Consider the following 56,472-nt stretch of genomic DNA (forward strand, 5'->3'; position numbering starts at 1 on the left):
AAACGGCTCCAAACTCCCGTCCCGCGGGCCAGCTTAGGTAATCTCTTGGGTATGACTACCCAGCCGGCCGCCTTACGTCAGACCCAAAAGACCGCAGCGAACCTGATCCCGGCGGTGCTGGTCGCGGCCTCGGGATTTGCCATGTTCGGGCTGGACGAGCGGTGGCTGGGCTACCTGCTGCTCGCTGCGGCGCTGGTGTCGGCGTTCTTCATCGGACGGCAGTTGTTCAAGGATCTGGGCCTGCTGGCGCTGGGCCTGGTGATCATGTCCCTGGTGCCGATCACCACCGATATCAGCTTCAGCCACATGCTGATCATGGGCACGGCCATGTTCTTCGCCGTGGGCCTGCCGTATTCGATCTCCCGGTTCGTGTTCAAGGACCACGCCATCCGGTTCCCGGTACTCACCGGCCAGAAGTGGACCCGGACCGAACGCTGGTACCTGGCCGCCGTCGTCGTGATGGGCTATCTTCTGTTGCCCGTCTACATGATTCCCACCGGCGTGTATGAGAACTGGCCCGCAGCCTCGGACGGCAGTACGGTGGCGCGGCTGTTCCTCGGCACCAACGTCCTGGGGATCTGGGATGAGCTGTTCTTCATCTGCACCGTCTTCACCCTGCTGCGTCGGCACCTCGCCGACTGGCAGGCCAACATGTTGCAGGCAGTCCTGTTCACCTCCTTCCTCTGGGAGCTCGGTTTCCATGCGTGGGGCCCGCTGCTGATCTACCCCTTCGCCCTGGTCCAGGGGTGGATCTTCAAGAAGACCCAGTCCCTGAGCTACGTGGTGGCGGTGCATCTGCTCTTTGACTTCGTGCTGTTCCTGGTGCTGATTCACGCCCACAACCGCGAATGGTTCGACATCTTCCTGTATTGATCCCCGTTTGTGACGCGCTTGCGGTGAGAGCCTGCCCACAGTTCCCCGGCCCGGCTGGACAGGCACCCACACCCATCTGAGACCGTGAGGTCATGGACGAACTACTGAACACCCTGGCCCCGGTCGCTGCCGTCGTCGGGGCCCTGCTCGCGGCAGTCATCCTGGCGGCGCTGCTGCGCCGCATCGCTGCGCGGACCCTGCGCAAAGTTCCAGCCATCCAGGGGGCGTCTCGGCGGGCGCTAAACCCGGTGCGGCTGGTGCTCGCAATTGTTGGGGTGCGGATAGCCCTCGGTGTGACCGCCAGCGACACGTCGTGGTTTCCGCCCGTCGATTACGCGCTGGTGCTGGCCCTGATCGGGGCGGTGGCGTGGCTGATCGTCTCGCTCCTGCTCGTGGTGGAGGCCGTCGCGCTGCGCAAGTACGGCAAGGATGCGGCCGACCACGGGCGCATGCGCCGCCTCAAGACGCAGATCATGCTGGCCCGCCGGGTGGGCGTGGCTGGGGTGATCACGCTCGCGCTGGCCAGCGTGCTGCTCACTATCCCCGAGGTCCGGGCACTCGGCGCCGGCATCCTGGCCTCGGCCGGACTGATTTCGATCGTCGCCGGCCTGGCAGTGCAGAGCTCGCTCGCCAACGTGTTCGCCGGGGTGCAGCTGGCCTTCACCGACGCCCTGCGTATCGACGACACGGTGTTTGTGGAGGACCAGCTGGGCACCGTCGAGGAAATCACCATGACCTACGTGGTGGTCAAGGTCTGGGACGACCGCCGGATCATCCTGCCGTCCACCTACTTCACCACCACCCCGTTCGAGAACTGGACCCGGAGCCGTTCCGAACTGCTGGGCACTGTGGACCTGGACCTTGACTGGCGGGTCCCCATCGAATCGATGCGGGCACACCTGGTCGCGGTGCTCGACGACACCACACTGTGGGACGGGCGCACCAGCACCCTGCAAATCACACAGGCCACCGACGGTATGGTGCGCGCCCGGGTCCTGGTCAGCGCCGCCGACAACGACGCCCTGTGGGACCTGAAGTGCCTGATCCGCGAATCAATGGTGGTGTTCCTGCAGACCCACCACCGGGACGCGTTGCCGCGGCAGCGCTGGGAAGCGGTCCACGCGGAAGCCGCGTTCACCGACTGATCCCAGCCCCTGCCGGGCCACGCTCCAAGTGTTAGGCGAAGCCTCCGAGGGCCGTCACGATCGGCACCGCCGACGCCGCAGCCCAGGCCTGTGGGCGGCAGGACGACGGGTAGGGGACAGGCGGCCAGACGTCGTCGGCGGAGTGCCCGGAGAACAGTTCCGGAAGCCGCCAGTCGAAGCCTTCTGCCGCGCGGAGTAGTCCGGACGCCAAGGTGCGTGCGTCGTCGGCGAAGCCATCCTTGACCAGGCCGCTGATGATCATCCCGGTGTCGTGGCTCCACACGGATCCCGCGTGGTAGCGGGTGGGCCAGAAGCCGCCGTTGGTGGTGGAGACGGTGCGGATGCCGTACCCCGAGAACATGGTCGGATCCATCAGTCGGCGGACCACTGCTGCCTGCTCCTCGAGGTTCAGGATCCCGGTGCCGAGCAGGTGCCCCATGTTGCTGGTCACTCCGTCGACCGGGCGCTTGGCTGCGTCCAGTGCGATGGCCGGGTAAGGGCCCAGTTCGTCGCTGCACCAGAACGACTCGCGGAACCGCAGCTCCAGCTTGGTGGCGTAGTCACGCCAGTCGCCGGCGCCGGGACGGCCGAAGGCCTCCAACAGTGCGGCGCCGCCCATCGCTGCCTCGTACGCGTACGCCTGGACCTCCGCCAGGGCGATCGGCCCGTCGGCGAGGGCGCCGTCGTGCCAGCGGATCGAGTCGCCGGAATCCTTCCAGCCCTGGTTGGCCAGGCCGTGGCCGCTGGTGTCGAGGTACTCCAGGAACCCGTCGCCGTCGGAATCGCCATGGTCGCGGAGCCAGACCAAGGCCGCCTCCAGGTGGTCGAGCAGCCCCTCCACCTCGGCGGAGGGCAGCCCCGCCCGCCAGGCGTCGTGGAGCAGTGAGATCCACAGGGGAGTGGCGTCGATGGTGCCGAAGTAGACCGGCGGCAGGGAGATCCCGGTGCCGTTCTCCTCAAACTGGAGTGTGCCGCGCCGCACCTCGTGCAGGATTTTGCCCGGCTGCTCGGCCGTCATCGGATCCGTGGTGTCCCCCTGGCGGGAGGCCAGGGCCCGCAGGGTGCTTCCCGCGAGAGCGGTATCGAGCGGCAGCAGCATGCGCGCGGCGATCAGGGAATCGCGTCCAAACATGGTGAAGAACCAGGGTGCGCCGGCGGCCAGGAAGGTGTCCTCCGGCTGGTCAGCGGTGGCCATCCGCAGCCCATTGAGGTCGGAAACGGACTGGCGGAGCAGGCTGTTCTGCCGCGCTTCGCTGAGCTGGGGGGCCTCAAGGGGAGCGGTGCTCGGCGCCACCATCGGTGCTGCGGCGTCTGTCAGGGAGACGCGCCAGGGCAGGACGACGGAGCCACCCGGCTCCACCTCGGTTACCCACGTGAGGTTGATCCGGTTGCCGTCGTACTCGGTGCGGGCGCCGCCCGCATCCAGCGCGACGGTGGTGTCGCTGCCACGCCAGTTCCACTGCGGGCCAACGACTGTGACATCGGCCTGGGTGGCGGCACCGGATTTCACTTTTTCCATCGGGGTGCTGTCGGCGACGAGGCGGCACTGCACCTCAAGGTGGGCCAGGAAGCTGTGGGCCGACTCGATCCTGATCTCCTCGCTGATGCCCTCGGCATCGGCGATCCGGGACCGGGTGAGGTACAGCAACGGGTCAGCAACGGGGGACTGGACGCGCACGAAGTAGAGGTAATCCACCCGGCTGGCCGATCGCACCTGGGTGGAGACCCACTCGGGCTCTTCCCCGTTGACGGTCAGGATGGCCTGCTTGAGGACGCGGTCGTCGCCGCAGTGGATGCCCTGGGCGCCATGGCCGCGAATCTGCCCGTGATCGTCAGCCCAGGCCTGGACCGGCGCACTGAAAACGCCGGTGAGGTTGTGCAGATAAGGCTGGCGGTAGGCCACATGAACTCCTGGGTAGTGGGTGTTGTCGCCTTGACACTATCGCCAAAACGTTATTTGATCGTTCAACTTAGTGATTGACATCATATTTGAACGTTCATATTGTTGTAAACAGGCAGATCGGTCAAGAGCTGCCGTGAGTGTGGAGCGCAAGGGAGTGCAATGGCGAAGACAACGTTGGTCAGCCTGGCCGAGTCCCTTGGCGTGTCCCGGCAGACCATTTCCAACGTTATCAACGCTCCCCACCGCGTCAAACCGGAAACCCGGGAGCGGGTGGAGCACGCCATCGCCGAAAGCGGGTACCGTCCCAGTGCCGCCGCCCGGCAATTGCGGACCCGCCGCTCGATGAACCTCGGCATCCGGATGATGCCGGTCGTCGATGGCATCAACGGATCTATCCTCGACCGTTTCCTGCACGCCCTGACGGAGGCCGCACAGGAGGAGGGTTACCGCCTGACCCTGTTCAGCGCCGCCACCGACGACGACGAGGTCCGCCAGTACGAGGACCTCCTCAACGTCGCCGACCTTGACGGATTTGTCCTCACCGGCACCCACCACGGCGACCAGCGGACCGCCTGGCTGCTGGAAAACGAGGTTCCGTTCGCCTCCTTTGGGCGCCCCTGGAGCGACACCGAGGACCCTTTCACCTCCCTGCACCCCTGGGTGGACGTCGACGGCGGCGCCGGCACCGAACAGGCCACCCGCCTTTTGATCGATCAGGGACACACTGCGATCGGCTTTATCGGCTGGCCCGCCGGCTCCGGTGCCGGCGATGACCGCAGGGATGGCTGGCGACGGGCACTGCAGGCCGCGGGCCTTCCCGCCGATCAGCTAGACCTCCGGGTATTCGACGGCGTCCCCGCGGGGGCGCGGGCCGCCGAGCAGGTCATCGCTGCCGGGGCTACCGCAGTAGTGTGCGCCAGCGACAGTCTTGCACTCGGGGCCTTGTCCACCTTCAGGAGCCGGTACCCGGCACCCGCGAGCCCCGACGTGATCGGTTTCGACGACACACCGGTCGCGGCCGCCGTCGGGCTGTCCAGCATCGCCCAGCCGATCGAGGACGCCGCGCGGCACATCATCAGGGTGCTCGCCCACACACTCTCGGGCGACGCGGCGAACGGCCGCCCCGACAAACACCTGCTGCTGACGCCCACCCTGGCGCAGCGCTTCCCACACCCGCTGGCCGGCGACGGCTGGCTGGCATGACCCACCTGCCCATCCCCCTAGATAGCCCGAAATAAACAAAAGAATGAGGAAACAGACAATGAAGACTGGAAACTTCCGCACCCGCAGGAAGACGCTCGCCGTCGCTGTGACAGCCGCGGCAGCCCTGGCACTGAGCGCCTGCGGCGGATCAGGATTCTCGGGCTCCGAGGGCGAATCAGCCGAGGCGGAAGGCGCAACTGACGCACCGATCACCGTGCTGATCGGCTCCTCCGGCGAAGCCGAGACCACCTCGGTCACCGAGGCCGTCGACGCGTGGGCCTCCGAGTCCGGCATGGACGCCAGCGTCAGCGTCGCCTCCGACCTGCCGCAGCAGCTCAGCCAGGGCTTCGCCTCGGGCGAGCCCGCCGACGTCTTCTACGTCTCGACTGACCTGTTCGCTGGCTACGCAGCCAACGGCTCCCTTGAGCCGTACGGCGACGACCTGGAGAACAAGGACGACTTCTACCCCGCCCTGCAGGAAGCCTTCACCTACGAGGACCAGCTGTACTGCGCCCCGAAGGACTTCTCCACCCTGGGCCTGGTCATCAACAACACCCTCTGGGAAGAGGCAGGCCTCACCGAGGACGACGTGCCCACCACCTGGGAAGAACTGGCGTCAGTTGCTGAACAACTGACCACCGACGACGTCGTCGGCCTCGGCTACGGTCCCGAGTTCCAGCGCCTCGGTGTCTTCACCGCTCAGGCCGGCGGCGGACTCGTCACCGACGGCGAAGCAACCGTCAACAGCCCCGAGAACGTTGAGGGTCTCACCTTTGTCCAGCAGATGATGAACGACGGCGTCGCCGCCTTCTCCTCGGACCTCGGCTCGGGTTGGGGCGGCGAGGCCTTCGGTAAGGGCCAGGCCGCCATGGTGATCGAGGGCAACTGGATTGCCGGTGCGATGAGCAACGACTTCCCCGACGTCGACTACCAGGTCGCCGAACTCCCCGAGGGTCCTGCCGGCCCCGGCACCCTGCAGTTCACCAACTGCTGGGGCATCGCCGCAGACAGCGACAACATCGAGGGTGCCAAGGAACTGGTCGCACACCTGACCACCGCCGAGACCCAGCTCAGCTTCGCCGAGGCTTTCGGCGTCATGCCGTCGCTGCAGTCGGCCGCCGAGGACTGGTCCACCCAGTACCCAGACCTCGCAGCCTTCATCGCCGGTGGCGACTACGCCCAGAACCTGCCAGCCCAGCAGGGTGCATCGGACGTTCTCGCGGAGCTGAACGCCCAGCTCGAGACGATCAAGACCGCTGACATCCAGCAGCTGCTGGACACCCTCCAGACCGACATGGAGTCGGTCGTGGCGGACGCCGGATAACCGGCACCCAAACAACCGCAGGAGCACCCTGACCGTCCGACAGATCGGGTGCTCCTGCGGTACCACCCAGAGTTCACCACTCAGCATTTCACCACTTTCGTAATTCACCCCGGGGTAACAGAACGAGGACGCAGTGGCACGACGTACAGCGGCAAAGAGGCCGTCCGGCACCAAGGATTCACCTCCTGCGTACCGTAAACGCACGGGCATCCAGGGCCGCACCGGCCTCACCGGATGGCTCTTCATCTCCCCGGTGGTGCTGATCCTTGGCCTGTTCCTGGTCATTCCCGTCCTCATGGCGGCGTGGGTCAGCATGTCTGACTGGACCGGCCGCGGCAGCCCCTTCGGAAGCGACGTCGAGTTCGTGGGCGGGGAGAACTTTTCCGCCATCCTTGGTGGTGAGGGACTGGCCGCCCGTGATTTCGGCACCGCGATCCGCAACAACTTCTACTACGTGCTGCTGGTGGTTCCGCTGCAGACCGCGCTGGCCATGTTTCTGGCAGTGATGGTGAACAAGCAAGTCCTCAAGGGCCGTGGCCTGTTCCGGACCGCCTTCTACTTCCCCTCGGTCACCAGCTCCGTGGCGATCACCGTCCTCTGGTTGTTCCTCTTCAGCGCCACCGGCGTGGTCAACAAGGTGCTGTCCTTTTTCGCCATCTCCGGGCCGAACTGGTTCCAGGATCCCCGCGGTATCTTCCACATCCTCTTTTCGGTCTTCGGCCTGAACCAGGCGCCCGCCGGGTTGCAGGACCCCGGTTTCCTGGGGATCCCCGGCTGGGAATGGCTGGCCGGCCCCTCCGTCGCGATGAGCGCCTTCGTGCTGATGGCCATCTTCACCACCTCCGGCACTTTCATGCTGCTCTTCATCGCAGCCCTGCAGAACATCAGTGGGGAAGTGCAGGAAGCGGCAATGGTCGATGGCGCCAGCGCCTGGCAGCGGTTCTGGCAGGTCACCCTGCCCATGCTGCGGCCCACCCTTTTCACCGTCCTGACCCTGGGGCTGATCGGCACCTGGCAGGTCTTCGACCAGATCTACGTCGGCACGCAGGGCGGACCAGCGAAGACCACCCTGACCCCGGCCTACCTGTCCTTCAACTCCGCCTTCAACAACCAGCGGTGGGGCGAAGGCGCAGCCATCGCCTTCATCCTCTTCGGCATCATCGTGGTGCTCACCGTCCTCCAGCGATACGCGCTCAGGGAACGGGACGTGCCCAAACGAAGCCGCATGGTCCCGGTCGGCGCCGACCCCAAAACCGCCGCCGCAGCGCAATCCAGCGCCCGACATGCGGACCGCGTGAAGGGCCGGGATCCCGGTGGCACCGGCCCGGGAGGCTCCACCCCGGACGGCACCAACAACCAGACTGGCACCACTGAAGGAGACCGGCGATGAGCACCACCGTAGCCCCATCCCCGGCACCCGAGCCCTCCTCGGCGCCACCGGTCCCTCAGCGGATCAAGAACCGCCGCAAGAAGGTCACCCGCGGCGTCTGGATTTCCTATGTGGTGCTGATCATCCTGGCCATCATCTACATTTTCCCGTTCCTGACCCAGGTGGCCACGTCCTTCAAAACCGAGCCCGACGCGGCGCAGGACCCGCTGGGTCTGATCCCGCAGCACTGGACATTCGCCGCCTATGAAACCCTGTTCGCCAACTCCGACTTCCCCATCTGGGGCCGGAACTCGTTCATCGTCACCGTCTTCGTAACCGCGGGGCGGGTGTTCTTCAACTGCCTGGCCGGGTACGCGCTGGCCAGAATCAACTTCCGCGGCCGCGGCCTGGTGTTCGCCCTGCTCGTCGCAGTGATGGCGGTGCCCGGCGTCGTCCTGCTGATCCCGAAGTTCCTGGTGATCAACCAGCTCGGCATCTACGACTCCTACGCGGGCATGATCCTGCCCCTGCTCGCTGACGCTGCCGGTGTCTTCATCATGAAGAACTTCTTCGAATCCATTCCGCCCAGCGTCGAGGAACAGGCACGCGTCGACGGAGCCGGGACCTTCCGTACCTTCTGGTCGATTGTGTTGCCGATGGCCCGGCCAGCGGTGATGACCATTGTCATCCTGTCCTTCCAGGGCTCCTGGAATGAGCTGAACCACTTCATCATTTCCACCCAGGACCCGGCCCTGACCACCCTCACCAAGGGCGTGGCGCAGCTGGCGTCGGGCCAACTCAGCCAGGGAACCCAGTACCCGTTGAAGCTGGCGGCAGCGGCCCTGATGACCATTCCGGTGGCCATCGTGTTCTTCGTCTTCCAGAAGAAGATCATGAACGCCTCGGCCGGGGCCGTGAAGGAGTAGGGCTGTAAAGCAATAGCCCGCCCGGAGGAGTAGCGCCGGGGAACGGGCGGGAGTCAGTTCCGGGGACTGAGGGCGGGCGAGGCGGAGACGCCGTCGCCCGCGCTGAGTCCGGTGAGCACGGCGCTCATCGCGTCGAGTGACGAGTGCTCAGGCTCCCACCCGAGCAGCGTCCGGGCGCGGTCCGTCTCCATCAGCGGCGCCTGGGCTGCCATATCGATCCACCCCGGATCGGTGCGCTGCAGGCCGAGCGCCCAGGAAACGCCGACGACGGCGCGCAGCAGCCGCACCGGAAGACCCACGACCCGGCGGGCACCCAACTGGGACGCCAGTCGGGTGGGGGTGAGGATCGGTTCGGCGGCGATGTTGAACGCACCCGGAACACGGCGATCCACGGCCCGCCAGTACGCGTCGGCGACGTCGTCGGCGTGGACGGCCTGGAAGACCAGTTGTTCAGGGATCGGCAGCAGGGGCAGGCGGAGGCGGTCCAGCAGGAACTTCGGAACCAGCGGGCCGAGGAAGTATCGCCCGATCTCGCTGCCCGCATCCTGCTGGAAGATCAGCCCCGGGCGAAGGCGGGTGACGACCGTCTCCGGGTGCCGCGCCGCGAAGTCATCGAGGAGCGCTTCCTGCTCTCCCTTGTGGCGGCTGTAATGCGACGTCTTGATGCCGCCGTGTGGCCAGCCCTCGTCCACCCGCTGGCCCTTGGCCGCCGGAAGGTAAGCGCCGACTGAGGACGCGCAGACGAATTGGCGGACCCCGGCGTCGGCTGCTGCCTGCAGGGCGTTCGCGGTGCCCGTCACGTTGGTGCGGTGCATTGCCGCTTCGTTGCGGTTCGGCTGGATGGCCCAGGCCAGGTGCACGACGGCGTCGACACCGTCGAGCGCAACGGTCAGGTCGCGTCGGCCCTCGTCGGTCCCCACATCCAGCCCATGCCACTGGCAACCCGCATAGGGTGCCACGGTAATGTCGGGGAGCCGGCGTGCGAAGCCCAGGATGTCCAGACCGCCCGGCCGCTCGACGGCAGCACGCTGCAACCGGCGCAGCACGGCGGTTCCCACGTTGCCCGTGGCACCAATCACCGCAACGCGCAGGGGTCCGGCAGAAGATTCAGGGGTAAGGGCCATGCCTCAACGGTAATCCTTAGGTACGCTTATGTACTAGTAAGTGTCCTTACGATCTGGTCGTGGGCGCAGCGGACTACGTGGAGGTACCAATTGGCACAGAGCAGCGGGACGGCGTCGGGTTCCCCCGAAACGCAAACCCAGGACAAGGCGCAGAATGCACCCCATCCCGACGACGACCGGAAACCGGATAGTCCCTCCGACCTGAAGAAGCCGGCCTGGGGGTACGTATTCAAGCGCACCCTCCGCGAATTCGGCAAGGATCAGTGCACCGACCTGGCAGCGGCGCTCACCTACTACGCTGTGCTGGCCATTTTCCCGGCCCTGCTGGCCCTGGTCTCGCTGCTCGGTGTGTTTGGGCAGGCGCAGACCACCACGAATACGGTGCTGGAAGTTTTGGAAGGAGTCGCCCCGGGGGCTAGAGATAACATTGGCCCCACCATCGAAAACCTCGCGTCCTCTTCCGGCGCAGGCCTCACCCTGGTCATCGGTATTCTCGGCGCCCTCTGGTCCGCGTCCGCCTACGTGAACGCCTTCAGCCGGGCAATGAACCGCATCTACGAGGTGGAGGAGGGCCGGCCGATCTGGAAGCTGCGCCCCGTGATGCTGCTGATCACCGCCGTCGTCCTCCTGCTGGTGGTGCTGATGGCCCTGCTGCTGATCCTCTCCGGTCCGGTTGCCGAATCGGTGGGTAACGTGATCGGGCTCGGCGATACAGCCCTGCTGGTGTGGAACATCGCCAAGTGGCCGGTCATGGTGCTCTTCGCCGTGCTGATGATCGCTGTCCTGTACTACGGCGCACCCAACGTGAAGCAGCCCAAGTTCAAATGGATGAGCATGGGGTCCTTTGTGGCATTGCTGGTCCTTGGTCTCACCACCGCTGGCTTCTCCATTTATGTCTCACGCTTTGGGAGTTATGACCAGACGTACGGCGCGATCGCCGGCGTCATCGTCCTGCTGCTCTGGCTGTGGCTGGCCAACCTCTCCCTCCTCTTCGGCGCCGAGTTCGACGCCGAACTGGAGCGAGGCCGTCAGCTGCAGGCAGGCATCGAAGCGGAGGAGACCCTGCAGCTTCCCCCACGGGACGACACGATGAGCCGCAAGAAGCATGACAAGGAACTCGAGAACATCGACGAGGGCCGGGAACTGCGCCGGAAGTACGAGCGCGAGTCCAGCCAGCACCGCAAGAACGACTGATCCCTTTCCGGCACTGCGTCGTTCCCAACCGCAGTGATTAACTCCACCCCGTACTGCGGGCTGTTCTGTCCGACAGCCCGCAGCGGGATATTAGGCTGAGGATATGACTGAGAACGAGCACAGCACGCGCGGCGCCTACGTAAATACTGGCAAGGAATTCAACCGCGACACCACCTACATCGAAACCCGGATCACCCGCGACGGGGCGGACGGCTACCCGGTGGAAGCCGGACGCTACCGGCTGATCGCGGCCCGCGCCTGCCCGTGGGCCAACCGCGCCATCATCGTGCGCCGGTTGCTCGGACTCGAGGACGCCATTTCCCTCGGTACTCCCGGCCCCACCCACGACAAGCGGTCCTGGACTTTCGACCTGGACCCCGACGGCCGCGACCCGGTCCTGGGCATCGAACGCCTGCAGGAGGCATTCTTCAAGCGGGACCCCGAGTACCCGCGCGGCATCACCGTGCCGGCGATCGTTGACGTGCCGAGCGGCGCCGTCGTCACGAACAACTTCCCGCAGATCACTTTGGACTTCTCCACCGAGTGGAAGGACTTCCACCGCGAAGGTGCACCCGACCTCTACCCGGAGAAGCTGCGTGCCGAAATCGACGAGGTCAGCAAGAGGATCTTCACCGAGGTCAACAACGGGGTCTACCGCTGCGGCTTCGCCGGTTCGCAGGAAGCCTACAACGACGCCTACGATCGGCTGTTCGCCGCGATGGACTGGCTTGAGGAACGTCTGAGCCACCAGCGGTTCCTGGTCGGCGACACCATCACCGAAGCCGACGTCAGGCTCTTCACCACGCTGGTGCGCTTCGACGCCGTCTACCACGGCCACTTCAAATGCAACCGGAGCAAGCTCACCGAGATGCCGGCCCTCTGGGGCTACGCCCGGGACCTTTTCCAGACCCCCGGATTCGGTGACACGGTGGACTTCGACCAGATCAAGGACCACTACTACATCGTGCACGAGGACATTAACCCCACGGGGATTGTGCCCAAGGGTCCGGATCTGGCCAACTGGCACACCGAGCACGGCCGGGAGCGCCTCGGCGGGCGACCGTTCGGCAACGGCACGCCTCCCGCCTAGCCCGTTCGACAGTCTTACTGGGTGGGAAGCCAAGCCCCCCACGTCAGACCTGAAGGCCCCGCCCGTACCGGAATTCCCGGCTACTGGCGGGGCTTTCGGCGTGTTGGGGGCAACACGCCGCAGTACGGCGACGACGGTCGGCGGTACCCGGGGAAACCTGCACGCGCTGGGCCTCGGTGCGGTCAAGCAATCGCACGGACGAGCACCAATTAAGTAACATAACCGTTTCCTAATGGAGGTAACCCTAGGCTAGCCTTACTTGAGTCGGTGTTTAGGTTCCCGGCGATCGACGGTCCGGACGGATAAGGAGGCGCGCCATGGCAGTGCAGACTGCACCCGCGCCTCTGCAGAGCCCTCCCGCCACCCCGTCGAAGCCACGCGGCCAACACCGGATGCTCAAGCTGGGTGGGGCAATGCTCGTGCTCGCCCTGGTCTGCGCCGCGTCCCTCGCCTTCGGTTCCCGGCCCATCAGCTTCGACGTCCTGGTCGCCGCGCTCACCGACTTCGACCCCACCAACGGCGACCACGCGGTGGTCCATTCACGGATTCCGCGCACCGTGACCGGCCTGATGGTGGGCGCCGCCCTCGGCCTCGCCGGTGCCGCCATGCAGGGGGTGGCACGCAACCCGCTCGCGGATCCCGGCATCCTCGGTGTCAACGCGGGAGCAGCACTCGCCATCGTGTTGGGCATCTACCTGTTCGGCGTGGCCGATGTGAGCGGCTACATCTGGTTCGCCTTCGGCGGTGCGGCGCTGGCCGCCGTCGTCGTCTACGCCATTGCCAGCCTCGGCAGGGAAGGCGCCACCCCGATCAAACTCGCCCTTGCCGGCGCCGCGCTTTCCGCTGGCCTGGGCAGCCTGATGAACGCTGTCCTGGTGTCCAACCAGGAGACGCTTGACCGTTTCCGGTTCTGGCAAGTGGGCACCGTGTCGGGCCGGGGCTGGGACATCCTGCTTCCGGTGCTGCCGTTCCTGGTCATTGGCACCCTCCTGACGCTGGCGACCGGCAAGGCACTCAACAGCCTCTCCCTGGGCGACGACATTGCCCGCGGACTCGGCCAGAACGTTACGGTGGCCCGCGGCGTTGCCGCCCTCGGCGTGGTCATCCTGTGCGGCGCGGCCACCGCCGCGGCCGGGCCGATCGCCTTCGTCGGCCTGGTGATTCCCCACATCGTGCGCGTCCTCACCGGCCCCGACTACCGCTGGATCCTCCCATTCTCGGTGCTCCTCGCACCGGTGCTGCTGATCAGCGCCGACATCGTCGGCCGCCTGATCCTGCCGCCTGGCGAGGTACAGGTGGGAATCATGACCGCCGTCATCGGCGCGCCGGTCTTCATTTGGTTGGTCCGGCGTCGGAAGCTGGCCCAGCTGTGACCCTGCAGACCTCCCCGCCGGCCACACCGACCGGCCCGGTGAGGAACACCAACGACGTCCTGAGCGGCGCCCGCCGCCACCAGTCGGCACAACGACGCCGGATGATCCTGATCCTCGCCGCGATCACCGTGGTGCTGTTTGCCGTCAGCGTGCTGCTCGGCAGCTACACCGTCACCATTCCCGACTTCTTCAGGATCCTCGGCGGCGCTGACATCCCCGGGGCCACCTTCATCGTGATGGAGAACAAACTGCCCCGCGCGGTCATCGCCGTCCTGATCGGGGTGGCCTTCGGTCTGGCCGGCACCATCTTCCAGACCATGCTCCGCAATCCGCTCGCCAGCCCCGACATCATCGGGATCAGCTACGGTGCCAGCGCCTCGGCGGTCGCAGCGATGGTGCTGTTCGGTGCAGCAGGCGTGGCAGTGTCCCTCTCCGCCCTGATCGGGGCGCTGGCCGTCGCCGGCGCGATCTACTTCCTCTCCCGCCGCGGATCAGTGGCCGGGTACCGGCTCATCCTGGTGGGGATCGGGTTCGCCGCCGTCATGCATGCGATGGTCAGCTTCCTGCTGACCCGCACGGACATCCGCACCGCGTCGGACGCGATGGTCTGGCTGAACGGCTCCCTCAACTCGAGCAACTGGGACCGGGCAACCATCCTGGTCCTGGCCCTGCTGCTCCTGATCCCCGCCGCGGCGGTCCTCTCCCGCGGGCTGCGCGGACTGGAACTCGGCGACGACATGGCCGCCAGCCTGGGGCTGAGGGTGGAGCCGTCCCGGCTCGGCCTGATCACCGTGGGCGTAGCCCTCGCCGCCGTCGCCACAGCTGCGGCCGGCCCCGTGGCCTTCGTCGCCTTCCTCGCCGGCCCCATTGCCCGCCGTCTCGTCAAGGGCGCCGTCTCACTCACCGCCGCCGGCCTGGTCGGCGCGGTCATTGTCCTCGCCGCCGATTTCGTGGCAGCCAACATGATTCCCGGTGTCTCACTGCCGGTCGGAGTGGTGACGGGCGTTCTCGGCGCACCGTTCCTGCTCTGGCTGCTCGTGACCGCCAACCGTTCAGGCCAGGGAGGCTGATATGGCACTCACAGCCAGCGAGCTGACACTCGCATACGATGACCGCAAAGTGGTCCAGGACCTCACCCTCGAACTGCTGGCCGGGAAGGTGACAGTGATCGTCGGCGCCAACGCCTGCGGCAAGTCCACCCTGCTCCGCGGGCTGGCCCGCCTGCTCAAGCCGTCCGCCGGCGTCGTCAGCCTCGACGGCAAGGACATCCACTCGCTTTCCACCCGGGCTGTCGCCCGCACCCTGGGCCTGCTGCCCCAGACGCCGGTAGCTCCGGACGGCATCACCGTCGCCGACCTGGTGGGCCGCGGCCGCTACCCGCATCAGGGCTGGTTCCGCCAGTGGACCGACGACGACGACGCCGCCGTGGCCGCAGCGCTGGAAGCCACTGACACCCTTGAACTGGCGGACCGGTTCGTCGACGAACTTTCCGGCGGTCAGCGGCAGCGCGTCTGGATCGCGATGGCCCTGGCGCAGCAGACCGACATCCTGCTCCTGGATGAACCCACCACGTTCCTCGACGTCACCCACCAGGTGGAAGTGCTCGACCTCATCACGGACCTGAACCGGCGCGATGGCACCACCGTGGCCATCGTGCTCCACGACCTCAACCTCGCAGCCCGCTACGCAGACCACCTCATCGCGATGACCGACGGCCGGATCGCCGCCCAGGGCAGCCCCGCCGAGGTGGTCACCGAAGAAACGGTGACCGCCGTGTTTGGTCTGCAATGCCGGGTCATCCCCGATCCCGTGTCCGGAACTCCCATGGTGGTCCCGGTCGGCAGGCACCACTCCGGCGACGGAACCACTCCCGCAGCACCCGAATCGACCACCGGGCAGGGGTTCCTGCCTAATCCGCAGGACACGCTGTCCGCGCACCACCTGGAGGCAGCATCATGACCGAAGTCAGCAACCGTACCGCCCGGCCGGGCCAGCGGAATGCCGAGCGCGCCGAGTCCGCCGTCGCGGCGGTGACGGCGTTCGACGTCGTCGTCACCCGGGTCCAACGCCTCAGCGACAACTTCCAGCGGATCACCTTCGGGGGAGCCCACCTCCGGGACTTCGGCGTCCAGGGCCCCACTCTCGACCTGCGGATCAAGATGATGATCCCCGCCACCCGCGACGACGACGCGCCCCGGCTGAACCTGCGCGAACTGCTCGAGACGCCCACCGAGGGGCCCGGCTGGTACCAGCAGTGGCTCGCCATGGATCCCGCCGAGCGTGGATCGATGCGCACCTATACGGTCCGGGAAACCCGGTGCGACGCCGAGGAGCCCGAAATCGACGTCGACTTCGTCATGCACTTCGACGCCGATGGCAACGGGGGACCGGCTTCGCTCTGGGCCGCCGCAGCGACTCCCGGCGACCGGATCTGGATGATCGGTCCGAACATCCACGCTGCCACCTGCACCACTGCCGGCTCCTACGGCGGCATCGAATGGCGTCCCGGACTGGCCCAGCACGTGCTGCTCGCCGGTGACGAGACCGCCGTGCCCGCCATCAGCGCCATCCTGGAATCCCTGCCGGCCGACATCGGCGGACATGCGTTCCTCGAAGTGCCGGATCCGGCCGACTTTCAGGACGTGATCACCTCGTCAGCGGTCGAAATCACCTGGCTGGCCCGTGGCCAGCGACCCCACGGGGAACTTCTCGACGCCGCGGTGCGCGACGCCGTCCGGGTGCCGGGCTGGGTATCACTGGCTACGCCATTCGCCGTCGGGGTGGACCCCAGTTCGCGGGCTGGTCTGACCCTCGCGGCTGCGGCGGCGGCCGCCGCCGGCCCGGAACCCGAGGAAGTCAACATCGACGAGACGATCCTGTGGGAAACCCCGCAGCGGCTCAACGCGTCAACCCTGAATACGTCGCTGAACCCGGACCGGCCCTCGGGTGCGCTGCCGTTCTACGCCTGGATTGCCGGCGAGGCTGCGGTGGTGCGCGGGCTCAGGCGCTACCTGGTCCGTGACGTGGGTATCGACCGTAAGCAGGTGGCCTTCATGGGGTACTGGCGACAGGGACGATCGGAACTAAGCTAGTCGCCACGCCGCAAGTCGAGTAACGAAATTGTAACTTTCTGGTAACTCGCCTACGCTGGAGGGAGCCAACCGCATCTTTTGGCTCCCCGACTGCACGCCCGACCCTGCCAGCAGCCGGCTCCCAATCCATCGTGGCAGGGGTGGAGGATCACCTTCAGGCAGTCGGCTGACCACAGCGCCGTCGCCGTCCGCGGGCCTTACCTCCCCTTTGGGAGCCGCAGCAGTAGGCCGAGCCATCCCGTGCTCGCACCCGATAGCTATCCTCATCGGCGTCAAGAGAGGTAATCGTTTTGCTTCAGCCGGTCACGTCCGGACGCCGCCGCGCGCCCGCCCAGTCCACATCCACCCGTCGGCCAGCCGCACTGGCCGCCGGCGCGTTCGCTGCAGCAGCGGGAATCGCCCTCACCGCGTTCTTCCCGTCGCCGGAAATGTCGCCCACAGCGGCTCCCACTGCTGGCGACGGACCCGCCGTGGCCGCACCCGTCACTGCCGATGCCCAGGCAGTGATCGACTTCGGCAAGGAATCGCCGCAGGCCACTGCCGCGACCAAGGCCCCCAAGACCACTGTGCTGTCCACGTCCGTCGATGAGACTGCGTTTTCGGCCCCCATCAAGGGCGCAGCGATCGCCTCGTCGTTTGGGTACCGGGTCAACCCGATGGGCGGGTTCGGCGACGAACTGCACACCGGAACCGACTACGCCGGAGCCTGCGGTACCGCAGTGCAGGCCTCCCGGGCCGGCACGGTGGTCGAATCAGGCTGGCACGCCTACGGGGGAGGCCAGCGGATCGTCGTGGACCACGGCGGTGGGCTGGAAACCTCGTACAACCACCTGAGCGTGCTCGGGGTTAACGTTGGTGCAAAAGTGTCCAAGGGCCAGAACCTCGGCGCGGTCGGCAGTACCGGCAACTCGACCGGTTGCCACCTTCACTTCGAACTCCTGGTCGACGGCGAGAAAGTGGACCCCCAGAGCAGGCTGTAGCCCCCTTCCGCTTACGGAGTGGGGTTGGTGACTACCGCTGGGTCCTTCTTGCCGTAGGGCATCCGCAGCCGCAACGAGTTCGGGTCCACGCGCAGAGCCATGTGGGTCCCCTTGCCGAGGGGGTCCCCGTCGAGCTGGATCTCCTGCGGCTCGTCCAACTGGATTTCGGCGCTCTTGCACTGGAAGTACTCCAGCGACGGGTCCTTGCCCTTTCCCCGGGCGAACAGCTTGCCCACGACGCCGAACCAGCCCAGCCGGCCGTGGGGGGCCACGGTCATGATGTCCAGCAGCCCGTCGTCAATCTTGGCGCCCGGGAAGATCTCCAGGCCGCCCATGATCTTGCCGCAGTTTCCGCCCATCACACTGCGCAGCCGGCGGGTGATGGTCTCGCCGCCGTCGAGAGTGATCCGGGTGCGGGCGGGTTTGCCGCCCAGGTTCCGGATGCCGGCGTCGACGTAGGCCAGCCAGCCCACCTTGTCCTTCAGGTCATCGCGGGTGTCAGCCATGATTGACGCGTCAAAGCCCAGCCCGGCCATCACCAGAAACACGTGGGACTCCTGGGCGCGGTCAACGTTCACATGGACGACGTCGACGTTGCGTTCAGTGCCGAAGAGGGCTGCCTTCGCGGCCTGCTCCGGATTGTCGACGGCAATGTCCAGGTTGCGTGCCAACAGGTTTCCGGTGCCGAGCGGGATCAGCCCCAGGGCGACCCCCGTGCCCGCCACCACCTCGGCGACACAGCGTACCGTCCCGTCACCGCCGGCGGCAATGACGACGTCGACGCCGGCGTCAACAGCCTCCTGAGCCTGGCCGCGGCCGGGATCGTCGACGGTGGTCTCCAGATACAGCACGTCTTCCCAGCCCTCAGCCGCGCAGAGCTCCGAGACGATCGCACGAATGTCAGCGCCGGTGTTCTTGACCGGGTTGATGATCAACGCGGCGCGCTTGGCCCGGGTGTCGGAGGGCTGGGTCATGATGTCCTTCTCGGATGGAGGGGGAGGGATGGTGCACACTGCACAAAAGAAGTTGTCAGCATACTTGCTACCTACCTTATCCCGCGGCGGGAGCAGGTAGCCTCGTCTAGTGGAATTCTCTCAGCGTTACGTGGCCCTTGGCGATTCATTTACCGAAGGTGTCGGCGACTGGCACGCCGCCAGCCCCAACGGGGTGCGGGGGTGGGCCGACCGGGTGGCCGAGCAGCTGATCCTCGCCGACAGCACGTGGGGCTACGCGAACCTCGCGGTCCGCGGCAAGAAAGTGCGCCAGGTGCTCGATGAGCAGGTGGACCGGGCCCTCGCCCTGGAGCCCACACTGATCACCCTCTACGCCGGCGGCAACGACATCCTGCGGCCACGGATCGACATCGACGCGCTAATGTCAGCGTACGACGACGGCGTGGGCCGGCTGGCAGGCTCAGGGGCCGCCGTCGTGCTGTTCACCGGATTCGACTCGGTGGGTTCAGCGGTGTTCGGGAAGACCCGTGGCCGGACCGCCATCTACAACGAACTGGTCCGTGAAATCGCCGACCGCCACCACGCCGACGTGGTGGACTACTGGCGGTTCAGGGAGTTCCAGAACTGGGGTTACTGGGACACCGACCGGATGCACATGTCCTCCGCCGGCCACACCCTGATGGCCAAACGGGTCCTCGAAGTGCTGAGGGCCTCCCACGAGATCGACCTGCCCGAACTGGACGCTGCGCCGGCCGCGTCGCGGATCCACCAGTTGCGGGCTGACGCCCAGTGGGCGCGGGACTACCTTTCGCCCTGGGTGGGCCGCCGGCTGCGCGGCGTCTCATCAGGGGATGTGCTGACCGCAAAGTACCCGGAGCTGACCCGGCCGGTGTGGGAGTAGCAGCCGAAGCCAAGGCGGGCGCGGTCCGGGGGCGCGGTGTGTGCCAGAATGACCAGATGAATGGTGTCAGGTGGTTGAATCCCGAGGAGCGGCAGGCCTGGCTGGCGCTTTATGCGGTCACCACCATCCTTCCGGGATCCCTGGACGGGCACTTGTTCCGACAGGCAAAAATCACCCTGTTCGACTACCACGTCCTGGCGATGCTCTCCGAGGCTGACGACCTGACCCTCGCCATGAGTGACCTCGCGGCACGGTCGAACGCCTCCCTGTCCCGGCTCAGCCACGTGGTGAAGAAACTGGAGGGGCGCGGCTGGGTGTCCCGCACCCCCAGCACCGTCGATGGCCGCGTGACCACCGCCACCATCACGCGGGACGGGATGGAGAACCTCAAGGTCCTCGCCCGCAAGCATGTGGAGCACGTGCGGCAGGCGGTCTTCGACGCGCTGACCGACGACGACGTCCGGGACCTGGAGCGGATCGGGAAGAAGATCCTCGCCAGCCTCGATGACACCCACTGGATCCTCGACCAACCCTCACCAGGAGCACAACCATGAAGCCACCCTCAGTCCTCGCCATCGTCTTGGCCGGAGGATCAGGCGGTCGCCTGGGAACGTTAACCGACAGGCGCGCCAAGCCTGCCCTGCCCGTCGCCGGCAGTTACCGTCTGATCGACATTCCGCTGTCCAACCTGCACCACAGCGGGTTTTCGGATGTCTGGATGGTGCAGCAGTACCAGCCGAACTCGCTCAACGACCACCTGGCCAACGGCAGGCACTGGGATCTCGACCGGACCAACGGGGGGCTGCGGGTGATGCCCCCGTTCGAGGGACGGGACGGTGAAGGGTTCGCCGACGGCAACGCCGACAGCCTGTACCGGCAGGCGGCCTTCATCAGGGAGTTCAACCCCGACCTGGTGCTGCTGCTCAGCGCCGACCACCTGTACCAGCTGGACTTCCGCGACGTCGTCCAGACCCACCTGGACGCCAAGGCCACCGCAACGATCGTCACCACACGGTTCGACGGCGACGCCTCCGCCCACGGGGTCGTCGAGGTTTCCGGGGGTGCAGTGACCGGCTTCGAGTACAAGCCCGACACACCGAAAACCGACCTGGTCGCCACCGAGGTGTTCCTGTTCGACGCCATGCACCTGCTGGATACCCTCGAACTGTTGGAGAAGGAAGAGGGCGGGCTCGACGACTACGGGGACCAGCTGCTGCCCCACCTGGTGGAACACTCAACAGTGGTCGAGCACCGCCTCGAGGGGTACTGGTTGGATCTCGGCACCCCCGAGAACTACCACCGCGCCCACATGGAACTGCTCGACGGCGATGGTCTGCGGTTCGACGACCCCGACTGGCCCATCATCACCGGCAGCCCCCGGCGCGTACCGGCGTTCGTGGGGAAGGGCGCGGTCGTCACCGACTCGATGCTGGCACCCGGAAGCCGCATCTTCGGTGAGGTCACCCACAGCGTGATCGGGCCCGACACCGTGGTGGAGGCTGGCGCCGTCGTCGTCGATTCAATCCTGCTGGACGGGATCGTCGTCCCGTCAGGGGCTCGGGTCCACCGCTCGATCGTTGACTCCGGTGCCACGCTCGACGACGGCGCCCGGATCGGCAGCGACGACGCCGTGACGGTAGTCGATCGCGACGGCGACACCACCAGCGATTAGCCATAACTGACGCCAGCTCCTAGAATGGAAAGGCATCAGGTGGCGGAGCGTGCGCAATTGCTCCGATTTTCTGGGAATCATCTTCCGGGGAATCGGTAGTTAGGGGCTCAAGTTGCGCGAAAACCGCTAATAATCCCGACAGTCTCGGCTGTCGTTTTGGGCGCCCCTGGCCGCATTCCAAGGCGGGTAAGACTGCCGGTACCTAGGTACATTTCATTTAACTCTTTGGAGGATCGTCATGGCAGCTCACTGCCAAGTGACTGGAGCCGAGCCGGGCTTTGGGCACAGCATTTCCCACTCACACCGCCGCACCAAGCGCAGGTTTGACCCGAACATCCAGAAGAAGCGCTACTGGGTTCCGTCCCTGCGCCGCAATGTCACGCTGCAGGTTTCTGCCCGCGGCATCAAGACCATCGACGTGCGCGGTATTGACGCCGTCGTCGCGTCGATCCTGGCCCGGGGAGTGAAGCTCTAATGGCAAAAGATAAAGACGTACGCCCGATCATCAAGCTGAAGTCCACGGCCGGCACCGGGTACACCTACGTGACCCGCAAGAACCGCCGTAACGACCCGGACCGCATGGTTCTGATGAAGTACGATCCCAAGATCCGTAAGCACGTCGAATTCCGAGAGGAGCGCTAATCACATGGCTAAGAAGTCTAAAATTGCCCGCAACGAACAGCGCAAGGTAATTGTTGAGCGCTACGCTGCGAAGCGCCTCGAGCTGAAGAAGACCCTGGTTGACGCCAACGCAACCGATGAAGCCCGCGAAGAAGCACGCCTCGGCCTGCAGAAGCTTCCCCGCAACGCCTCACCAGTGCGCCTGCGCAACCGCGACCAGATCGACGGTCGCCCCCGCGGAACACTCCAGAAGTTCGGTATCTCCCGTGTCCGCTTCCGCGACATGGCTCACCGTGGCGAGCTGCCCGGTGTAACCAAGTCCAGCTGGTAACACCCGCTGGCTGGTAGCTACCAGTAACGCACGAGGACGACGACCCACGGGTCGTCGTCCTCATGCGTTAAGTCTCGTGCGTTAAGTCTCGTGCGTTAAGTTGGGTACGTCGGTGACCGAATCCCCGGCCTGAAAGGTCAACCCCGTGCCGCAGCAGAAACTGCTTCAACCGCCCATGCTGCTCCTAGCCGTCGGCGGGTTCCTTGCGGTCGCCACCGAGGTACTCCCCATCGGGTTGCTGCCCCTGATGGCCGAGGATCTGGGCGTCACCGAGTCATCGATCGGGCTGTTGGTCTCCGCCTATGCTGCCGTGGTGGTGTTCGCGTCGATTCCCCTGAACGCGTGGACCAGCGCTCTGCCGCGCAAGCCGCTGCTGGTGGGCCTGTTGGCAGGCTACGGCATCAGCAACGTGGTGCTGTGCCTGGCGCAGGACTATTCGATCGCCCTGACCGGGCGGGTACTCGCGGGAGCCTGCCACGCCCTGTTCTTCGCGGTGGTGTTCGGTTACGCCACCCGCTTGGCGCCGCCGGGGCGGATGGGCGCAGCCGTCGCCCTCGTCAACGCCGGAAACGCCGTCGCCATCGCGGTCGGGGTGCCGATGAGCACGTGGCTGGGCGCCACGGTGGGCTGGCGGTGGTCCTTCGGCTGCGCGGCGATCATCGCGCTGCTGCTCGCGGTGGGCGCCGCCGTGGTGATGCCGGCGATCCGCGGATCGGCGGTGTCCGGTGGGACGCAGCTGAAGGAAGCCCTCGCGGAGCCGGCCCTCCGGCGGGTAATCGTCGCGGTAGTGGTGATGATGACCGGCCAGTTCGCGCTGTACACCTTTATCACGCCGGTGCTGCTGCAGTCCGGGTTCACCGCGACCAACGTGGGGTTCGCCCTCCTCGCCTACGGGGGAGCCGGAATCCTGGGGCTGCTGCTGTGCAGCCGTTTCACCGACACGGCGCTCCGGCCCGCGCTCCTACTGTCCCTGCTGGTGATGACCGGCTGCTTCCTGGCGATCGCCCTCCTCGGGGGCGCACCGGGCTGGACCCTGGCCGTGGTGATCGTGTGGGGTCTGCTGTACGGGCCAGTGCCGTCCTACGTGACCACTGCGGCGCTGAGCGCCTCCCGCGACCACCCCGACACGGTGGCTGCCGTCCACAATTCGACCTTCAACATCGGGATCAGTGCCGGGGCACTCGTCGGAGCGCAAATGCTGTTGGTGAGCGATCCCTCCGGGATTGGATTCGCCGCGGCAGCGCTCACGCTGGTCGCACTGGCAGTCGTGTTCACGGGTGCCAGGCAGGGATTTCCGCGAAAGACCCCAAAATAGTGCCCTTTGGCACCTAAAATCCTTCAAAAAGACCGGAAACGACCGGAGTTTGATGCTCAAGCTGGTAAGTTTTCGCACAGAGGCTTTCAGAACCGTGAAGGCTTTACAAATAAACGGACAAGTCCAGGAGGACGTAAATTGGCAACGAAAGAAACCAAGAACCGCAGCGAACTGGTAGCAGAAGTAGCAGCGAAGGCTGACACCAGCCAGACCGCCGTTAACGGCGTTCTTGACGCACTGTTCGATGTACTGGCAACCTCAGCTGCCAACAACGTCAAGGTCACCATCCCCGGTTGGCTCGCTGTCGAGCGCACCGAGCGTGCCGCCCGCACCGGCCGCAACCCTCAGACCGGCGAGACCATCCAGATTGCAGCAGGCAGCAGCGTCAAGCTGACCGCCGGCTCCAAGCTGAAGGCTGCTGTCAAGTAGTCACACACGCCGTCCGCTAAGGACTGTAGGCCGCCACCCTTTCCGGTGGCGGCCTTCCCTTTTTAACCCTGCCGTCCCTTTTGCCCGGCCGGCCGCATCAGCCCCGGCACGTGGCAGAACCCCGCGGCGTCGGGAAATGACGTAAGCCGAATTGTTACCCCTTCTACGCAGGGTAGACAATAGGAAGCGTGGCTACGACAACCAAGGTGCCCCGGCCGACCGACCGCCCGGGAACGGATACCCCCGGGGTGAAGGTGGGCTGGCTGATTGCTGGCGGGGCCGCCGTCATCGTGGCACTGGTGCTGGCGCTCCTGTTCTCGGGTGCTGCGGGGCCGCGACAGCTTGGCGACCCGGGCCCGCTCACCCGCTGGGGGCTGCCCACGGCGAAGGCCTTGAACAACATCTCCGTGGCAGCGGTGATCGGGTCACTCGTCTTCGCCGTCATGATTCTTCCGCGCCGGGTCAGCCCAACCCACCGGCGCTCCGACGCCGGAAAGCCCGGCGAGGAACACCCCGCCTTCAGCGCGGTGATGACCCTCGCATCGGTTGCAGCGGTGTCATGGACCCTCTCCGCCGTCGGCGTGCTGCTGTTCACCTACTCGGACGCCGCGGGGCTGCCGCTGAGCAGCGACCCCGGCTACACGGAGGGCCTGGCGTCCTACCTCACCGACTTCGACACCGGCAGGGCCTGGCTGTCGACGGTCATGATCGCCGCCGTCGTGGCCACCATGACATTCGGTGCCCGATCCAGCGGGTGGCTGGCGCTGACCGGCATCCTGTCCCTGGTCGGGTTGATGCCGATGGCGCTGATCGGCCACTCCTCCAGCGGCGACGACCACTACGCCGCGATCAACTCGATCGCCCTTCATCTGGTGGGGGTCTGCCTCTGGATCGGTGGGATCACCGTCCTGGCCGTGATCGGTGGACGCCTGGGATCGCTCACCCCGAGCGTGCTGCGCCGCTTCTCCGCCCTGGCAGGATTCGCCTTCATCCTCGTGGTGTTCTCCGGGGTAATCAACGCGAGCCTGCGGATCGACAATCTGGGCCAGCTGGGCTCGGAGTGGGGCCTGCTGGTCACCTTCAAGACGATCGCCACCCTCCTGCTGGGCGGGATCGGCCTGATGCACCGGCAGTGGATCATCCCCCAGCTGGGCGGGGGGACAGGGTCACTCACCGGCGGCCAGCTCTCCGCACGGCGGGTCCTCTGGCAACTGATCGCCGTGGAACTGCTGATCATGGGCGCGGTGTCGGGAGTCGCCGTCGCCCTGGCGCGCACCGCACCACCGGTCAGCGACGAGATTGCCCCCGATGCGTCTCCGGCGAGGATCCTCACCGGCTACGAGTTGCCCCCTGAACTGACCGGTGCGCGGTGGCTCACCGAGTGGCGGTTCGACTGGCTGTGGGTCACTTTCGCCGCGGTGGTTGCCGTCGCCTACATCTCGGGTGTCGTGAAGCTCCGCCGGCGCGGGGACACCTGGTCCCTCCTGCGGCTGACCTGCTGGCTGATCGGGCTCGCGCTGCTGACCTACATCACCTCCGGCCCGCTCGCCGTGTACGGGATGGTGCTGTTCAGTTCCCACATGGTGGGCCACATGGCGTTGACGATGGTGGTGCCGCTGTTCCTCGTGCTCGGCGCCCCCGTCACGCTGGCGTTGAAGGCCCTGACGCCGCGCGGTGACGGCTCCCGGGGCATCCGCGAGTGGATCCTGGTGATCGTTCACTCGCGCGCCTCAGCCCTGGTGACGCATCCGTTGTTCGCGGCCGCGAACTTCGCGGGCTCCATTGTGATCTTCTACTATTCGCCGCTGTTCGGGTTTGCGATGCGCGAGCATGTGGGCCACGAGCTGATGTACGTGCATTTCCTCATCACCGGCTACATCTTCGTGCTGTCGATGCTCGGCTCGGACCCGGTGCCGCGCCGGGCGCCGTACCCGCTGCGGATCCTGCTGCTCTTCGCCACCATGGCCTTCCACGCCTTCTTCGGCGTCGCGCTGATGGGGTCGACGTCACTGCTCCAGGCCAGCTGGTTCGGCAACATGGGCCGTGACTGGGGCCCTTCGGCGCTCGAGGACCAGCAACTGGGCGGCGCGTTGACTTGGGGAATCGGTGAGATTCCGACGCTGCTGGTGGCGATCGGCGTGGCGATCATGTGGTCACGCGACGACGCCCGGGAGTCCAAACGGACCGACCGCGCCGCTGACAGGAATAACAACGCCGACCTGACCGCTTACAACAACATGTTCGCTTCGCTCGCGGAACGCGACAACCGCCGCGGTCCGGGTACACCGGGACCCGGTAAGCCAGCACCATCCCAGAAGCCTGACCGACCAGGAGCACGTGAATGACTGAGACTTCGATCCGCACCGACTACCGGGTGCGCGCCTCCGAACTGGTGGGCCGCAACTGGCTCAACACCGGTGGGCGCCAGCTCACCCTGGAGGACCTGCGCGGAAAAATCGTGATCCTCGACTTCTGGACCTTCTGCTGCATCAACTGCCTGCATGTCTTGGACGAGCTGCGCCCCCTGGAACAGAAGTTCAGCGACGTTGTGGTGACGGTAGGTGTCCATTCGCCCAAGTTCGAGCACGAAGCCGATCCGGACGCCCTCGCAGCCGCTGTTGAACGCTACGACATCCAGCACCCCGTCCTGGACGACCCCGAGCTAACCACCTGGCAGGCGTACACCGCCCGCGCCTGGCCCACCCTGGTGGTCGTGGACCCGGAAGGGTACATCGTGGCGCATCTCTCCGGTGAGGGCCACGCTGCCGGACTGGAGTCACTGGTCCAGGAACTCGTCGAGGAACACTCGGCCAAGGGAACCCTGCACCGCGGCGACGGACCCTACGTCCCCGCCGAGACCACCGCGGGTGACCTGCGCTTCCCCGGTAAAGCGGTACCCCTGGCCGGCGGAACCCTGCTCATCGGTGATACCGGCCACCACCGGCTGGTCGAGCTGGACGCTGACCTCGTCACCGTCCACCGCACGATCGGCTCGGGGGAGAAGGGCGCCGCTGACGGCACCGCCGCCGAAGCCCAGTTCAACGAGCCGCAGGGCCTCGCCGTCCTCCCGCCGGAGGTAGCGGAACAGGCCGGGTACGACGTCGTCGTCGCCGACTCCGTGAACCACCTCCTCCGGGGCGTGACCCTCGCCGACGGGTCGGTGCGCACGATCGCCGGCAACGGTGTGCAGCGGCTCCTCGATGCCGGAAACCACGTCAAGGCACGCCCTGCCGAACTGCAGGAGAGCCCCGACCAGCTGGGCGGGTACGACGGCGACACCCCCGAGGACGCCACCCCGCGCCTCACCGACACCCACCTGGGCACCGAACCGTTGCAGGTGTCGCTGTCCTCGCCGTGGGACGTGCTCTGGTCGACCGTTCTGGAACGGGTAGTGATCGCGATGGCGGGAACCCACCAGCTGTTTACTTTCGACCCGGTCACCGGCGCAGTGGACATCCTCGCGGGTACCGGGCTGGAGGGACTGCTCGACGGCGACGGCTCCGAGGCCTGGTTCGCCCAGTCCTCGGGACTCGCGGAGGACGCCGCCGGCAACCTTTGGGTCGCCGACTCGGAAACCTCAGCGGTCAGGACCCTGTCCTTCCCCGAGGTCAACGGCCGACGGCGTACCCAGGTGCGGACCGCTGTCGGGACCGGTCTGTTCGACTTCGGGTTCCGTGACGGTGCAGCCGAGCAGGCCCGGCTGCAGCACCCCCTCGGAATCACTGCGCTCCCCGACGGGTCGGTGGCCATCGCCGACACCTACAACGGTGCGGTGCGGCGCTTCGACCCTGTCACCGGACAGGTCTCAACCCTGGCACGCGGCCTCTCAGAGCCCTGTGACGTCCTGGTTGACCTCACACCCACTGCGTCGGGTAGCGAGCCGCTCCTGATCGTTGTGGAAGCCAACCGGCACCAGCTGGTGCGGGTGCCCATCCCCAAGGAGGCACTGGCCGTCGACGAAGGGGCTTCCCAGACGCAGCGCCCCCAGACACCCGTCGCACCGGGCACGCACGCGCTGACCGTCCGCTTCGCCGCTCCGAAGGGGCAGAAGCTGGACGACCGGTGGGGCGATCCCACCCAGTTGAAGATCTCCTCGTCCCCCGAGACGCTACTGCTTTCCGGCGGTGGAACCTCGGTAGGCCTGACCCGCGAGCTGGTGCTCAACGACGCGGTCACCGAGGGTGTCCTGCACATTACCGCGCGCGCGGCCGCCTGCGACGGTGAGCCGGGCGGCGAGATCCCCGACCACGCGGCCTGCCACCTGTACCAGCAGGATTGGGGTATCCCGGTGCGGCTGAGTTCCGAGGGCGAGACCGAACTGACGTTGGACCTCCGCGGGCTCGACTAGTCCGGCCTGCTAGTACTGGACGACCGGGGTGACGGTGACGTCGTCGTCGGTCACTGACAACCGGGCGGTGAAACCGAACTCGCGGGGGACCGTGACGGCCTCGATGGTGCCGGTGAACAGGTCCTGCAGCGAGGTGGTCAGTTCAGCGGTCCCCGCGAGCGGCTCCATCACCCAGCTGCCGTCAAACGGTTCGATGGCCACCGTGGGGTACTCGGTGATGGCCCACCGGATATCCCCGGCCACCCGGCTTTCGGTCTGGAAGTTGAACGGACAGTTGGCTGGCTGGAAGACGGTCTGAGCGGCGCACTCGTCGAGGAAGCGGCGCACCTGGGCATTGACCTCCTCCACCAGAACGTCGGTGGCAGCGGTGGCCAGGGCCATCTGTTGTCCACCCGCGCGCTCGGTCACCGCCACCGTCTGCGCGGGCGCCGCGAAGTATTCGCTGGTGTAGTGGGCTTCGAAGCCCCCCGGGTAGAACACGGCGAACTGGTTTCTGCCCTCCGGCATTGCCACGCGGGTGTCGTTGAGGGTGGCTTCGCCCTGGTTGATGACCGTGAGGTCGAGGGTGGGCAGCACCGTGGGCACGAACTCCCAGGTGTTGAAGAAGAGCCATTCGGTGCCGGTGCGTTCCAGTGGGAAGGTCGAGGAGTGGTCGGTGCCGCGGACCGTGTAGGTGACGGTCACGTCCGCCCGGTTGTCGCCGGCCGGTACCGCGTCGCCCACCACCACGTCCTCGACCGCAGCGGCTGACTGCTGCAGCGGAGCGCCGTCGAGCATTGCCGCGTTGGCGGCCGGCACCGAGGCGTTCAGCAGGCCCAGGGCCCGTTCGCCGTCGCCGTCGGCAAGCGCCTCGAGGTAGTCGTGCACCTGTTCCTCGGGGCTGAAAATGAACGAGTTGGCGACCACGACTGCCGTGATCGCGCCCGCGATCACCAGCAGCAGCCCGAGCAGCCAGGCTGCGAGGACTTTGATCACCGAGGACGTTTGCACGCTCAACACGTTACCTGTTGAGCGCCGGGTGCCTACCAACGGCGCCGGCTGCGCCTCCGCTGCGTCCCGAACAACCCGCGCGCCAACTCGGCCCCGATCGCTCCCGCCGCCTTCATCGCGAAGTCCATCAGTTCGTCGTTCTGAGCTCCGCCCGACGACGTCGGCGCACCCAGCGGTGGCGGTGTCATCGTGCGCGGGCGGGAGGCACGATCCGAGGGGGTATTCTCTGTCGGCGCGCCGAGGATGGATTCCTCGATCCGGCGGGCGTCGTCGTCGGCGCTGGATGTCGTGCGGGCACTGGCGTTGCCAGCCGGAAGCGTCGCAAGCTTCTCGGCTGCCGAGTGGCTGTCGACGGGTGTTACGTACCGACCCAGCAGCGGGGAGGCGCTCACAACCTTCTCGACCACGTTCGGCGCCGATGGCCCCATGGTTGACTCCGGGGAAGTCATGCGGGTCCACGCCACGGGAGTGGGTGCACCGCCGTCGTTCATGACCGTTACCACCGCCTCGCCGGTCCCCGCTGAGGTGAGAACCTCGGCTAGGTCATAGCCGCTCGTCGGGAAGGTGGACACGGTTGCCTTGAGCGCCTTCGCGTCGTCAGGGGTGAACGCCCGTAACGCATGCTGGACCCGGTTGGCGAGCTGGCCCAGCACGTCAGCCGGCACGTCCTTCGGAGTTTGTGTCACGAAGAAGATGCCGACGCCCTTGGACCGGATCAGACGAACCGTCGTCTGGATGGACCGGAGAAACTCTTTGGACGCGTCGTTGAAGAGCAGGTGTGCCTCGTCGAGGAAGAACACCAGTTTCGGTTTGTCCTGGTCGCCCACCTCGGGGAGGTCGGCGAACAGATCGGCAGCGAGCCACATGAGGAAGGTGGAGAACAGCTGGGGCGTGTGCAGGAGTGTGGGCAACTCCAGGCAGCTAATGATTCCTTTCCCGTCGTCGGTCACACGGAGGAGATCGGCCGTATCGAATTCCGGCTCGCCGAAGAAGTCAGTCATGCCCTGAGCTTCGAGCGTGATGAGCTTCCGGAGAATGACACCGGCTGTGCTCTTGGACAATCCGCCCAGCTCGCTCAGCGAGTCCTTGCCTTCGGCGGAGGTGAGATAGGCAATCACCGCCCGCAGATCGGCGAGATTGAACAGCTCGAGTCCCGCCCCATCGGCGTAGTGGAAAATCAGGGTGAGGCTCGACTCCTGCGTCTCATTCAGATCCATCACGCGGGACAGCAGCAGGGGGCCGAATGCCGAAATGGTGGCACGGATGGGAACCCCCACACCGTGCCCACCGAGCGCAAAGTACTCCACCGGGAAACTCTGTGCCGACCACTGCTGGCCCACACTCATGGTGCGAGCCAGCAGTTTCTCGGTGCCCGATCCGGGGGTGGAAAGTCCCGTCAAATCACCCTTGATGTCGGCGAGGAACACCGGTACCCCCTGGGCGCTGAGCTGTTCAGCCATCACCTGCAGCGTGATGGTCTTTCCGGTGCCAGTGGCACCGGCCACCAACCCATGGCGGTTCATCATGGCCAGAGGCAGCCGCACCTCCGCTTCGGGATGCGGTATGCCGTCGAGCAACGCCGCCCCCAGATGGATCGAGGCACCCTCGAACTGATAGCCGGAAATGATCCCGGCTATCAGCCCCGACTCCTCGGCGTCAGCCATGGCCAGCTGCTTAGACGTCAGCTGGCCGCAGCGTGCTTGCCGCCACCATTCTGATCGGTGCCGTTGCTCGCGCCGGCCTGCGAGCCGTCCGTGCCGTGGCCGTTTGCGCGGTCGGCCTCCTGAGCGGTGGCGATCTCCTCGGCGCGTTCCTCGCCTGCTTCGGCGGTGAGCGCGGCGCCAGCCTCGGCATCACGGGTGAGGTTCTCGCCGGACTCGGGATCGAACAGGTGCAGCTTGCGGGTGTCGAGCCAGATCTCCGCCTCGCGACCGCCGCGGATACGGCTGGCGGCGTCGAGCGTAACCACAATCTGGGGGCGCAGCTCATCGGCGTCCATCTCGCGGGCCAGGTTGTTGAGCAGCTCGCGCATTTCCGGGTCCGGGTTGAAGTTGATGTACCCGTACTGCTCGTTGCCGAGCCACTCGGTGTGGGTGAGGGTTGCGGTGAAGATCGAACCGTGAGGCAGCTTGGACTCCTCGACCAGTTTCGCGTCCTCGAAGAATTCGGGCCGCACGCCCACCAGGACAACCTTCTTGCCTTCGACTTTCGCCAGCTTGTCGGCGGGGACATCGAGCTCGCCGAGGACGGTCTGAAGTTTGCCGTTCTCGATGGTCGCGGGGATGAAGTTCATTGACGGTGAGCCAATGAACCCGGCCACGAAGAGGTTGCGTGGCTGCTCGTACAGTTCACGAGGGGAGGCGATCTGTTGCAGTTCGCCCATCTTCAGCACTGCTACCCGGTCACCGAGGGTCATGGCCTCGGTCTGGTCGTGGGTCACATAGACACTGGTGACTCCCAGACGACGCTGCATCTGGGAGATCTCCGAGCGCATCTGACCGCGCAGCTTCGCATCCAGGTTGGAGAGCGGCTCATCGAAGAGGAACGCATCAGCCTGGCGCACGATGGCCCGGCCCATGGCGACACGCTGACGCTGCCCACCGGACAGGTTCGCTGGCTTCCGCTGCAGGTGATCGGTGAGTTCAAGGGTGGCCGCGGCCTCGGTGACGAGCTTCTTGACCTGCTCCTCACTGTGCTTGCCTTTGGCGAGGCGCAGCGGGAAGGCAATGTTCTCGTACACCGTGAGGTGCGGGTAGAGGGCGTAGTTCTGGAACACCATGGCCAGGTTGCGGTCACGGGGCGCCTTGTCGTTCACACGCTCGCCGTCAATGAGCAGCTCTCCGTCGGTGATGTCCTCCAGGCCAACAATCATGCGCAGGAGGGTCGACTTGCCGCAGCCCGAGGGGCCCACCAGGATGATGAACTCGCCGTCGGCGATGTCGATGCTGATGTCATTGACGGCGGGGAACCCGTCGCCGTATTTCTTGACCAGGTTGTTGAGGGTAATTGAAGCCATTTTCTGGTGATCCTTTTCTATGTATCTGGCGCAAGCGGCTGGGACTGCGCCATTAGCCCTTGACGGCGCCCGAGGTCAGGCCGGAAACGATTTGACGTTGGAACAGCAGTACCAACAGGACGATCGGGATGGTGACGATGATCGCAGCTGCCGAAATGGCGCCGGTGGGTGACTCGAACTGCGAGGCGCCAGTGAAGAACGCCAGCGCCGCCGGCACCGGCCGCGCAGCCTCCGTGGAGGTGAGCGAGATGCCGTAGACGAAGTCGTTCCACGCGATGAAGAACGCAATGATCGCCGTCGTGAAGACCCCGGGTGCGGCCAGCGGAACGATTGCCTTGCGGAAGGCCTGCCAGGTGGTGGCACCATCGACCTGTGCCGCCTGCTCCAGCTCCCACGGGATTTGGCGGAAGAATGCCGCGAGGGTCCAGATGGAGATCGGCAGGGTCAGGGACAGGTAGGGAATGATCAACCCGAGCCAGGTGTCGTAGAGCCCGATGTTGCGCCAGAGGTTGAACAACGGGGTAACGATCGAGATCACCGGGAAGATCGACACTGCCAGTGCGGTGGTGAGGACCAGCTTCTTCCCGGGGAAATCGAGCCGGGCAATCGCGTAGGCGCACAGCGTGGCCAGGACGACGGCGATCGCCGTCGCGATGAGCGAGATACCGATCGAGTTGCGCAGCGAGGTCAGGAACAGCTCCTGCGCGTCGCCGACCAGGATCTGTTCGTAGTTGGAAATGGTGGCAGCGCCCGGCGTCGGCAGGAAGCTTCCGTTGGTGAGGTCGCTGGGGGATTTGAAGGAGGTTGCCAGGATGGAGGCCACCGGGAACAGTGCGTACAACAGCACCAGAACCGAGATGACGGCCCACCAGATCTTTTCGCGCCGGGAAGAGTTCTTCATTACTTTTCTCCTCTCGTGCCGGCAAGATCCACTTTGAAGATCTTGATGGCAGCGAAACTGATCAATATGACACAGAGGAACAAGAGCACCGAGACCGCTGAACCGAGCCCAATCTCAAGGCGGCTGATCGACGTCCGGTAGGCCAGGAGGGAAAGCACCTCTGTATTGTTCTCGCCGTTGGTCATGATGAACACGTTGTCGAATATTCGGAAGGCGTCGAGGGCCCTGAACAGGACCGCGACCATGATGGCCGCCTTCATGTTGGGAATGACCACCTTGCGCATCTGTTCCCACCACGTGGCGCCGTCGACCTTGGCGGCCTCGGTGAGCTCATCGGGGACCTGGGCCAGGCCTGCCAGCAGCAGGAGGGAGATGAAGGGGGTGGTCTTCCAGATCTCGGAGGCCATGATGACGAACAGTGAGGTGCCGGTCTGGGCGAACCAGTTCAGGTCCGAGTCGATGCCGGGCACCCAGTCGAACCAGGCGTTCACGTACCCCGAGTTGATGTCGAAGGCGTAGAACCAGGCGTAGGCGGACACCACGGTGATGATGCCGTAGGGCACCAGGATCGCGGTGCGGAGGATCCCCTTGAGTGACTTCAGTGCCTTGCTCATCACCAGTGCCAGCGCGAACCCGAGCACCAGTTCGACGGCGACGGTAATGACGGTGATGAGGACGGTCACCAGGAGGCCCTGCCACCAGACACTGTCCCCGAGGATCGTGATGTAGTTCGCAAACCAGATGAACTCACGCTCATCCGGGGCGGTGAGCCTGAAGGCGAACAGGGATTCGAAGAAGGCCTGCAGGATGGGGTACAGCGTCACCAGCAGCATCACCACGAAGGCGGGACCCGCGAGGTACCAGCCCATCCGCCGTTCGGCTTTGACCCGGTCGCTGTGCTGTGTCTTCGCCTTCTTCGCCTTGTCCGGATTCGGTGACTTGCCGGCGTCGGGCTTGTTGATCGTTGAGCTACTCACAGTAGCCTCTCCCCTCTGAGCACTGCGGTGATGAACTCCTGGGACCGTTCGGGGGTTGTGTCAGGATCCACTTCGTTCGGTGGTGACCATTCCTGCTGCAGTCCGGTGGAGATTTCGTTGTAGAACGGTGTCTGGGGGCGGGGAGCCGCGAGTTCGAGTGAATCCCTGATGGTTGTTGCCATCGGGAAGTCTTCCTCGATCGTCGGATCGTCGTATGCCTCCGAATTGGACGGCGGGTTGCCGTTGGTGATGAAGTACTCGGTCTGGTTTTCGGGCCTAACAATGCACTCGATGGCCTCGTAGGCCAGATCCGGATCGTCGCTCGCCGCACCGACACCCAGGTTGATGCCGCCCAGCGGTGGTGCTGTGTCTTCGCCCTCGGTGACCGTGGGGAACAGTGCCCAGCCGATGTCGTCGACTACCGACTGATCGATCGACCCCGCTTCGACGGCACCCAGGGTAGCGGGCCAGACGAACGGGTAGTTGACCATGAAGGAACCGTCATCGCCCTGGAACAGGGTGAGTGAGGTGTTTTCGGTGGAGGTTGGCAAGCCTGGGCCGCCGAGACCCTCGGTGCCGATGGTGCCGATGATCCGCGCTGCCTCCTGGCCAGCCTCGGAGGTGAGGCCCAGCTCCAGTTCGTCGGCGGACGCTTCGGGGTTCTCGAGAATCTGGCCGCCAGCGGATTCCACCAGGGCGTTGATCCAGACGGTCATCGACTCGGCCGGTGAACCCTGGACTCCGAGGAGCTTGTCCTGCTCGGTGGCCGCGTCGATCAGCTGGTCCCAGGTGACCGGCTGGGACATATCCAGCCCGGCGGCCTCGGCAACCGATTCGCGATACCAGAGAATTTGGGTGTTGGCCCAGAAGGGAACGGTGACCAGTTCGTCCTTCCAGGTGGCACCGGCGAGGGCGCCTTCAAGGACGTTCTCGGAGAAGACGTCCACCGAATCCTCGGGGATGGGTGCCAGGAATCCTGGCTCCGCAAGTTCGGGGATGAACGGCGGGTCAATGCTCATGATGTCCATTGACGTGTCCCCGGCCGCGAGCCGTCGCGCGAGCTGCTCGCGCTGGGCGGCCGCATCGGTCGGGAGAAGCGACGTCTCAATCCGGTAGGCGCCGTCGGCCTCTTCGGTGCAGCTGGCGGCAATTGCTGCCTGCCCTCCCGCATCGGGATTGATGTACCAGGTTAGTGTCGTGACGCTTTCCGTCGGACCACAGCCCGTCAGCAGCATCGTTCCCATTGCCAGTGTTGCCACAGCCGCCGCTTTCGGCCGGCTCCGGACTGGATCGATTTTCCTTCGCCTGTTCGGCATTCCCACCGTGCCTCCACATCGTTGTAGATAGCCCGGTCGCCCTAGGTACAGCAGGCGAACCGAAGCAACCTTGTCTTTGAGACCATATGCCCTGAGTGGGAAATTCGCCACAACCTCAGGTTGCAATCCGGGCAAGGTTGAGCAGGAAAAGCGCCCCTAAACGTAAGCGCTTACTAAAGTAGTGCTGAATTATTCAACGCGTGGGGCGGCCTCTCGAGGCCGTCGACGACGCTCTCGGCGGGGTCGTTGCCGAGGTCCACGATGCGGTTCTGTTCGTTGACGTGCACCACTGTGGGGAGGTACTCATGCGCTTCGGCGTCGGTGAGCTGCGCGTAGGTGATGAGGATGACTGTGTCACCCTGGTGGACCAGGTGGGCAGCCGGGCCGTTGATGCCCAGTACCCCTGATCCGCGTTCACCGGCGATGGTGTAGGTCTCCAGGCGTGCGCCATTGGTGACGTCGACAATGGAGACCATCTCGCCGGGCAGGATGTCTGCCGCTTCGAGCAGGTCGAGGTCCACGGTGACGGACCCCACGTAGTGAAGGTCAGCGTGGGTTACCGTTGCGCGGTGGATTTTAGACTTGAACATTGTGCGATTCATCAGGATCAAGTATACGGTCGCGGTCGAGTACCCGGCTATGTGGTGTTGGGCACTGCAGCTGCGGCGGACTGGGCCGTGGCGTGCAGGTTTCCCCAGATTGTGGTTCCCGACGTCGTCGTCGGACGGCGTGTCTTTCGAAGACACGCGGTTCGGGTCCCAGAACCCGGGGAAACCTGCACAGCCCGGACGCCCGGCATGCTCCACGAGGTGCTGTCAGGCGTCCGGAGCCTTCCGGAGGGCGCGGCCCATGATCGCTGACGTGAGCGCCGCGACCAGCTCATGGTTCGCCAGCGGGTTGCTCAGCAGGGTGAAGTCAACCGCGCCGACCGCTGGCAGGTTGAAGCGGTTGCTGACCTGGACCAGGTCCTCCGGGATGAGGGATTGCGGAAAGACGGCCAGACCAATTCCGGCTCGCGCCGCGGCAAGGACCCCGTTGATCTCCCGGGTGTTGCAGGTTATCCGCCAGGTACGGCCGGCCTTTTCCAGGGCGTCTATGGTCATCTGGCGGGTGAGACTGGGGGACTGGTAGACGATCAGCGGCACAGGCGCGCCGTCCTCAAGGGTGGTTTTCCCGTGACCGGCCCAGACCAGCTGGTCGGTCTGCACCAGGGTCCCCTCTCCGGTGCCGCTCATGTACTTGATGAAGATCAGGTCCACCTGGCCAGCCCGCAGCCGGCGCAGCAGCAGGGGGCTCTGGGTGACAGTGAGCTCAAGATTGATCTGTGGATAGAGCTGGCGGAAGTGGCGGAGGATGCGGGGGAGCTGCGTGATTGCAAGATCATCGGCCACGCCAAATCTGAGCCGTCCCCGCATGGCCGAACCGGAAAAGTACGCCACTGCCTGTTCCTGCGCCGCGAGGATGGTCCGGGCGAAGCCGGCCATCGCATCCCCGTTGTCCGTCAGGCTGACGCCCCGGGTGTCACGCGAGATCAGCAGTCGCCCTGCGGCCTCCTCCAGCTTCCGGATGTGCTGGCTGACCGTGGGCTGGCTCAGGTTCAGCCGGCCCGCCGCACCGGTGAAGCTCAGGGTTTCCGCGACGGCGAGGAACGTTCTGAGTTGAACCGGGTCATACACGTTTGAACCACCTATTACGTTTCAGAATACGAGTTATAGCCACCATACGCTTTCATGATGATTCGACGGTGCGTAGCGTGGAAGGAGTTCCCCACTCCCAGCACAGGAAGACACCTTGGCACCCCCACCGCCCTCCGCCAGCCCGGCCGGAGACCCCACGCTCACCGCACCCATGCCCATCACCACTGCGCGGCCCGCATGGCGCGACACCTTCATCTCCCTCCGAATCCCCAACTTCCGCCGCTTCGCGATCTCCCACCTGATCGCAGTGATCGCAGTGTGGATGCAGCGCATCGCCCAGGACTGGATGGTGCTGGAACTCTCCGGGTCGGTAACCGCCGTCGGCATCACCGTGGCGCTGCAGTTCGCGCCGTTTCTCCTCCTCGGACCCTACGGCGGCATCATCGCGGACCGCTACCCAAAGCGCATCCTCCTGATCATCACCCAGAGCCTCGCGGCGCTGATGGCAGCCGTGATGGCCGTCCTCGCCCTGACCGGTCTGGTGGAGGTGTGGCATGTCTATATCATCGCGTTCACCCTGGGGCTGGTCACCGTGGTCGACGCTCCCGCGCGGCAGGTCTTCGTCAATGACCTGGTGGGGCCGGTGCACCTGCGCAACGCCATCAGCCTGAACTCCTCGATTTTCCAGGTGGGTGCCATGGTGGGCCCGGCGATCAGCGGTGTGCTGATCACTGCGATCGGCGGCGGGTGGGCATTCGCTGTGAACGCCGTCGCGTGCCTGTACACGGTCATCACCCTCGCGCTGCTGCGGACCGATCAGCTGTCGGTGGCCGTGCGGGCACCCCGGGCGAAAGGGCAGCTCCGCGAAGGTGCCCGGTACGTGATGCGAAAGCCCGCGATCTTCTGGTGCATGCTCACCGGGGCCTTCGTCTCGGTGTTCGCCATGAGTACGCCGGTGCTGATGGCGGCGTTCGCCGACACCGTCTTCGACTCCGGCGCGCAGGGGTACGGATTCCTCAACACGGCGCTGGCCACCGGGTCGCTGGTCGGTGCGCTTGCCTCCACCCGACGGACCACCCTGAGGCTGAGGGGCGTACTCGGTGGTGCCGCCGCGTTTGGTGGGTTCATGGCCCTTGGCGCGGTTGCCCCGAACCAGGCGGTCTTCGCGATCCTGATGTTCTTTGCCGGGATCGGCTGCCTCTGGTTCATCACCGGCGCTAATCAGCTGGTGCAGATCTCGTCCAACCTCGCGATCCGGGGCCGGGTCATGGCCCTGTACATGATGGTGCTGATCGGTGGGCAGGCCATCGGCGGTCCGATGATCGGCTGGCTGGCCGAGAACATCGGTGCGCCCACCACGGTGCTGATCGCCGGTGGAGTGCCGCTGCTGGCGTCGGGAGTGATCGCCGTCGTCCTAGCCCGGAAGGGACAACTGACCCTGCGGTTCCGCTACACCCACGCATCGGATCGCCGACGGCGGCTGGTGGCGATCGTCCCGAAGGACCCCGCCGCACGGCGCCATGCGGCTGTCTGATCGGCGCACGGCGGGGGTGCGGCAGGGATAATGCACTATGACAATTGCCCTGATTGTGGTCCTTTTCGTCCTCGCCGCGTTTGCCGAGATCGGCGGTGCCTGGCTGGTCTGGCAGAGCATCCGTGAGGGCAGGCCCTGGTGGTGGGCGGGACTCGGGGTGATGGCGCTCGCAGCTTACGGGTTCATTGCAACCCTGCAGCCGGACGCGAACTTCGGGAGGATTCTCGCCGCTTACGGAGGGATTTTTGTCGCCGGCTCGCTCGCCTGGGGAGTGGTCTTCGACGGGTTCCGGCCGGACCGATGGGATCTGGCTGGGTCGGCGCTCTGCCTGGTGGGGGTGGCTGTCATCATGTTCGCTCCGCGGCCGGTGGTCTGAACTCAGAACCACAGGAGTTGCCCCGGAGGAAAATTGGAGCGGGCGACGGGAATCGAACCCGCGTATCGAGCTTGGGAAGCTAGCGCTCTACCATTGAGCTACGCCCGCCTGGAGACCAGCCAACACTGCGGCTTGGATCCCGGCAAAACAACGAGATTCAGCCTACCCCAACCTCACCGTTGCGAAAACACAGGGCCTGGGAAGGCAGTCTCTCGCCCGCCGGGCCAATCTCCGTGCCAAGGAGGCTCCCGGCCCCGGTTCCCCACGGGATGAGTACCCTAAGACCATGAGCGTCGAGAAGAACACCCGGGATATCGAAGCGGGAATCGAAAAGGATTTCACCGAGAAGATGAGCTACGGCTCCTACCTGTCACTGGACGAATTGTTGTCCGCCCAGCACCCGGTGAGCCGCCCGGAGCACCACGACGAAATGCTGTTCATCATCCAGCACCAGACGTCGGAGTTGTGGCTGAAGCTGGTCCTGCATGAGTTGCGCGCGGTCCGGGCGAAGCTCCAGGACGACGACCTGCGTTCGGCGATGAAGGGCATCGCACGCATCAAACACATTCAGCGCTCCCTTACCGAGCAGTGGTCGGTCCTGGCCACCCTCACACCTTCCGAGTACGCGGAGTTCAGGGGAGACCTCGGGTCCTCCAGCGGATTTCAGTCCTACCAGTACCGGGCGGTCGAGTTCCTGCTCGGCAACAAGAACGCGGGGATGCTGGAAGTCTTCACCAATGACCCGGCGGCGCGGGGTCTGCTGTCCGAGCTCCTGGACCAGACGAGTATCTACGACGAGTTCATCAGGTTGCTCTCCCGCCGGGGTCACACCATTCCGGCCGAGCTGCTTGACCGGGATGTCAGAACTGCCCACGTCTTCAACCCGGAGCTGGTGCAGGTCTACAAGGCGGTGTACGAGAATGCGGCCGAACACTGGGACCTGTATGAGGCGTGCGAGGAGCTGGTGGACCTGGAGGACAACTTCCAGCTCTGGCGGTTCCGGCACCTGAAGACAGTTGAACGGACCATCGGCTTCAAGCGCGGCACGGGGGGCTCATCGGGGGTCGGTTTCCTGCAGAAAGCACTCGAGCTCACCTTCTTCCCCGAGCTGTACGCGGTGCGTACCGAGATTGGCCGGTAACCACGAACACCAGGGACTGCGGTATTTTTGAACCGTGCTGATCTCTGACCGCGACATCCGAACCGAAATTGACCGCCAACGAATTGTGCTCGATCCCTATGACGAGGCGATGGTCCAGCCCTCCAGCGTGGACGTCCGGATTGACCGCTACTTCAGGTTGTTCGACAACCACAAGTACGCGCACATCGACCCGGCTGAGGACCAGCCCGAGCTGACCCGTCTGGTGGAGGTGGATGCGGATGAACCGTTCATTCTGCACCCGGGCGAGTTTGTGCTCGGATCGACCTACGAGACAGTGACTCTGCCCGACGACATCGCGGCCCGGCTGGAGGGCAAGTCTTCGCTCGGCCGCCTGGGTCTGCTGACGCACTCCACTGCGGGCTTCATCGACCCGGGATTCTCCGGCCATGTGACCCTTGAGCTATCCAACATGGCCACGTTGCCCATCAAGCTGTGGCCAGGGTCCAAGATCGGGCAGCTCTGCTTCTTCCGGTTGACCTCCCCGTCGGAACACCCCTACGGGTCAGGCCCGTACGGAAACAGATATCAGGGACAGCGTGGCCCGACGGCGTCGCGCAGCCACCAGAACTTCCACCGCACCGCTATCTGAGTCCTAGTAGGACGGGACGACGGCGGGGGGCACCTTCGCGGGTGGCTTCACCGGGAGCAAGACGAGGAGTCCCGCGAGCAGCACCACCAGAATGCCGATGATGCCGTACCGCTGTTCACCGAAGATGGTGATCGATGCGGCGAAGAGGGCAGGTGCGAGGAAGCTGACCGCGCGGCCGGTGGTGGCGTAGAGGCCAAACAGTTCACCCTCTTCTCCCGCAGGTGCCAGCCGGGCCAGGTAGGCGCGGGACGACGCCTGCGCTGGACCGACGAACAGGGTCAGCATCAGACCAAACACCCAGAACGTTACATCGCCGGTCCAGGTGAAGCCCAGCACCTCGTAGGTGCCCGGGCCAAGGATCAGGACGGCGGAGCCGGCAATCAGCAGGCCAATCAGGGCGACGATGATCACCCGTTTCGGGCCCACCCGGTCGTCGAGGAAGCCGCCGATAATCGCGCCGACCGCGGCGATCAGGTTTCCGGCGATGGCAAAGACGATCACCTCGCTCAGCGTGAACCCGAAGGTGCCCGCCGCGATGATGCCGCCGAACGTGAAAACCGCTGCCAGGCCGTCGCGGAAAATTGCGCTGGCGAGAAGAAAGAAGATGGTGTGCGGGCTGGTCCTGTAGATCGCTTTGACCCGCCGGAACAGCAGCCCGTAGGACGCGAGGAAGCCCAGCTGTGCGGCTTTGTCCCGACGAGGTACTTCGGGCACCGCGAACATCACCGGCACGGCGAAGGCTAGAAACCACAGGGCCGAGAACACAGCGACCAGCCGGATATTCAGGCTGTCTGTCGTGTCCGAGCCGAACCAGGTGAACACCGGCTCCACAAACGCGACGAGCACCAGAACCAGCGCGACAATTCCGCCGACATACCCCATCGCCCACCCGAACCCGCTGATCCGCCCGATACTGCGTGGGGTCGAGATCTGCGTCAGCATCGCGTTGTAGTTCACGCCCGCGAACTCGAAGAAAATGTTGGCCAGCGCGATCAGGGCGACGCCGAGGAGCAGGAACTCCGGCTGGGGGAAGACGAAGAAGCAGAGGCCGGTCAGCAGCGCCACCAGGAGGCTGTTCACCCCGAGCCAGAGCTTCCGCCGTCCGCCGTTGTCGGAGCGTTGGCCGGTCACCGGCGCGAGCAGCGCGATCATGGCCCCGGCAATTGCCAGGCCCCAGCCCAGCACCACCGAGGCCCGGGCTTCCCCGCCGAAGGCGTCACTGGTGAGGTACACGGTGAAGACGAAGGTGGTCATGACCGCGTTGAAAGCGGCCGATCCCCAGTCCCAGGATGCCCACGCGAGCACCGGCCGCGACAGCAGCCTGCCCGCGCCACTCGCCTGGCCGGGAACGGCGTCCTCCGCCCGGGCGCTCGAAGAGGGCTGGGACGGTGCTGGCTGGGGAGAATCCACGCTCATAGGGTGAATGCTATCCCGCGCCCGTGCCTCAGGAGGTGAGGCGAAAACCCGTGATCCCTAAAACGCCTGACAGCACCGAAGTATTCCTGCAGCCTCCAATTCCCTGCCGATGGCGTAACCCGGCGGCCGGTCCTGTATTCCACAGGTAGAATAGATCGAAGCCCCTGACCGTCCGTGCTGTCTACAGCTGACCGTCTCACACTGAGAGATCAGGAGATCATCGTGCTAATCGTGCTCATCGCGTTGTTCGCGGTAGCCCTTGTCGCGCCCTTGATCTTCCGCCGGCTCGGCCGCTCAGGCTTCTACGTGCTGGCCGCGGTCCCCGCGGCGGCGTTCGTCTGGCTTGTGATCACCTTCGACCAGTACACGGGGGAGGGACAGAACCTCCTCGAAGGCCAGCCCAACGCTCCACCGTCGATCATCTTCCAGTGGATCCCCAGCCTCGCCCTGGAACTGGCGTTCCGGATGGACACGCTGGCCGCCGTGCTGTCGCTCCTCATCCTCGGCATCGGCGCCCTTGTGCTGTTCTACTGCGCACGCTACTTCAAGCAGAACGACCCCAACCTTGGACCGTTCGGGGCGCAGCTCCTCGCGTTCGCCGGTGCCATGTTCGGGCTGGTCACCGCCGACGACATGATCCTGCTGTTCATCTTCTGGGAACTGACCACTGTCCTGTCCTACCTGCTGATCGGCTACTCGCGGCACCGTCTTGCGGCCCGCCGCGCCGCCTTGCAGGCCCTGATCGTCACCACCCTCGGTGGCCTCACGATGCTGGTCGGCATGATCATGCTCGGTCAGACCGCCGGCACCTACCGGATCTCGGACATCATGGCCCAGTCCGAGTCGCTCCTGTCCAACGGACTGGTGGTCGACGTCGCGATCGGGCTGATCCTCGTCGGCGCGATCACCAAGTCGGCGCTGATCCCCTTCCACTTCTGGCTCCCCGGAGCCATGGCCGCCCCCACCCCCGTAAGCGCATACCTGCACGCGGCGGCGATGGTGAAGGCTGGCATCTACCTGGTGGCACGCTTCGCTCCAGGGTTCTCCGACGCCGCGTCCTGGATGCCAATGATCATGATCCTCGGACTGGCCACCATGCTGATCGGCGGGTGGCGGGCGCTGCGCCAGCATGACCTGAAACTGATCCTCGCGTACGGCACGGTCAGCCAGCTCGGGTTCCTCACCATGGTGGTGGGCCTCGGTGGGCCAGGCGGTGCACTTGCCGGACTGGGCATGCTCGTGGCACACGGGCTGTTCAAGGCCACCCTCTTCCTGGTGGTCGGCATCATCGACCACCAGGCCGGCACCCGCGATATCCGCAAGCTCGCCGGAATCCGCAAAAGCGCCCCAGCCCTCGCCGTCATCGCGACCATCGGCGCCGCGTCGATGGCCGGCATCCCACCCCTGCTGGGTTTCGTGGCCAAGGAATCGATCTTCGAAACCTTCGTCCACCAGGCAGAGATCGACCCCACGCCCGTTGGCACCCTCCTGCTCGTCGGCATCGTTGCTGGCTCAGCGCTGACCTTCGCCTACAGCGCCCGTTTCGTCTGGGGCGGATTCGCCTGCAAGGGCGAGGACGCCACACCGTTCAAACGGGTGGAGAAATCCTTCCTGTTCGCGCCGGCGGTCCTCACCGTCTTCACCGTGGGACTCGGACTCTGGCCAGCGCCGCTGGACGCCATCATCCAGCCCTACGTCACCTTGTTTGAGGCCGACGGCGAGGAAAGCTACCTTGCCCTGTGGCATGGCTTCACCCCGGCCCTTGCCCTGTCGGCAGTCACCATCGCCGTCGGAATCCTGCTGTTCTGGTTCCGCGCCCAGGTGGAGCGTGCCCAGTCCAAGGTGCCCGCCCTGATCGACTCCGAGCGGGGCTACAAGTACACGATCGGCACGCTCGACGACGTAGCCGTCTGGATCACCGGTCGTACCCAGCGCGGTTCGCTGGCGTTCTACCTGTTCGTCATTCTGACGATGGCGATCATCACCCCGCTGACGGCGATCGTGTTCTACGACGCACCGCTTCCGGACCGGTGGCACTACGCGGACTCGCCAGCCCAGGTGGCGGCCGGCGCCGTCATCCTCCTCGGAATCCTTGCCGCAGTGCGGGCCACCAAGCGTTTCATGGCTGTGCTCATGGTCGGGGTGACCGGGTACGGGATGGCCCTGATCTTTGCTTTGCAGGGCGCTCCCGACCTGGCACTGACCCAGATGCTGGTGGAGACCATCGTCCTGGTTGCCTTTGTGCTTGCGCTGCGCTCGCTACCCGCACGGCTGTGGCAGCGGGAACCGGGACGGTACCGGTTGCTCCGCGCCGTGCTGGGGATCTCTTTCGGCCTGGTGATGGCGGCAATCGCCATGTCCGCCATGGCCTCGCGCATCGCAACGCCTGTGTCCCTCGAATACCCGGGTCTGGCCTACGAGGGCGGTGGAGGCGAGAACATCGTCAACGTCACCCTGGTGGACATCAGGGCGTGGGACACCTACGGCGAAATCTCGGTGCTTGCCATCGCGGCCACCGGCATCGCCAGCCTGATCTTCATCAGGGGTCGCGGCGACACCCGCCAGCGCGCCGAGAGCGTCAAATCGGGTTCGGTCGATCGTGGTCAGGAACCCATCGCCGAGTTCGGGCGGGAAGCCGCGGCGCGTGAGCTGGCGAAGAAGTTCTCCTCGGTCTCCCGGGACGCGTGGCTGGTGGCTGGGCGAACCCTCGCTCCCGAGCGGCGGTCGATCATCTTCGAAGTCGTCACCCGGTTGCTCTTCCACTCGATCATCATCTTCTCCATCTACCTGCTCCTGGCGGGCCACAACCTCCCGGGCGGTGGATTCGCTGGCGGTCTGATGGCCGGCCTGGCGCTGACCGTGCGCTACCTTGCGGGCGGGCGTTTCGAACTGGCTGAGGCCAGCCCGGTCAGCGCGGGAGTGCTACTCGGCGCGGGCATGGCGACCACCTCCCTTAGCGCCTTGATTCCGCTCCTGATGGGCGGCCAGATCCTCCAGACCGCCATCATCGAGTTCTGGATGCCGGTCTTCGGTGACGTCAAGTTCGTCACCTCGACAGTTTTCGACATCGGCGTCTATCTGGTGGTCGTGGGGCTGGTGCTTGACGTGCTGCGCAGCCTGGGCTCGGAAATCGATGAACGCAGCGAGGGCCTTTCCGCGTCCTCCGATCCGGACAGCATGCAGTCACAGCAACAGGAACATACCGAGTCTGGCGAGGGAGTGGTTCGATGAGCGTGAACATCACCCTGCTGGTGGTCATGGCAGCCCTCTTCGCCGGGGGCATCTACCTGCTGCTGGAGCGCAGCCTGACCAGGGTCCTGTTGGGCCTGATATTGCTGGCCAATGGTGCCAACATCCTGCTCCTCTCCACCGGAGGCCGTGCCGGCGTCGCTCCGCTGTACTCGGAGGACATCCCGGCTGACGCCTACTCGGATCCGCTGCCCCAGGCGCTGATCCTGACGGCGATTGTCATTTCTTTCGCGGTGACCGCCTTCATGCTGGGCATCATCTACCGGTCCTGGGTATTGGGCCGGCGCGACGAGGTGCAGGACGACATGGAGGACCGCAGGGTGGCCAGCCAGAGCAGCTTCGACGCCGAAGACGACGCGGACGTGCCCGAGGAGACCACCGAGTTCACCCCGCTTGAGGAGGCTGAGGAAGCCCCCGGATCCCAGAACGCCGGAGTCCTCGACCTCCCCGCCGACCCGAAGGAGCCACGGTGAACATCGCAAGCTACGCACCGCTGGCGGTCGTCCTGCCCTTCCTCGGTGCGGCAATCGCCTTCCTCCTGATCCGTCACTCAAGGTCGCAGCGTGCAGTGAGCATTTCGACGCTGAGTATCACCCTGATCCTCGAACTTTTCCTGCTGCAGAACGCTGCAGTCCACGGCGCCACAGCTGTGTTCATCGGCGGCTGGATGCCGCCGTTCGGCATCACCCTGGTGGTCGACCAGTTCTCGGCGTTGATGCTGGTGATTTCAACGGCGGTCAGCCTCGCCGTGCTGATCTACGCCACCGGGCAGGGAATGACCGACGGCGACGAGGACGGGCCGATCTCGATCTTCCATCCCACCTACCTGATCCTGGTGGCGGGCGTGTCCAACGCGTTCATGTCCGGCGACCTGTTCAACCTGTACGTGGGCTTCGAGATCCTGCTGACCGCCAGTTACGTGCTGATGACCCTGGGTGGGACCACCCCCCGGATCCGCGCCGGGGTCACCTACGTGGTGGTCAGCGTGGTGTCCTCCCTGTTGTTCCTCATCGCGATCGGCATGATCTACGCAGCGACCGGCACCATCAACCTGGCCGACCTTGCCGTGAAGCTGGGCGAGATCGACCCCTCCACACAGATGATGCTGCACCTGATGCTGCTGGTGGCCTTCGGCATCAAGGCTGCGGTGTTCCCGTTGTCCTTCTGGCTCCCGGACTCCTACCCGACGGCGCCAGCACCGGTGACCGCCGTGTTCGCCGGCCTGCTCACCAAAGTGGGCGTGTACGCGATGGTTCGCACCGAGACCCTCCTTTTCCCAGGCGACCGGATCAACACGCTGTTGATGGTGGTCGCGATCCTCACGATGGTGGTGGGTATCCTGGGCGCCCTGGCGCAGTCCGACATCAAACGAATGCTGTCGTTCACACTGGTCAGCCACATCGGATTCATGATCTTCGGGCTCGCCATCTCCACTGTGGTCGGATTGGGTGCCGCCATCTTCTACGTGGCGCACCACATCACCGTGCAGACCAGCCTCTTCCTGGTCACCGGTCTGATCGAGCGCCGCGGCGGGACCGCCAACATGGACCGCCTTGGCGGGCTGGCCAAGCTCTCGCCCCTCCTCGGGGTCCTCTTCTTCATCCCGGCGATGAACCTCGCCGGCATTCCGCCGTTCTCAGGATTCCTTGGCAAGCTCGGAATCCTGCAGGCCGGCGTCGAGCTGGGCTCCCCGATCGCCTACGTGGCCGTCGCGGCCAGCGTGATCACCAGCCTGCTGACGCTGCTGGCGATCGCCAGGGTCTGGAACCGTGCCTTCTGGCGACGCCCGGAAGACGCCCTCCACCCCGACCCGATCCTGCTGGCCACCAAGGCCGACGGTTCAGCGGTCCGCACCTCCCAGCGCGTCAACGGTGAAACGACCGGCCGGTTCTCCGGTCGCAACCCGGTCAACCTGTTGCCCCGCACCATGGTCGGCCCCACCATGGGGCTGGTGGGACTCGGCGTGCTGCTCACCCTGCTGGCGGGCCCGCTCTTCGAGATCAGCGACAACGCAGCGCAGAACATGCTGGACCGCACCGACTACATTGAGGCAGTCCTCGGCGAGGGGAGCGCGCCATGACCCGGCAGAAAATCCCCTTCATCACCGAGCTTCCCCTGATCATCTGGCTGGTCATTGTCTGGGGTGCACTCTGGCAGGACTTCAGCCCGGGCAACCTCATCTTCGGCGGCCTGATCGCCTACGCCGTCGCGAACCTGCTGTACCTGCCGCCGGTAGAGCTCAGCGGGCGGTTCAACGTGCTCTACGCCGTGCCGTTCGCGGTCCGGTTCATCTATAAGCTCGTGATCGCCAGCTTTGAGGTGTTCTGGCTTTCGTTGACCCGCGGGCCGCACCTCGTGAACGCCGTCGTCGCCGTGCAACTGCGCAGCCAGTCGGATCTGCTGGTCACCACCACCGGGCACGCCCTGTCCCTCATCCCCGGCTCGCTGGTGATTGAAGTGGACCGCTCCACCTCCACCCTGTATCTGCACTGCCTGAACGTCGCCACCCCCGAGGACGCGGCGAAGATCCGCTCCGACGTCCGGACCACGGAGGCCTGGCTGATCAAGATCATGGGAACGCGGGACGACCTGGCGCTGCTCCAAACCGAGCAACGGTTCGACGAAGAGAACGACTCCCGCCAGGAAGGGGCCAGCACATGATGGTTGTCGCCATCTTCATCGCCGCGGGGCTGCTCATCCTGGCCGCCCTGTGCGCCCTGTACCGCATCGCAAGGGGTCCCTCGATCCTGGACCGGGTGCTTGCCATCGACGTGCTGCTCGCCACCATCGGTGGGGCACTCGCGATGGACATGGCGGTCAACCGGCACCTGGACAATGTGGTGCTCCTCGTGGCCATCTCGGTGATCGGGTTTATCGGCTCGGTAACCGTGGCGCGCTTCGTGACGGACAGGAAATAGGACATGAACGAGACAGTGATTGACGCACTCACCGCCGTGTTCCTGATCGGCGGCGCTCTCATGTCCGTCGCTGCCGGCGTCGGGCTGCTTCGGTTTCCCGACCTGCTGACCAGGATGCATGCGGCCACCAAACCCCAGGTACTGGGGCTGCTGCTGTTCCTGCTGGCCATGGCGCTCCAGCTGCGCAGCTGGATACTGCTGCCCGTGCTGTTGGTGTGCTGGATTTTCATGCTCCTGACCGTCCCCGTTTCGGCGCATATGGTGGGACGGGCGGGCTACCGCACCAAGCACCTGCGGCGGGACCTGCTCAGCATGGACGAGCTCGACGAGATCGTGGAGAAGGCGGCCAACAAAAGGGCGCCCGGCCGGAATCCGACCGAGCGCCCCGACGAGACGTAAAGAACTGCGGTTTACGTCAGGTCGCGGGTCTTCGCGAACCGGAGGGCCGCCTTCTGCGTGGTGCGGTTTGTCAGGACCTGGAGGACCGCGCGGACCGCACCGGAAATCAGGGCGAAAGCGATGGCGGAGCGCAGGCTGTTCTCAAGGGCATCCTCGTCCTTCGGCGTCGCCTTGCCGGTGGTCTTGTGCCAGATGAAATCCACTAGCTTGGCGCCGACAATTCCGGCCCCGAGGCTCAGCGCAACGCCGAGCAGTTTCATAAGCTGATTCATGGGTGTCTCCTTCGATGGTGGCTCTTTTTCCTAGCCTAGCGTTTCCCTCAGCAGACAACGACGCATCCACTGCTGGGGTCCGCCCGGTTTTGGTTGACGCGTTCGGCTCAGGTGTAGAGTTGAAACTGCTAAACATACGACAGGGGAGCGCCGCTCAGATGATGAGCGGGCGCTGAGAGTGCGGACTACCGCAGACCCTCGAACCTGATCCGGCTAGTACCGGCGAAGGGAGTCGAGTATCTCAGGGTGCCCGGCCAGTGGCATTGCTGCGGGCCCCAGGTACCCTCCCCTCCTGTACCTCAGGAGGAATTCATTATGGCTTCATCACAGGCACGAACCCAGAGCACCCCCACGTACCGCCCCACCTATCAGTGGCGGGTGGTCGATATCGTCGTCGCATCGGTGGTCGCCGTTGCCGTCGGGGTGGTCTTCTTCGCCTGGTCCGCCGGTTACACGGGGATCTCGGCGATCACCAGCGCGTTCCCGCCCCTGGCCGGACTGTATACCGGTGGGTGGCTGATCGCCGGGGTTCTCGGCGGTCTCATCATCAGGAAACCCGGCGCGGCCATCTACTGTGAGGTACTGGCGGCAGCTGTCTCAGCGCTGCTCGGCACCCAGTTTGGCCTGACCACCCTGCTGTCCGGCGCCATCCAGGGCCTCGGCGCAGAATTGATCTTCCTGCTCTTCCTGTACCGCAAATGGAACCTCGGGGTGGCGCTGCTCGCAGGACTGGGTGCGGGGCTGGCCCTGGCAATCAGCGAGAACATCCTCTACAACGCCCTCTGGGCCTTCGAATGGCAGCTCATGTACGTGGTCTTCGCATCCATCTCCGGTGTGGTGATCGCGGGCCTTCTCTCGTGGCTGGCCGTCCGGGGGCTTGCGAAGACCGGCGTGCTGTCCGCTTTCGCCGCCGGTCGAACGGCTGACGTCTAACCGGTATGGCCGAGCACACGAGGGAGCGGGCAGCCGTCAGCATCGCCGCCCGCGGCTGGAGCTGGCGGCACGCCGGGCGTAAGAGACCAGCGGTCCAGGACATTGATCTGGTGGTTCAGCCAGGGGAACGGGTGTTGCTGCTCGGTGCCTCCGGTTCCGGGAAGTCCACCCTACTGCACGGCCTGGCGGGTGTGCTCGGCGACGACGGCCAGGGGGAGGAACACGGTTCCCTCACCCTCGACGGAAGCCCGCCCGGTCGGGTCCGGGGACGTGCGGGGCTGGTGCTGCAGGACCCTGACACGCAGATAGTCCTTGCCCGGGTGGGCGACGAGGTGGCGTTCGGAGCCGAGAACCAGTCCGTCCCCCGGGCGGAAATCTGGGAGCGGGTCCGGCAAGCGCTCGACGACGTCGGGTTGGACGTCCCCCTGGACCGGTCGACAACGGCGCTCTCGGGCGGGCAAAAGCAGCGCCTCGCGCTCGCCGCGGTGCTGGCCATGCAGCCTGGGCTATTGCTGCTGGATGAACCGACAGCAAACCTCGACCCGGAGGGGGTCCTGGAGGTACGCGACGCAGTCGTCCGTGTCCTGGAGCGAACCGGCGCCACTTTCGTGGTGGTGGAACACCGGGTAGCGGTCTGGGCGGATGTGGTGGACCGGGTGGTGGTGCTGGCGGCCGACGGCGGTATCCTCGCCGACGGCCCGCCGGACACTGTGCTGACGGATACCCGAACCCGCGCGCGGCTGGCGGAGGCTGGGGTCTGGATCCCGGGCCACCAGCCAGCTGTGCCCGGCCTGCTGCCATCCCCGGGGGACCCCCTGCTGGCTGCCCGTGGGCTTTCGGTGGCGCGGACCAAGCGTGGCCCGGTGGTGCTCGACGACGTCGACGTCGAGCTGCAGGCGGGGTCGTCCCTCGGTATCGTCGGACCCAACGGAGGTGGCAAGTCCACGCTTGCGCTGACCCTGGCGGGGCTCCTTCCACTGCGGGGTGGGGTACTGGAGGCCGCTCCGGCGCTCGCCCGTGGCGCCGGCACCAATCCTCATGGTTGGAAGTCAGCCCAGCTGGTGACCCGGATCGGAACCGTGTTCCAGGAACCCGAACACCAGTTCCTCACGCACCGGGTGATCGATGAACTTGAATTCGGACCGCGCCGGCTGGAGAACAGCGACGAGGCAACGGTCCGACGGCGGGTCGATCCGATCGCTGAACGGCTCAGGCTCACGTCGCTGCTCCAGGCCAACCCGTTCACGCTCTCCGGCGGAGAAAAGCGTCGCCTCTCGGTGGCGACCATGCTGGCGACCAACCCCGACATTCTGGTGCTGGATGAGCCCACTTTCGGGCAGGACGCCAATACCTGGGCGGAACTGGTGGCGCTGATGGCTGAACTGATTCAGGGTGGTGGCAGCCTGGTGGCCGTCACCCATGATCAGGAATTTACCGAGGCGCTGGGAAGCCGGCTGTTGTGCGTCGCCGACAGCCAGGCACTACCGCGGGCTGCATCGTGAGCGTTGATGTGCTGACGCCCCAGCTCACCGGTCGGATCCTGCCGCGGGCAAACCCGCTGTCCAAACTGTTCGCCGCGGTATTGGTCACTGTGGTGGTGATGCTCAGCATCGACTGGGTGAGCGCCGCCGTCGTGTTGGGAAGTGAACTGGTGCTGCTCCCACTGCTGGGGATCAGCGCCTGGCAACTGTTCAAACGCACCTGGCCCCTGGTCCTGGCGGCGGTGGTCGCCGGCTACGGGACGGCCCTGCTGGCGGAGAAGACGGGAGCGGTGCTCCTGGAGTTCGGTCCGGTGCTTTTCACCCAGGATTCGGTGAACTCGGGGATCGCCATTGGGTTGCGTGGGCTGGCCATCGCTCTTCCGGGTATTTTCCTGCTGATGACCACCGACCCCACAGACCTCGCCGATGCACTGGCACAGAAACTGAGGATGCCGCACCGGTTTGTGCTGGGAGCCCTTGCGGGGCTGCGGCTGGTGGGGCTCCTCGTGGATGAGTGGCGGACACTCGGCTTGGCCCGGCACGCCCGCGGGGTTGGGTCCGAGGGCAACCCGGTGGCCCGGCTACGGAACTTCCTCGGGCAGGGGTTTGGACTGATTGTGCAGGCAATCCGCCGGGCCACCCGGCTCGCGGTAGCCATGGAGGCGCGAGGGTTCGGGGCGGGGGACCGCACCTGGGCGAGGGAAAGCACTTTCACCCGACTGGACCTCTGGGTCTGCCTGGTCGGCGTGCTCATCGCCGGAACAGCGGTCACCGCAGCGGTGCTGGCCGGGACCTGGAACTTCCTCATCGGTGCCAGCTAGCCGGGCTCACCGACCTTGGTCAGGTCTGTCCGCCAACTTCGGCGGCCCGGGCCCGGAGGTGGTCCCGTTCCGCAGCATTACCGCAGAGCTCAATCGCGGCGTGGAACGAGGCGACCGCCTCCGGTGCCCTACCCGCTCGCGCCAGAAGCTCCGCCCGCACTGCGGGAAGACGATGGTGGTGGGGGAGCCGGTCCTCCAGCCCGGCCAGCAACGCAAGGGCGGCCTCGGGCCCGTCGTCCTCCAACACGGCGACGGCGCGCGCGAGCCGCACCACCGGTGAACCGGTCAGCGCCTCCAACTCGGCGTACAGCGTTGCGATCCGATGCCACCGGGTGTCAGCTGCGCGGGCCGCGCTCGCATGCTCGGCGGCGATCCTGCCCTGGAGCAGGTACTCCAACGCCAGCCCCGACGTGTCCGGGGGAACCCTGCCCAGCAGGTCCAGCCCGGACTTTATCTCGGCGGCGTGCCATCGGCTCCGATCCTGCTCAGGCAACAGCACCAGCCCGCCATCGTCCGCCACTCGGGCGTCTCGGCGGGAATGCTGGAGTGTCATCAGGCCGAGCAGGGCGAGGACCACCGGTTGGTTGGGGAGCAGCCCATCGAGCACCTGCGCCAACCGGATCGCCTCGGCAGCGGACGAGGTGCGCACCGGGTCGTCACCGGTGGCCGGAGCGTACCCGGCGGTGAAGACGAGGTAGATGACTGCTGCCACCACATCCAGCCGATCCGCCAGCCGGTCTGCTGCCGGGAGGGTGAACGGAATGCCCGCGGCCGCCACCTTCTTCTTGGCCCGGGTAAGCCGGGCAGCCATGGTCGACTCCTGGACCAGGAACAGGCGGGCAATCTCGGTGACGCTGAGACCGTTGACGAACCTCAGTGCCAGGGCTGCCCGCGCATCAGCCGAGAGCGCAGGGTGGCAGCAGGTGAAGAGCATCCGCAGCCGCTCGTCGGGCACGTGGCCGCCGGCGTCGATTGCCTGAGCGGCGTGGGCCCGTGCTTCGGCGTCGACCACCATGAGCGGTTCCCGCCGTCGGGCGATGGCCTCGGCGCGCACCTGATCCAGCGCGCGACGCCGGGCGGCCGTCAGGAGCCATGCCGCAGGGGAGTCGGGGATTCCGTCGTGCGGCCAGGTACGGACCGCCGCGGCGAACGCTTCGGCCAGCGCGTCCTCGGCGAGGTCAAGCCTACGGAACCGGCCGACCAGCAGTGCGAGGAGTCTGGCCCACTGGTCCTGCCAGGCCCGTTCGAGGGCCACGTGTGCGTCCCCGGACGGACCCGGCATCGGCGTGCTTCCTGCTACTCGGGGATGGATCAGTACTCGGTGATGGGACGCAGCTCCACCGTGTACTCGGGGAGCAGCTTCACCAGGTCCACCGCGACGTCGAGATCCGGCACATCCAGCACGTAAAAGCCGCCCAACTGCTCGGCGGTTTCCGCGAACGGCCCATCGGTCAGGCTCACTTGGTCCCCGCGTCGCCGCACCGTGGTCGCTGTCGACACAGTGGCCAGCGCTTCCCCGGCGACGATTTTCCCCCGCTGGCGGGCGGCCTCCGAAAAGGCGTCGTGCTCGCCCATCCACTGTTCCTGTTCGGCTTCGGTGGCGTTAGCCCAGATCGACTCGTCCTGGTAGAGAAAGACTGCAATCTTCATCTAGCTGCCCTCGCTCGGTGGGACGGTGGCCCTGATTTCAGCGGGCCCGGTGGTGTCGGCCAGCAGTTCACTGACCAGTTGCGCAAGGGACTCGAGGTTGTCGGTTTCCACCAGGTAGAAACCTCCCAGCTGCTCTGCCGTCTCGGTGTAGGGTCCGTCGGTGATGCCGACGGAGCCGAACCTCACAATCTTGGCGGTCGCGGACGGCTGCAGTTCCGCGCCTCCGGTGATCTTGTGACCGTCCTCGCTGCAGCGCCGAGAGAATTCGTTATGCCGCGCGTAGGTCGCGGCGCGTTGCTCGGGTGTCGCTTCCTGCCAGGCGCGCTCGTTGTCGTGTAGCAGGATGACGTATTCAGTGCTCATCTGAAAACTCCTATCGTGTCCTTCGACGGCGCCCTGATGCGCCGCTTATGTCCATGACGGTTCACCTTGGCAGAAATCGACAACCGGCGTCAGGAAATTTTCGCCACCAGTTCCGACAGCTCCGCTGTGAGGTCGCGAGGAGTGGGAAGCTGCTGTCCGTCGAGCGAATTGACCGGGGCAAGGAGCCGGATGCTGGAGATCAGCCAGACGCCGTCGGCGTCGTACAGATCGGCGGGGACCAGCGGTCCGTAGCCGAGTTCCCACCCGGCAGCCTTCGCCACCTCGAAGAGAGCGCTCTGCGACGTCCCGGGCAGGATCCCGCTCTCCAGCTGGGGGGTGAGCAGGGTCTTGACGCCGTCCCGGACCCGGGCCAGCAGCACCGTCGATGTGGGACCTTCCAGCACCTTGCCGTCGGAGGAGGTGAAGATGACGTCATCGGCGCCATGGGCGTGCGCGTACCTGACCGCGGCCATGTTGACCGCATAGGAAAGGGTCTTCGCACCCATGAGTAGCCATGGTGCCCTTTGCGCCACGGTGCTGTCATACCCCCGGTCCAGGAGGATCACTGCCAGCCCGTCCCTGCGCTGCCGCCGGGTCTTCTCGGGGACCGGCGATACCTGTACCCAGGCGGTGGGCGTGGTGGCTCCCTCGACCCCGCGGGTCACCACCAGCTTCACTGCCAACTCGGTCTCGGGTAGGACGTCGGCGCCTGCCGTGTACTCGTCGAGAGCTGTGGCAATCGCCCGACGCCATGCCTCCTGTGCGGGCAGTTCGAGGTCCAGTGCCCGCGCCGACGACGCGAGACGGTCGAGATGGGCCTGCACCTTTCTGGCCTCACCGTTGAGGGCGAGGAGCGACTCGAAAATACCGTCCCCGCGCGTGGCGCCCAGGTCAGTGGCCATTACCTGCGGCACGGATGCGTCGGCCACGCGGCCGTCGTTGTAGGCGGGATCCAGGAATACGAGAACAGTCATGGGATCAGCTTAGTTGCGTCCCTGCTGGCGGCGACGGCGGCGCACTGGCCGGTTTTCAGCGGGCAGTCTGCTCCCGATAGAATTTCATCAGTAGTGTTACCAAATGACACCTGATCCCGTCGTCACGGGAGAAACCCCACAGAACGGATTGTTATCGTGATCGGATTTATCGTCGCTGGACTCATCATCGGCGCGCTGGCACGGCTCATCAAGCCAGGCAAGCAGAACCTTGGCCTGCTCGCGACCCTGTTGCTGGGCCTCGCCGGTTCGGTGATCGGCGGAGTGATCGCCAGCCTCGTAGGCACCGGGCAGATCTTTGAGCTGAATGTGTTTGGCTTCGTCGTTGCGGTCATCGCCTCGGTGCTGCTGATCGGTGTTGCCGAGGGCATGAGCGGCCGCCGGAAGGTCCGCCGCTAACCTGCCCTCAGATAGTTTCACTGCACAAAGGCCAGGAAGAACCCAGTACCGAAAACCATCCGTGAGCAAATGAGCACGGGGATATCGGTTTTATGCTGGGTTCTTCCTGGCCTTTTTCTGGAACGTCGAGATATGGACGCGGGGATAGAAACCGTGCCGCTCGGCGTGGGCAGTAATACCTGCCAGATTTGTTTATGCCCTATTCAGCCGCGGCGAGGGCATCATTGATCAGCTGTTCCAGTTCCGCCTGCGCTTCGGGGAGGATCTCCGTACCCGTTTTTGCTGCGGTAATGGTGAGATTCCCCTGCACGGCCGACACAGTCATGGATGACTGCGTTTCCCCAGATGAGCCGAGGGTTTGGACAGCGAGGGCACCGATCGAGGTTTCCGCGTCGGTGGCTACTTCTAGGGGCTGCAGTTCGGAGGTGATGACCTCGCCCTCAAACTCCACCTCAAAGCTGGTGCACTGGTCGATCGAATCCTGAGATTTAGTGATCTGCTCCGCCATTACGGCCGGGTCCTCGACCGCGATGACCGTGACAGTCGTCTGGGTCATTTCCTCCGCGGCCTGGCTCAGGCCCGCTGCGTAGGTGCTGCCCTCGGGAGCTTGCAGGTTCTCCGATGCGAACACATTGCATTCCTCAGGACTGATGGTGGCATTCTCAAGGATGGTGCGCGCCAGCATGATGCCCTGGTCGAGCTGTTCCGCCGGCATGACGGTGAGTGGTTGACCTTGCGCATCGGTCAGCGAGGACACGAGGGCCGACAGATCCTCGTTGGTGTAGTCAGCTCCGGCCTCTGCGGATTCTGTCGGGGACGGCTCTTCGGTCGGTTCTACCGAGGGTGCAGCCGAGGAGGCCGCCGAAGTAGCCTCAGCCGACGGCGTGGCGTCAGATGTGCCACCCGATTCAGCGC

General features: G+C 65.6%; 55 protein-coding genes, 1 tRNA gene and 1 riboswitch (1 of these 57 only partly in view). Of the genes, 37 read left to right on the forward strand and 19 right to left on the reverse strand.

Going from position 1 to position 56,472, the window contains the following annotated elements; genetic code table 11:
* Window positions 1–51: 51 nt before the first annotated feature.
* Window positions 52–873, forward strand: coding sequence for a CPBP family intramembrane glutamic endopeptidase (locus HMI58_RS05530; RefSeq protein ID WP_171618422.1), 822 nt, complete (start codon window positions 52–54; stop codon window positions 871–873).
* A gap of 92 nt (window positions 874–965) precedes the next feature.
* The gene (locus HMI58_RS05535) at window positions 966–2,018 is read left to right on the forward strand and encodes a mechanosensitive ion channel domain-containing protein (protein WP_171618423.1); all 1,053 of its coding nucleotides are present in this window, start codon (window positions 966–968) and stop codon (window positions 2,016–2,018) included.
* Window positions 2,019–2,049: 31 nt separating this feature from the next.
* Here the strand turns inward: HMI58_RS05535 and HMI58_RS05540 are convergent, their stop codons facing one another.
* The gene (locus tag HMI58_RS05540; protein WP_171618424.1) at window positions 2,050–3,921 is read right to left on the reverse strand and encodes a glycogen debranching N-terminal domain-containing protein; all 1,872 of its coding nucleotides are present in this window, start codon (window positions 3,919–3,921) and stop codon (window positions 2,050–2,052) included.
* 159 nt (window positions 3,922–4,080) lie between these two features.
* On the opposite strand from HMI58_RS05540, the gene HMI58_RS05545 reads away from it, so the two are divergent.
* The 4 genes from HMI58_RS05545 to HMI58_RS05560 all read left to right on the forward strand — a co-directional run bounded on the left by HMI58_RS05545 (window position 4,081) and on the right by HMI58_RS05560 (window position 8,743).
* Entirely contained in the window at window positions 4,081–5,124 is a 1,044-nt protein-coding gene (locus tag HMI58_RS05545; RefSeq protein ID WP_171618425.1) for a substrate-binding domain-containing protein, read from the forward strand.
* Between the two features lie 58 nt (window positions 5,125–5,182).
* On the forward strand, window positions 5,183–6,448 hold the full coding sequence (locus tag HMI58_RS05550) for an extracellular solute-binding protein (protein ID WP_171618426.1): 1,266 nt from the start codon (window positions 5,183–5,185) through the stop codon (window positions 6,446–6,448).
* A gap of 208 nt (window positions 6,449–6,656) precedes the next feature.
* Window positions 6,657–7,838: a sugar ABC transporter permease gene (locus tag HMI58_RS05555; RefSeq protein ID WP_318779147.1), complete on the forward strand. Its 1,182-nt coding sequence runs from the start codon at window positions 6,657–6,659 to the stop codon at window positions 7,836–7,838.
* Entirely contained in the window at window positions 7,835–8,743 is a 909-nt protein-coding gene (locus HMI58_RS05560) for a carbohydrate ABC transporter permease (RefSeq protein WP_171618427.1), read from the forward strand. Before HMI58_RS05555 ends, HMI58_RS05560 begins: the two co-directional genes overlap by 4 nt.
* 53 nt (window positions 8,744–8,796) lie before the next feature.
* On the opposite strand, the gene HMI58_RS05565 is transcribed toward HMI58_RS05560, so the two are convergent.
* Entirely contained in the window at window positions 8,797–9,834 is a 1,038-nt protein-coding gene (locus HMI58_RS05565; RefSeq protein WP_171618501.1) for an NAD-dependent epimerase/dehydratase family protein, read from the reverse strand.
* A gap of 123 nt (window positions 9,835–9,957) precedes the next feature.
* On the opposite strand from HMI58_RS05565, the gene HMI58_RS05570 reads away from it, so the two are divergent.
* From HMI58_RS05570 to HMI58_RS14630, 7 genes are all read left to right on the forward strand, one after another.
* Window positions 9,958–11,061 (forward strand): YihY/virulence factor BrkB family protein, encoded by a 1,104-nt coding sequence (locus tag HMI58_RS05570; RefSeq protein ID WP_171618428.1) that lies wholly within the window; start codon window positions 9,958–9,960, stop codon window positions 11,059–11,061.
* 103 nt (window positions 11,062–11,164) lie between these two features.
* Window positions 11,165–12,151 (forward strand): glutathione S-transferase C-terminal domain-containing protein, encoded by a 987-nt coding sequence (locus tag HMI58_RS05575; RefSeq protein WP_171584596.1) that lies wholly within the window; start codon window positions 11,165–11,167, stop codon window positions 12,149–12,151.
* A 392-nt stretch (window positions 12,152–12,543) separates the two neighbouring features.
* Entirely contained in the window at window positions 12,544–13,524 is a 981-nt protein-coding gene (locus HMI58_RS05580) for an iron chelate uptake ABC transporter family permease subunit (protein ID WP_225667934.1), read from the forward strand.
* A 101-nt stretch (window positions 13,525–13,625) separates the two neighbouring features.
* On the forward strand, window positions 13,626–14,594 hold the full coding sequence (locus HMI58_RS05585) for an iron chelate uptake ABC transporter family permease subunit (protein ID WP_171618502.1): 969 nt from the start codon (window positions 13,626–13,628) through the stop codon (window positions 14,592–14,594).
* A gap of 1 nt (window position 14,595) precedes the next feature.
* Complete coding sequence (locus HMI58_RS05590; protein ID WP_171584598.1) at window positions 14,596–15,483, forward strand: ABC transporter ATP-binding protein; 888 nt, start codon at window positions 14,596–14,598, stop codon at window positions 15,481–15,483.
* On the forward strand, window positions 15,480–16,616 hold the full coding sequence (locus tag HMI58_RS05595) for a siderophore-interacting protein (RefSeq protein ID WP_171584600.1): 1,137 nt from the start codon (window positions 15,480–15,482) through the stop codon (window positions 16,614–16,616). Before HMI58_RS05590 ends, HMI58_RS05595 begins: the two co-directional genes overlap by 4 nt.
* Before the next feature lie 290 nt (window positions 16,617–16,906).
* Complete coding sequence (locus tag HMI58_RS14630; RefSeq protein ID WP_225667918.1) at window positions 16,907–17,596, forward strand: M23 family metallopeptidase; 690 nt, start codon at window positions 16,907–16,909, stop codon at window positions 17,594–17,596.
* A gap of 11 nt (window positions 17,597–17,607) precedes the next feature.
* Here the strand turns inward: HMI58_RS14630 and HMI58_RS05605 are convergent, their stop codons facing one another.
* Window positions 17,608–18,570 carry a diacylglycerol kinase family protein gene (locus HMI58_RS05605; protein ID WP_171618430.1) on the reverse strand — a complete coding sequence of 321 codons (963 nt, stop codon included), beginning with the start codon at window positions 18,568–18,570 and terminating at the stop codon, window positions 17,608–17,610.
* A 109-nt stretch (window positions 18,571–18,679) separates the two neighbouring features.
* On the opposite strand from HMI58_RS05605, the gene HMI58_RS05610 reads away from it, so the two are divergent.
* The 10 genes from HMI58_RS05610 (at window position 18,680) to HMI58_RS05655 (ending at window position 28,166) form a co-directional block, all read left to right on the forward strand.
* Window positions 18,680–19,450: an SGNH/GDSL hydrolase family protein gene (locus HMI58_RS05610; protein WP_171618431.1), complete on the forward strand. Its 771-nt coding sequence runs from the start codon at window positions 18,680–18,682 to the stop codon at window positions 19,448–19,450.
* Window positions 19,451–19,506: 56 nt separating this feature from the next.
* Window positions 19,507–20,004 carry a MarR family transcriptional regulator gene (locus tag HMI58_RS05615; RefSeq protein ID WP_171618432.1) on the forward strand — a complete coding sequence of 166 codons (498 nt, stop codon included), beginning with the start codon at window positions 19,507–19,509 and terminating at the stop codon, window positions 20,002–20,004.
* Complete coding sequence (locus HMI58_RS05620; protein ID WP_171584606.1) at window positions 20,001–21,122, forward strand: sugar phosphate nucleotidyltransferase; 1,122 nt, start codon at window positions 20,001–20,003, stop codon at window positions 21,120–21,122. The genes HMI58_RS05615 and HMI58_RS05620 overlap by 4 nt, the downstream gene beginning before the upstream one ends.
* Window positions 21,123–21,360: 238 nt before the next feature.
* Complete coding sequence (gene rpmB, locus HMI58_RS05625) at window positions 21,361–21,597, forward strand: 50S ribosomal protein L28 (protein ID WP_019481733.1); 237 nt, start codon at window positions 21,361–21,363, stop codon at window positions 21,595–21,597.
* Window positions 21,597–21,764 (forward strand): 50S ribosomal protein L33, encoded by a 168-nt coding sequence (rpmG, locus tag HMI58_RS05630; protein WP_019481734.1) that lies wholly within the window; start codon window positions 21,597–21,599, stop codon window positions 21,762–21,764. Before rpmB ends, rpmG begins: the two co-directional genes overlap by 1 nt.
* 4 nt (window positions 21,765–21,768) lie before the next feature.
* Window positions 21,769–22,074, forward strand: a complete 306-nt coding sequence (rpsN, locus tag HMI58_RS05635) for a 30S ribosomal protein S14 (protein ID WP_171584607.1) — start codon at window positions 21,769–21,771, stop codon at window positions 22,072–22,074.
* Between the two features lie 145 nt (window positions 22,075–22,219).
* Window positions 22,220–23,389, forward strand: a complete 1,170-nt coding sequence (locus HMI58_RS05640; protein ID WP_171618433.1) for an MFS transporter — start codon at window positions 22,220–22,222, stop codon at window positions 23,387–23,389.
* A 138-nt stretch (window positions 23,390–23,527) separates the two neighbouring features.
* Window positions 23,528–23,818, forward strand: a complete 291-nt coding sequence (locus HMI58_RS05645) for an HU family DNA-binding protein (RefSeq protein WP_019481737.1) — start codon at window positions 23,528–23,530, stop codon at window positions 23,816–23,818.
* Between the two features lie 188 nt (window positions 23,819–24,006).
* A complete protein-coding gene (locus HMI58_RS05650) occupies window positions 24,007–26,163 on the forward strand; it encodes a cytochrome c oxidase assembly protein (RefSeq protein ID WP_171618434.1) in 2,157 nt (718 codons plus the stop codon).
* A complete protein-coding gene (locus HMI58_RS05655) occupies window positions 26,160–28,166 on the forward strand; it encodes an NHL domain-containing thioredoxin family protein (RefSeq protein ID WP_171618435.1) in 2,007 nt (668 codons plus the stop codon). The genes HMI58_RS05650 and HMI58_RS05655 overlap by 4 nt, the downstream gene beginning before the upstream one ends.
* Window positions 28,167–28,175: 9 nt before the next feature.
* Here HMI58_RS05655 and HMI58_RS05660 read toward each other — a convergent pair whose 3' ends face one another.
* From HMI58_RS05660 to HMI58_RS05695, 8 genes are all read right to left on the reverse strand, one after another.
* Window positions 28,176–29,156, reverse strand: a complete 981-nt coding sequence (locus HMI58_RS05660; RefSeq protein ID WP_318779146.1) for a hypothetical protein — start codon at window positions 29,154–29,156, stop codon at window positions 28,176–28,178.
* Between the two features lie 32 nt (window positions 29,157–29,188).
* Window positions 29,189–30,820 (reverse strand): helicase HerA-like domain-containing protein, encoded by a 1,632-nt coding sequence (locus HMI58_RS05665; protein ID WP_171618436.1) that lies wholly within the window; start codon window positions 30,818–30,820, stop codon window positions 29,189–29,191.
* A 17-nt stretch (window positions 30,821–30,837) separates the two neighbouring features.
* The gene (gene ugpC / locus HMI58_RS05670; protein WP_171584615.1) at window positions 30,838–32,172 is read right to left on the reverse strand and encodes a sn-glycerol-3-phosphate ABC transporter ATP-binding protein UgpC; all 1,335 of its coding nucleotides are present in this window, start codon (window positions 32,170–32,172) and stop codon (window positions 30,838–30,840) included.
* Window positions 32,173–32,224: 52 nt separating this feature from the next.
* On the reverse strand, window positions 32,225–33,073 hold the full coding sequence (locus HMI58_RS05675; RefSeq protein WP_171584617.1) for a carbohydrate ABC transporter permease: 849 nt from the start codon (window positions 33,071–33,073) through the stop codon (window positions 32,225–32,227).
* Window positions 33,073–34,050, reverse strand: coding sequence for a sugar ABC transporter permease (locus HMI58_RS05680; RefSeq protein WP_318779141.1), 978 nt, complete (start codon window positions 34,048–34,050; stop codon window positions 33,073–33,075). Before HMI58_RS05680 ends, HMI58_RS05675 begins: the two co-directional genes overlap by 1 nt.
* Complete coding sequence (locus HMI58_RS05685; protein WP_225667932.1) at window positions 34,047–35,294, reverse strand: extracellular solute-binding protein; 1,248 nt, start codon at window positions 35,292–35,294, stop codon at window positions 34,047–34,049. The genes HMI58_RS05680 and HMI58_RS05685 overlap by 4 nt, the downstream gene beginning before the upstream one ends.
* Before the next feature lie 245 nt (window positions 35,295–35,539).
* The gene (gene panD / locus HMI58_RS05690) at window positions 35,540–35,968 is read right to left on the reverse strand and encodes an aspartate 1-decarboxylase (RefSeq protein WP_171618438.1); all 429 of its coding nucleotides are present in this window, start codon (window positions 35,966–35,968) and stop codon (window positions 35,540–35,542) included.
* A 213-nt stretch (window positions 35,969–36,181) separates the two neighbouring features.
* Window positions 36,182–37,042: a LysR substrate-binding domain-containing protein gene (locus tag HMI58_RS05695; RefSeq protein ID WP_171584621.1), complete on the reverse strand. Its 861-nt coding sequence runs from the start codon at window positions 37,040–37,042 to the stop codon at window positions 36,182–36,184.
* Between the two features lie 172 nt (window positions 37,043–37,214).
* Here HMI58_RS05695 and HMI58_RS05700 point away from each other — a divergent pair, with 172 nt between their 5' ends.
* Both HMI58_RS05700 and HMI58_RS05705 read left to right on the forward strand, forming a co-directional pair.
* Window positions 37,215–38,537, forward strand: coding sequence for an MFS transporter (locus tag HMI58_RS05700; protein ID WP_171618504.1), 1,323 nt, complete (start codon window positions 37,215–37,217; stop codon window positions 38,535–38,537).
* 37 nt (window positions 38,538–38,574) lie between these two features.
* Window positions 38,575–38,913 carry a YnfA family protein gene (locus HMI58_RS05705; protein ID WP_171618439.1) on the forward strand — a complete coding sequence of 113 codons (339 nt, stop codon included), beginning with the start codon at window positions 38,575–38,577 and terminating at the stop codon, window positions 38,911–38,913.
* 34 nt (window positions 38,914–38,947) lie between these two features.
* On the opposite strand, the gene HMI58_RS05710 is transcribed toward HMI58_RS05705, so the two are convergent.
* Window positions 38,948–39,021 (reverse strand) — tRNA-Gly (locus HMI58_RS05710).
* 178 nt (window positions 39,022–39,199) lie between these two features.
* Here HMI58_RS05710 and kynA point away from each other — a divergent pair.
* The gene (gene kynA, locus HMI58_RS05715; protein WP_171618440.1) at window positions 39,200–40,054 is read left to right on the forward strand and encodes a tryptophan 2,3-dioxygenase; all 855 of its coding nucleotides are present in this window, start codon (window positions 39,200–39,202) and stop codon (window positions 40,052–40,054) included.
* 34 nt (window positions 40,055–40,088) lie between these two features.
* Window positions 40,089–40,664, forward strand: a complete 576-nt coding sequence (gene dcd / locus HMI58_RS05720) for a dCTP deaminase (RefSeq protein WP_171584624.1) — start codon at window positions 40,089–40,091, stop codon at window positions 40,662–40,664.
* 3 nt (window positions 40,665–40,667) lie between these two features.
* On the opposite strand, the gene HMI58_RS05725 is transcribed toward dcd, so the two are convergent.
* A complete protein-coding gene (locus HMI58_RS05725; RefSeq protein WP_225667917.1) occupies window positions 40,668–42,080 on the reverse strand; it encodes an MFS transporter in 1,413 nt (470 codons plus the stop codon).
* A gap of 222 nt (window positions 42,081–42,302) precedes the next feature.
* Here HMI58_RS05725 and HMI58_RS05730 point away from each other — a divergent pair, with 222 nt between their 5' ends.
* The 6 genes from HMI58_RS05730 to mnhG are packed head-to-tail and all read left to right on the forward strand — an operon-like array spanning window position 42,303 to window position 48,646.
* Entirely contained in the window at window positions 42,303–45,311 is a 3,009-nt protein-coding gene (locus HMI58_RS05730) for a Na+/H+ antiporter subunit A (RefSeq protein ID WP_171618441.1), read from the forward strand.
* The gene (locus tag HMI58_RS05735) at window positions 45,308–45,802 is read left to right on the forward strand and encodes a Na(+)/H(+) antiporter subunit C (RefSeq protein ID WP_171618442.1); all 495 of its coding nucleotides are present in this window, start codon (window positions 45,308–45,310) and stop codon (window positions 45,800–45,802) included. Before HMI58_RS05730 ends, HMI58_RS05735 begins: the two co-directional genes overlap by 4 nt.
* On the forward strand, window positions 45,799–47,409 hold the full coding sequence (locus HMI58_RS05740; protein ID WP_171618443.1) for a Na+/H+ antiporter subunit D: 1,611 nt from the start codon (window positions 45,799–45,801) through the stop codon (window positions 47,407–47,409). Before HMI58_RS05735 ends, HMI58_RS05740 begins: the two co-directional genes overlap by 4 nt.
* Complete coding sequence (locus HMI58_RS05745) at window positions 47,406–47,990, forward strand: Na+/H+ antiporter subunit E (RefSeq protein WP_171618444.1); 585 nt, start codon at window positions 47,406–47,408, stop codon at window positions 47,988–47,990. Before HMI58_RS05740 ends, HMI58_RS05745 begins: the two co-directional genes overlap by 4 nt.
* Window positions 47,987–48,247 carry a monovalent cation/H+ antiporter complex subunit F gene (locus HMI58_RS05750; RefSeq protein ID WP_171618445.1) on the forward strand — a complete coding sequence of 87 codons (261 nt, stop codon included), beginning with the start codon at window positions 47,987–47,989 and terminating at the stop codon, window positions 48,245–48,247. Before HMI58_RS05745 ends, HMI58_RS05750 begins: the two co-directional genes overlap by 4 nt.
* 3 nt (window positions 48,248–48,250) lie before the next feature.
* The gene (gene mnhG, locus HMI58_RS05755; protein WP_171618446.1) at window positions 48,251–48,646 is read left to right on the forward strand and encodes a monovalent cation/H(+) antiporter subunit G; all 396 of its coding nucleotides are present in this window, start codon (window positions 48,251–48,253) and stop codon (window positions 48,644–48,646) included.
* Window positions 48,647–48,657: 11 nt separating this feature from the next.
* Here mnhG and HMI58_RS05760 read toward each other — a convergent pair whose 3' ends face one another.
* Entirely contained in the window at window positions 48,658–48,918 is a 261-nt protein-coding gene (locus HMI58_RS05760; protein WP_171584637.1) for a DUF4235 domain-containing protein, read from the reverse strand.
* 131 nt (window positions 48,919–49,049) lie between these two features.
* A riboswitch (TPP riboswitch) is annotated at window positions 49,050–49,166 on the forward strand.
* Between the two features lie 67 nt (window positions 49,167–49,233).
* On the opposite strand from HMI58_RS05760, the gene HMI58_RS05765 reads away from it, so the two are divergent.
* The 3 genes from HMI58_RS05765 to HMI58_RS05775 are packed head-to-tail and all read left to right on the forward strand — an operon-like array spanning window position 49,234 to window position 52,153.
* The gene (locus HMI58_RS05765) at window positions 49,234–49,851 is read left to right on the forward strand and encodes an ECF transporter S component (protein WP_171618447.1); all 618 of its coding nucleotides are present in this window, start codon (window positions 49,234–49,236) and stop codon (window positions 49,849–49,851) included.
* A gap of 5 nt (window positions 49,852–49,856) precedes the next feature.
* Window positions 49,857–51,353 (forward strand): ATP-binding cassette domain-containing protein, encoded by a 1,497-nt coding sequence (locus HMI58_RS05770; protein ID WP_171618448.1) that lies wholly within the window; start codon window positions 49,857–49,859, stop codon window positions 51,351–51,353.
* Entirely contained in the window at window positions 51,350–52,153 is an 804-nt protein-coding gene (locus tag HMI58_RS05775) for an energy-coupling factor transporter transmembrane component T (RefSeq protein ID WP_171618449.1), read from the forward strand. The genes HMI58_RS05770 and HMI58_RS05775 overlap by 4 nt, the downstream gene beginning before the upstream one ends.
* Before the next feature lie 19 nt (window positions 52,154–52,172).
* Here HMI58_RS05775 and HMI58_RS05780 read toward each other — a convergent pair whose 3' ends face one another.
* The 4 genes from HMI58_RS05780 to HMI58_RS05795 all read right to left on the reverse strand — a co-directional run bounded on the left by HMI58_RS05780 (window position 52,173) and on the right by HMI58_RS05795 (window position 55,140).
* Window positions 52,173–53,435 carry a DUF6596 domain-containing protein gene (locus tag HMI58_RS05780; RefSeq protein ID WP_171618450.1) on the reverse strand — a complete coding sequence of 421 codons (1,263 nt, stop codon included), beginning with the start codon at window positions 53,433–53,435 and terminating at the stop codon, window positions 52,173–52,175.
* Between the two features lie 29 nt (window positions 53,436–53,464).
* Window positions 53,465–53,803 (reverse strand): YciI family protein, encoded by a 339-nt coding sequence (locus HMI58_RS05785; RefSeq protein ID WP_171618451.1) that lies wholly within the window; start codon window positions 53,801–53,803, stop codon window positions 53,465–53,467.
* A complete protein-coding gene (locus HMI58_RS05790) occupies window positions 53,804–54,166 on the reverse strand; it encodes a YciI family protein (protein WP_171618452.1) in 363 nt (120 codons plus the stop codon). It lies immediately after the preceding gene.
* Between the two features lie 89 nt (window positions 54,167–54,255).
* On the reverse strand, window positions 54,256–55,140 hold the full coding sequence (locus tag HMI58_RS05795) for an aminodeoxychorismate lyase (protein WP_171618453.1): 885 nt from the start codon (window positions 55,138–55,140) through the stop codon (window positions 54,256–54,258).
* A gap of 156 nt (window positions 55,141–55,296) precedes the next feature.
* Here HMI58_RS05795 and HMI58_RS05800 point away from each other — a divergent pair, with 156 nt between their 5' ends.
* Entirely contained in the window at window positions 55,297–55,557 is a 261-nt protein-coding gene (locus HMI58_RS05800; protein WP_171584651.1) for a hypothetical protein, read from the forward strand.
* Window positions 55,558–55,756: 199 nt separating this feature from the next.
* On the opposite strand, the gene HMI58_RS05805 is transcribed toward HMI58_RS05800, so the two are convergent.
* Window positions 55,757–56,472 carry the 3' portion of a hypothetical protein gene (locus HMI58_RS05805; RefSeq protein WP_171618454.1) on the reverse strand. Its footprint extends 61 nt past the window's final position, so the window shows 716 of its 777 coding nt (coding positions 62–777); its start codon lies beyond the right edge, outside the window — the gene reads right to left on this strand; its stop codon occupies window positions 55,757–55,759.

Source organism: Arthrobacter sp. 147(2020), assembly GCF_013116715.1.
Taxonomy (GTDB): Bacteria; Actinomycetota; Actinomycetes; order Actinomycetales; family Micrococcaceae; genus Arthrobacter_D.

Bases quoted from the DNA above. Each gene is read 5' to 3' on its own strand.
- HMI58_RS05530 (WP_171618422.1), top strand. From the start codon at position 52: ATGACTACCCAGCCGGCCGCCTTACGTCAGACCCAAAAGACCGCAGCG.
- HMI58_RS05535 (WP_171618423.1), top strand. From the start codon at position 966: ATGGACGAACTACTGAACACCCTGGCCCCGGTCGCTGCCGTCGTCGGG.
- HMI58_RS05545 (WP_171618425.1), top strand. From the start codon at position 4,081: ATGGCGAAGACAACGTTGGTCAGCCTGGCCGAGTCCCTTGGCGTGTCC.
- HMI58_RS05550 (WP_171618426.1), top strand. From the start codon at position 5,183: ATGAAGACTGGAAACTTCCGCACCCGCAGGAAGACGCTCGCCGTCGCT.
- HMI58_RS05560 (WP_171618427.1), top strand. From the start codon at position 7,835: ATGAGCACCACCGTAGCCCCATCCCCGGCACCCGAGCCCTCCTCGGCG.
- HMI58_RS05575 (WP_171584596.1), top strand. From the start codon at position 11,165: ATGACTGAGAACGAGCACAGCACGCGCGGCGCCTACGTAAATACTGGC.
- HMI58_RS05580 (WP_225667934.1), top strand. From the start codon at position 12,544: ATGCTCAAGCTGGGTGGGGCAATGCTCGTGCTCGCCCTGGTCTGCGCC.
- HMI58_RS05585 (WP_171618502.1), top strand. From the start codon at position 13,626: ATGATCCTGATCCTCGCCGCGATCACCGTGGTGCTGTTTGCCGTCAGC.
- HMI58_RS05590 (WP_171584598.1), top strand. From the start codon at position 14,596: ATGGCACTCACAGCCAGCGAGCTGACACTCGCATACGATGACCGCAAA.
- HMI58_RS05595 (WP_171584600.1), top strand. From the start codon at position 15,480: ATGACCGAAGTCAGCAACCGTACCGCCCGGCCGGGCCAGCGGAATGCC.
- HMI58_RS05605 (WP_171618430.1), bottom strand. From the start codon at position 18,570: ATGACCCAGCCCTCCGACACCCGGGCCAAGCGCGCCGCGTTGATCATC.
- HMI58_RS05615 (WP_171618432.1), top strand. From the start codon at position 19,507: ATGAATGGTGTCAGGTGGTTGAATCCCGAGGAGCGGCAGGCCTGGCTG.
- HMI58_RS05620 (WP_171584606.1), top strand. From the start codon at position 20,001: ATGAAGCCACCCTCAGTCCTCGCCATCGTCTTGGCCGGAGGATCAGGC.
- rpmB (WP_019481733.1), top strand. From the start codon at position 21,361: ATGGCAGCTCACTGCCAAGTGACTGGAGCCGAGCCGGGCTTTGGGCAC.
- rpmG (WP_019481734.1), top strand. From the start codon at position 21,597: ATGGCAAAAGATAAAGACGTACGCCCGATCATCAAGCTGAAGTCCACG.
- rpsN (WP_171584607.1), top strand. From the start codon at position 21,769: ATGGCTAAGAAGTCTAAAATTGCCCGCAACGAACAGCGCAAGGTAATT.
- HMI58_RS05655 (WP_171618435.1), top strand. From the start codon at position 26,160: ATGACTGAGACTTCGATCCGCACCGACTACCGGGTGCGCGCCTCCGAA.
- HMI58_RS05665 (WP_171618436.1), bottom strand. From the start codon at position 30,820: ATGGCTGACGCCGAGGAGTCGGGGCTGATAGCCGGGATCATTTCCGGC.
- ugpC (WP_171584615.1), bottom strand. From the start codon at position 32,172: ATGGCTTCAATTACCCTCAACAACCTGGTCAAGAAATACGGCGACGGG.
- HMI58_RS05675 (WP_171584617.1), bottom strand. From the start codon at position 33,073: ATGAAGAACTCTTCCCGGCGCGAAAAGATCTGGTGGGCCGTCATCTCG.
- HMI58_RS05685 (WP_225667932.1), bottom strand. From the start codon at position 35,294: ATGGGAACGATGCTGCTGACGGGCTGTGGTCCGACGGAAAGCGTCACG.
- panD (WP_171618438.1), bottom strand. From the start codon at position 35,968: ATGAATCGCACAATGTTCAAGTCTAAAATCCACCGCGCAACGGTAACC.
- HMI58_RS05700 (WP_171618504.1), top strand. From the start codon at position 37,215: ATGCCCATCACCACTGCGCGGCCCGCATGGCGCGACACCTTCATCTCC.
- HMI58_RS05705 (WP_171618439.1), top strand. From the start codon at position 38,575: ATGACAATTGCCCTGATTGTGGTCCTTTTCGTCCTCGCCGCGTTTGCC.
- kynA (WP_171618440.1), top strand. From the start codon at position 39,200: ATGAGCGTCGAGAAGAACACCCGGGATATCGAAGCGGGAATCGAAAAG.
- HMI58_RS05725 (WP_225667917.1), bottom strand. From the start codon at position 42,080: ATGAGCGTGGATTCTCCCCAGCCAGCACCGTCCCAGCCCTCTTCGAGC.
- HMI58_RS05735 (WP_171618442.1), top strand. From the start codon at position 45,308: ATGAGCGTGAACATCACCCTGCTGGTGGTCATGGCAGCCCTCTTCGCC.
- HMI58_RS05745 (WP_171618444.1), top strand. From the start codon at position 47,406: ATGACCCGGCAGAAAATCCCCTTCATCACCGAGCTTCCCCTGATCATC.
- HMI58_RS05750 (WP_171618445.1), top strand. From the start codon at position 47,987: ATGATGGTTGTCGCCATCTTCATCGCCGCGGGGCTGCTCATCCTGGCC.
- mnhG (WP_171618446.1), top strand. From the start codon at position 48,251: ATGAACGAGACAGTGATTGACGCACTCACCGCCGTGTTCCTGATCGGC.
- HMI58_RS05760 (WP_171584637.1), bottom strand. From the start codon at position 48,918: ATGAATCAGCTTATGAAACTGCTCGGCGTTGCGCTGAGCCTCGGGGCC.
- HMI58_RS05765 (WP_171618447.1), top strand. From the start codon at position 49,234: ATGGCTTCATCACAGGCACGAACCCAGAGCACCCCCACGTACCGCCCC.
- HMI58_RS05770 (WP_171618448.1), top strand. From the start codon at position 49,857: ATGGCCGAGCACACGAGGGAGCGGGCAGCCGTCAGCATCGCCGCCCGC.
- HMI58_RS05780 (WP_171618450.1), bottom strand. From the start codon at position 53,435: ATGCCGGGTCCGTCCGGGGACGCACACGTGGCCCTCGAACGGGCCTGG.
- HMI58_RS05785 (WP_171618451.1), bottom strand. From the start codon at position 53,803: ATGAAGATTGCAGTCTTTCTCTACCAGGACGAGTCGATCTGGGCTAAC.
- HMI58_RS05790 (WP_171618452.1), bottom strand. From the start codon at position 54,166: ATGAGCACTGAATACGTCATCCTGCTACACGACAACGAGCGCGCCTGG.
- HMI58_RS05795 (WP_171618453.1), bottom strand. From the start codon at position 55,140: ATGACTGTTCTCGTATTCCTGGATCCCGCCTACAACGACGGCCGCGTG.